Origin of the sequence: Nocardia takedensis NBRC 100417 (assembly GCF_000308695.1) — a bacterium.
GTDB classification, from domain to species: Bacteria; Actinomycetota; Actinomycetes; order Mycobacteriales; family Mycobacteriaceae; genus Nocardia; species Nocardia takedensis.
Window position 1 is genome coordinate 1 of the sequence record NZ_BAGG01000052.1, and the last position, 56726, is coordinate 56726.

The window sequence follows — 56726 nt, forward strand, 5'->3', positions numbered from 1 at the left end:
ATAGGGGACCCAGATTCTGGGTCCCCTATCGGCGTTTGGGCACCTTTCGTGCCCGTACCGCGCTGCCTCGTCCCCGCCCCTCGGCCGCGCGTGATTGAATTCGAGGGGCGTCCACGCACCACCCGGTCCGTTCGGCCGAGAAGAACCGAGAAAGGGAACACCCGTGTCGGAACACAACGACGGTCGGAAGTCCTTCCGACGCGGCGAGGGGTCCGATCGCCCGTCCCGAGGCGCCGGCGCCGGCGCCGGCGAAGGACGTGATCGGGATCGCTCCGCCGGTGCGCGGGGTTCCGACGAGCGCGGCGGTTTCCGCCGCGGCGGCGATTCGAACGATCGGGGCGGTGATCGCGATTCCGGCGGTCGCGGCGCGGGGTCGGGCGGTGGCTTCCGGCGCGAGGACAACCGTGGCGGTGACGGCGGTGAGCGTCGCGGCGGCTTCAAACGTTCGGGGGATCGCGATGATCGCGGCTCCGGACAGGGTGGCTTCCGCCGCGGTGATTCGGGCGGCGGAAACCGCGACAGCGGCCGTGGCGGCTACAACCGCGACTCGGGTTCGCTCGGCGGATTCCGTCGCGACGACGAGCGCGGCCCGTCCCGTGACTCCGGCGACAAAGGTTTCCCGCGTCGCGACGATCAGCGTGGCGGCGATCGGCGTTTCTCCGATCGCGGCCCGGCGCGTTCCGACGACCGCGGGGGCGACCGTCCTTCGGGTGGCTTCCGCCGGGGCGGTTCGGATCGTGACTTCGGCGAGCGCGGCGGCCAGGACCGGCGCGATTCGCGTCCACAGGGCAGTTTCCGCCGTGATGATTCCGGCGACAAAGGTGGCTTCCGCCGTAGCTCCGGCGACTCCGGTGAGCGCGGTGGTTTCCGTCGCGACGATTCCGGTGACAAGGGCGGTTTCCGTCGCGGCGGTTCCCACGGTGGCTCCGGTGAGCGTGGCGGATTCCGTCGCGACGACTCGGGTGACAAGGGTGGCTTCCGCCGGGGCGGTTCGGATCGTGACTTCGGCGAGCGCGGCGGCCAGGACCGGCGCGATTCGCGTCCACAGGGTGGCTTCCGTCGCGACGATTCCGGTGACAAGGGCGGCTTCCGCCGTGGCGGTGCGGGAGATTCAGGCGCGCGCGGCGATTCGGGCGACCGTGGTGGTTTCCGTCGCGACGACTCCGGCGACAAAGGTGGCTTCCGCCGCGGCGGTGCGCATGGTGGCTCGGGTGAGCGCGGTGGCTTCCGCCGTGACGATTCCGGCGACAAAGGCGGTTTCCGCCGCAGCGGTTCGGGTGATTCCGGATCGCGCGGTGAGAGCGAGACCCGCGGTTCGGGCGGGGACGATGTCATGAGCGGTGGTTTCCGGCGCGGTGGGTCCGGCGACAGCGGCACGCGCGGCGGTGAGTCGACCGGTGGCGGTTTCCGCCGCGGCGGTTCGGATCGTGACGACGCCGGCCGGTCGGATGCCCCTCGTGACGGTGAGCGGAGCGGTTCGGAGCGCGACGATGCCGGTGAGCGTCGTTTCGACCGTCGCGACGGCGAGGATCGTCGTCGGGGCGGCGAGGGTGCGCGGCCCGGGCGGTCGCTGGATCGGCGTCCGCCGCGTCCGGAAGAGCCGGATCTGCCCGATGAGGTGCAGGCAGCTGATCTGGACACCGCGATCCGCCGGGATCTGCTGAGTCTGGACAAGGGCAATGCCGAGACGGTGGCGCGCCATCTGGTGATGGCGGTGCAACTGATCGAGGACGATCCGGAGTTGGCGCTGGCGCACGCGCGTGCGGCGCGGCAGCGGGCCGGGCGGATCGCGGTGGTCCGGGAGACCGCGGGTGTGACGGCCTATCACGCGGGCGAATGGGCCGAGGCGCTGTCGGAGTTGCGGACCGCGCGGCGGATGTCTGGCGGTTCCGGTCTGCTGGCGGTGATGGCGGATTGCGAGCGCGGTCTGGGTCGCCCGGAGCGCGCGATCGAACTGGGCCGCAGCGACGAGGCCCGCGAACTGACCGGTGACGAGGCCGCCGAACTGCGCATCGTGGTCGCCGGGGCGCGGATGGATCTGGGGCAGTTCGATCAGGCCGTGGTGACGTTGCAGACTTCGGATCTCGATCCGCAGCGCACCGGGTCGGCTGCGGCCCGCCTGTTCTACGCCTACGCCGATGCGTTGGTGGCGGCGGGACGGACCGCCGAGGGCCTGGAGTGGTTCCTGAATTCGGCCTCGGCCGATCTGGACGGCGAGACCGACGCCGAGGAGCGCGCCGCCGAGTTGACCGGCGAGCAGTAGCGGGGACGGATCGGCGGGTGTCGGTGCGCGGGCGTAGGGTTCGGTGGTCCCGGCGCGCGGCCGGGATGTCGGAGCGGTACGGCTGCGAACGGCCCTCCGGCCGGTCGGCGAGGACGAAGTGAGACTGGTGTGACGCGACTACGGGATCGCTACGCGGCCCTGCTGCTCGACCTGGACGGCACCCTGTACCGGGGTGCCGAGGTGATCGAGGGCGCGCCTGCCGCGTTGGCGGGCGGTGCGGCCGATCAGCGACTGGTGTACGTCACCAACAACGCCAGTCGCAGCCCCGGCTCGGTGGCCGGTCACCTGCGTGAACTCGGTTTCGCGGCCGACACCGACGAGGTTGTCACCAGCGCCCAGGCGGCGGCGCGTCTGCTGGCCGGACGGCTGGCGCCCGGCGCGACGGTGCTGGTGGTCGGCACCGAGGATCTGGTGGCCGAGGTGGCCGAGGTCGGGTTGAAGCCGGTGCGCCGTTTCGGTGAGGTCGTCCCGGACGCCGTGGTGCAGGGGCACAACCCGCTGACGGCGTGGACCGATCTGGCCGAGGCCGCCTACGCGATCCGCGCGGGTGCGCTGTGGGTCGCCGCCAACACCGACCGGACGTTGCCGAACGAGCGCGGCCTCGCGCCCGGCAACGGGTCGATGGTGGCCGCGGTGGCGACGGCGACCGATCAGGATCCGGTCGTGGCGGGCAAGCCGTACGCGCCGCTGCTCGAGGACGCCTTGGAGCGCGCCGGGGCACGCGCGGCACTGGTGGTGGGCGATCGCCTGGACACCGATATCGAGGGGGCCGATCGCGTGGGGTTGGATTCGCTGCTGGTGTTGACCGGCGTGAGCACTCTGGACGAGTTGGCCGCGGCCCCGCCGGAACGGGTGCCCACCTTCGTCGCGCGGGATCTGGACGCGCTCAACCATCCGCCCGTGGCGCTCGAGGGCCCGGTGGACCTGGGGGCGGAGCTGGCGCGGGCGCTGGCGCGTCATCCGGGCCGGGCGGTGACGGTACGGGCGTGCCGTTCGGAAATCCGATAGCGTTGTGCGCACGATGACTACTCCGACTCCCCGCCCGAACGGCCCCCGACCCGGCGCCCCCGTGCCCGGTCCGCCGCTGCCGGGCCGGCCGCTGCCCGGTCCGCACGGGCACGCCGAACCCGCCGATCCGGCCGCCGTGCGCGCCGAGATCGACGCGTTGCTCGCGGAGTTGGCGACGCGTCCCGCGTGGGGTGCCGAGCAGACCGCCGAATCCGGCGCCGACCTCACCCGGCGTGCCCACATCCTGGAGCAGGCGCACGAGGTGCTGGTCCGGGCCCTGGCCACGGTGGACAAGATCTGAGGTGGCCAGGCGTGCGCGGGTGGACGCCGAACTGGTTCGCCGTGGGTTGGCGCGGTCGCGGGAACACGCGGTCGAGTTGATCGGCGCGGGTCGGGTCCTGATTGCCGGAACGGTGGCGGTGAAGCCGGCCACGGCCGTGGAGACGGGGACGCCGCTGGTGGTGCGCGAGGACGTCGACGAGGTGTCGTGGGCTTCGCGCGGTGCGCACAAAATGCTGGGCGCGCTGGAGGCGTTCGAGCCCGCCGGGCTGGCCGTCGCCGGGAAGCGCTGCCTGGACGCGGGCGCGTCCACGGGCGGGTTCACCGATGTGCTGCTGTCGCGGGAAGCGGCGGCGGTGGTCGCGGTCGACGTCGGCTACGGACAGTTGGTGTGGCGCTTGCGGACCGACGAGCGGGTCACGGTGCTGGATCGCACGAACGTGCGCGGGCTGACGCCCGAAATCCTCGGCGGTCCGGTCGATCTGGTGGTGGGCGACCTGTCGTTCATCTCCTTGGCGCTGGTGCTGCCCGCGTTGGCGGCGTGTTCGGCGCCGGGCGCGGATCTGCTGCCGATGGTCAAGCCGCAGTTCGAGGTCGGCAAGGAGCGCGTGGGTTCCGGTGGGGTGGTGCGTGATCCGCTGTTGCGCGCCGAGGCGGTGCGCGAGGTCGCGCGGGTCGCGGCCGAGCACGGGTTGACCACGGTGGGCGCGGTGGCCAGTCCGCTGCCGGGTCCGTCGGGCAATGTCGAGTATTTCCTGTGGTTGCGCAACGAGGGGCGGGTCGAATTCGACGCGGACCGCGTTGCCGCGCTGGTGGAACGGGCGGTCGAGGAGGGGCCACGATGAACGCGCCGGGCCGGGAGATCCTGTTGGTGTCGCATCCGGGGCGGGCGGAGATCATCGAGACCGCGCACCGGGTGGCGAAGATCTTCGCGGACGCGGGGATCGGGTTGCGCGTGCTCGCCGACGAGGCGGACAGCACGCGGTTCGAATACGAGCAGACGGCCGCGACGGTGCTGGCGGTCGCCGAACCGGGTGGTTATCCCGCGCGGGTGGTGCCGCACGATCCGCGCGCGGCCGAGGGCTGCGAGATGGTGTTGGTGCTCGGCGGCGACGGAACCTTCCTGCGCGCCGCGGAACTGGCGCGGCCCGCCATGGTGCCGGTGCTCGGGATCAACCTGGGCCGGATCGGATTCCTGACCGAGGCCGAGGCCGAACATCTGGACGAGGCGTTGGCGCAGGTGGTGCGCGGCGACTACCGCGTGGAGGACCGGATGACGATCGACGTCACGGTCCGCGTGGAGGACGAGATCGTCGAATCCGGGTGGGCGCTGAACGAGGCCAGTATCGAGAACGCGTCCAGGATGGGCGTTCTCGAGGTGGTGCTCGAGGTGGACGGCAGGCCGGTGTCGGCCTTCGGCTGCGACGGAATCCTCATCGCGACGCCGACCGGTTCCACCGCTTACGCGTTCTCGGCGGGAGGCCCGGTGGTGTGGCCCGAACTCGAGGCGCTGCTGGTGATCCCGAGCAACGCGCACGCGTTGTTCGCCCGGCCGCTGGTGACCAGTCCCGCCTCGCGTATCGCGGTGGAATCGGTTGCCACCGGCCACGATGCGATAGTTTTCCTGGATGGCAGGCGCACTCTGGCGTTGCCGCGCGGCGGCCGGGTGGAGGCGGTCAGCGGGACCCAGCCGGTGCGCTGGGTACGGTTGGACTCCGCGCCGTTCGCGGATCGGATGGTGCGCAAGTTCCAATTGCCCGTGACAGGCTGGCGTGGCCGACGGCGAACGGAGAGCACACGTGCTGACAGAGATCAGGATTGACGGACTCGGCGTCATATCCACCGCCACCGCGCAATTCCACGAGGGTCTGACCGTTCTGACCGGTGAGACCGGCGCGGGCAAGACGATGGTGGTCACCAGTCTGCATCTGCTGAGCGGGGCGCGGGCCGACGCGGGCCGGGTCCGTTCGGGCGCGCGCCGCGCGGTGGTCGAGGGCCGGTTCACCGTCGAGGACGTCAACGACGCGGCACGCGCGGAGGTCACCGCGGTGCTGGAGTCGGCCGCGGCCGAGGCCGACGACGACGGCAGCGTGATCGCGGTGCGCACGGTCGGCAGCGACGGTCGCTCGCGCGCGCATCTGGGCGGTCGCGGGGTGCCCGCCTCGGTGCTGGCGGAGTTCAGCGCGCCGCTGTTGACGGTGCACGGGCAGAACGATCAACTGCGGCTGCAACGTCCGGAACAGCAGGTGAACGCTCTGGACCAGTTCGCTTCCGACACCGTCGCCCCGCTGTTGCGCAAGTACCGGGCCAGTCGGCGGTCCTGGCTGGAGGCGCGCTCGGAACTGCTCGAGCGGATGGCGCGCAGCCGGGAATTGGCGTTGGAGGCCGATCGGCTGACCCATTCGCTGAGTGAGATCGACGCCATCGCACCGGAACCCGGCGAGGACGCGCGCATCGTGGCCGAGGTGCGCAGGCTCAGCGATCTGGATTCGCTGCGCGAGGCCGCGGCCACGGCGCACGCCGCGCTGGCCGGTCTGGCGGACGCGCCCGAGGACGGTTCCGGCGCATTGGAATTGCTGGGCGCGGCGCGGGCTCGGGTGGAGTCGGCCGAGGATCCGGCGCTGTCGGCGTTGGCACCCAGGTTGGGGGAGGCGATCGCGGTGGTGGTCGATCTGACCACCGAGCTGAGCGGCTACCTGTCGGATCTGCCCTCCGATCCCGGGGCGCTGGATTCGCTGTTGACCCGCCAAGCCGAACTCAAGAGCCTGACCCGCAAGTACGCGCCCGACATCGACGGCGTGATCGCCTGGGCCGAGGAGTCGCGCACCCGGTTGGCCTCGCTGGACGTGTCCGAGGAGGCGCTGGCCAAGTTGGCCTCCGAGGTGGATCTGGCGGCGGCGAAGGTGGCCGAGACGGCGAAGAAGCTGACGGCGGCGCGCACGAAGGCGGCGGGTCGGCTCGGGGCGGCGGTCAGCACGGAACTGGCCGGCTTGGCGATGGGCAAGGCGAAGTTGGCGGTCGAGGTGCGCCCGATGCCGGCGGCCGCGCAGGATTCCGCGCCGATCGAGATCGACGGCGTGCGGGTGCACGCGGGGTCGGCAGGCGTCGACGAGGTGGAGTTCCGGTTGGCGGCGCATTCGGGTGCGCAGTCGCTGCCGTTGAGCAAGAGCGCGTCCGGCGGTGAGCTGTCGCGGGTGATGTTGGCGCTCGAGGTGGTGCTGTCGAGTTCGGATCACGGCGCGACGATGGTGTTCGACGAGGTCGACGCGGGCGTGGGCGGTCGCGCGGCCGTGGAGATCGGGCGCAGGCTGGCCCGGTTGGCCCGCACCCATCAGGTCATCGTGGTCACCCATCTGCCGCAGGTGGCGGCGTTCGCCGACACGCACCTGGTGGTGGACAAGTCCGATGACGGCAAGGGTGTGGTCAACAGCGGGGTGCGGGCGTTGACGAAGGACGAGCGGGTGATCGAGTTGGCGCGGATGCTGGCCGGCCTCGACGACACCGAGACCGGCCGCGCGCACGCGGAGGAGTTGTTGGAGACGGCCCGCGCCGAGCGCGCGCCCGCCTGACCCGGAAACGCGCGGGCCCCGCACGCGTGTGCGGGGCCCGGCGACGTCGGCTCAGGCGAAGAACTTCTCCGCGCCGCGGATGAACTGGTTGATCAGTTGCTTGAGCAGCAGTTCGGTGGCCTTGGCGGGCACGGGGAGCTTGGGCTCGGACTCCATCGTGTAGGAGACCAGCGTGCCGTTGGGCGCGTCGGTGAGGGTGATGATGCCGACGTGCCGCTTGACCGGCGCGCCCTTGACGATCTTGTATTCCATGCGTTCGTTCGGGACCAGCACGGTGGTCTCCTCGAGCAGGCCGACGCCGCCCTTGCCGATCAGGTACTGCGCGCCGACGCCGGTGGGTTCGGGGGTTCCGGGGCGCTTGAGGATGAAGTCGACCGGCACGTACGGATTGATCCCGGAGCGGTCGACGAAGAAGTTGTACACCGCTTCGCGGGGGGCCGGAATCAGGGCGTCGATGGTACTGCTGGCCATGCTGTCTCCTCTTCGAGCTGTCTGTGACAGGAAGTGTATAGGCAGTTGGCGGCCCCGCTACGCCGCCTTGTCGCTCGGATCACAGGCGCGCGCGGCGGATATGAAACCCTCCGATTGGAATCACCGTGATCGTGGCGATTGTCCCGGCGCGTCCCGTGGCGGAGCGTGGAATCGAACCGAGGCACGGGGAGGAGACCGGGATGGCCGAACGGCGTCGACCGCTCAAGACGGTGACCGGGGTGAGCGGATCGGTGGATGTCTACACCGCCGCGATCGATCCGGCGGTCTCGACCGTGGCCTACTGCCGCTGATCATGAGTTCGCTGCACACCACCTACGGCGCGACCGAGGCCGAGGCGCGGCGACTGGTGCGCGAGCAGGCCGAGTCGTTCGATCTCGAGGCGGGGCGCGCGGCGCTCGAGGACATGTTCGGCGGCGGGGTCGACCTGTCGGATCTGCCGCTGGACAAGCCGATTCCCGAGTCGCTGCTGCCCGATGTCGCCTCGGTCAACCGCAGGCGGGGCCGGGTGGAGATCTTCGGCAGGCTCGCGCGCTCGGGCAAGACGTTGCGCGAACTCGTCATCGCGGCCAAGGACACCGGCCACTGGGCGGAGGCGGGCACCCCGGAGCAGATCGCCGACGCGATCCAGGCCCGCTACGACGCGGGCATCCTGGACGTGGTCTCCCTGGGCGGCCTCGCCGATCCGCGCACCCGGGATTTCCTGGTGAACGGGCTGCTGCCGGAACTGCGCAAGCGCGGCATCGTCGGCCCGGACTATGTCGGCCGGACCTTCCGGGAGAACCTGGAACTGCCGGACCTTCCGCGGCGAGCCGCCGAACTCGATCGGCGGGTCGCCTCGGTGTGAGGGCGGGCCGCTGTACTCGGCCCGATGCCGTATTCGGCCCGGTCCGCGCTCGGGTCAGTGCGAAGCCGAGGCCAGCGCGGTGCGTTTGATCTGCTCGAACTCCTCGGAACTGATCGCGCCGTCGTCGAGCAGTTTCTTGCCGGTGGCGATCTGCGCGGCCGGATCGGCGCCCGCGACCTTGCGGATGTAGTCGTCCTGGGCCTGCTTGAGCTGCATGGTGTCCGCCGCGCGGCGTTCGGCCATGCCCTTGCCGCGCACGATCAGGTACACCAGCGCGGTGATCAGCGGGAAGAACAGCAAGCAGACCACCCAGACCGCCTTGGCCCAGCCGGAGGTCCCGTGGTCGCGGAACAGGTCCATCAGGATCGAGAACATCACCATCAGGTAGGCGATGAAGAAGAAGCTGACGATGATGAACCAGATGACGTCCCAGAAATCCATCTTCTTAGCCCTTTCGGAGGCCGCCGCGCCGTGAGGGCGTCGTCAGCACGCTGGCGTCGCGCTGTCGCGCGGCGTGGCCTCACCTTCCCGCCGCCGGGACATCGATCCCTCACACGTTGCGGGTGATTCCGTCCGCGCGGCGATAGCCCGGCGGCATCGCCCGCGCCCGTCGGTGCGCGGGGCGGGTGGGGCGCGAATACCGCCTCGGGGGCGGCGGATGGGCGACGCTGGGGGATAGCGAGCGTCCCGGAATTCGAGGCGGAGAATCGCCCGGGACGATGCCGTGACCGGAAATGTCGCCGTGCCGAACCGGGCCCGTGGTACGGCGCGCCTCCACCGATGGCCTGGTGATTGCGGAGATCATCGGGCCATGAGGATGCCCGCGCTGCTGTCGAGGAACGCCGAATCGCTGCCGGGTCTGACCGGCACAGCCCGCGTCGACCGCAATACCCGTCGTTTGCTGCGGCGCGCGAGCGCGGGCGACATCGTGGTGCTCGACGAGATGGATCTGGATCGCATGACCGCGGACCGGCTCGTCGAGGCGGGGGTCGTCGCCGTGATCAACACTTCACCGTCGATCTCCGGCCGCTATCCCAACCTCGGCCCCGAGGTCCTGGTCGCCCACGGCATCCGCCTGCTCGACACCGTCAGCTCCGACGCCTTCACCCGGATCAAGGACGGCGCGAAGGTGCGCGTCGACGGCGGGGTCGTCTACGCCGACAAACTCGTCAAGAAGGAACCCGAGGTCCTGGTCGAGGGCATCGAACTGACCGAGGCCGCCATCGCCGAGCGGATGATCGAGGCCCGCAACGGCCTGGCCGACCATCTGGAGGCGTTCGCGGGCAACACCATCGAATTCGTCCGCACCGAGAGCGCGCTGCTGATCGACGGCATCGGCGTGCCCGAACTGGATCTGTGCGTGCGCGGTCGGCATGTGGTCGTGGTGGCCGACGGCGGCGACCATCTCGACGACCTCAAGCGTCTCAAGCCGTTCATCAAGGAGTACGCCCCGATCATGGTCGGGGTGGGACGCGGCGCGGACACCTTGATGAAGCAGGGGTACCGGCCGGATCTGATCGTCGGCGACCCCGAGGAGATCACCACGGCCACCCTGCGCTGCGGCGCGGAGGTCATCCTGCCCGCCGACACCGACGGCCACGCCAAGGGCCTGGACCGCATCCAGGATCTCGGCATCGGCGCGACGACGTTCCCGTCCTCGGGATCGGCCGCCGACCTGGCCCTGCTGCTGGCCCACCATCACGGGGCGGCGCTGATCGTCACGGCGGGCGCGGCGGCCTCGCTCGACGACTTCTTCGATCGCGGTCGCCGTGACAGCAATCCGGCCACCTTCCTGACCCGGCTCAAGGTCGGGTCCACGCTCATGGACGCCAAGGCCGTGGCCACGCTCTACCGCAATCGGATGTCCGGCGTCGCGGTCGCCATGGTGGTCCTGGCCGCCCTGGTGGCGGTGATCGTCGTGCTGCTCGCGTCCAACACCGGAGGCGACGTCCTGAACTGGTCGATCGACACCTGGGACCGTCTGGTCCTATGGGCGCGGGGTCTGACCGGCCGCTAGCGGGCCGGTCCGCAACGAGCGGAGGATCGTCATGATTTCGTTTCGCCAGCACGCCATCTCGCTCGTCGCGGTCTTCCTGGCCCTCGCGGTCGGGGTGGTCCTCGGCTCGCAGACGCTGGCGGCGGACATGGTCTCGGGACTCCGCTCGGACCGCGCCGACCTCGGCGACCAGGTCGACACGCTGACCGGGCGCACGGCCCGGCTCACCGAACAACTCGACGCCGCCGATCGGTTCCTGGCCGTCAGCGCCGGTCGCATCCTGGCCGGACGGCTGGCCGAACGCAGCGTGGTGGTGTTCACCACCCCGGACGCCGACCCCGCCGACGTGGAGGCCGTCACCCACGGGATCGAGACCGCGGGGGCGGCGGTGACCGGCCGGATCGCGCTCACCGACGCCTTCCTGGACGCGAGCGAGGGCGACCGGATGCGCACCGCGCTGATGAACGTCATCCCGGCGGGCGCGCAACTGCGCACCGGCGCGGTCGACCAGGGCAGCATGGCGGGTGATCTGCTCGGGCTCACGCTGCTGCTCGACCCCGGCAACGCGCAACCCCGCAGCACCCCGGAAGAACTCGGCCTGGTCCTGGAGACCCTGCGCGGCGGCGGCTTCCTCGCCTACGGCGACACCCCCGTGCGACCCGCGCAACTGGCGCTGGTGGTGACCGGCGAGGGCGCGCACGCCGCCCGGAACGGGCAGGGCTCGAACGCCGCGCGGTTCGCGGGTGCGCTGCGGGCCCGCGGAGCGGGCACCGTCCTGGCCGGTCGCGCGGGCGCGGCCGAGCAGCCCGGACCGATCGCCGTGGTGCGCTCGGACGCGCCGCTGGCCGCCGCGGTCACCACCGTGGACAACCTGGATCGTGAGATCGGCCGGGTCACCGCCGTGCTCGGCCTGCCCGAGCAGCTCGAGGGCGGGGCCGGACGTTACGGGACCGGCGACCAGGCGACCGCGCTGACGGTGGCGGCGACGCCGCGCTGAGCGCGCCGGTGCAGCGACATCGGGGCAAACAGGCGTGGCGTGCCGAGGGGCCGGGGCGGTCGTGTTACCGTGAAGACCCGTGGGTCAAACACGGATTCAGGCGCGAACTGCCACGAAACACATCTTCGTCAGCGGTGGTGTCGCCTCCTCATTGGGTAAGGGCCTGACCGCTTCCAGCCTCGGTCAACTGCTGACCGCGCGGGGACTGCGGGTCACCATGCAGAAACTCGATCCCTACCTCAACGTCGATCCAGGGACCATGAATCCGTTCCAGCACGGCGAGGTGTTCGTGACCGAGGACGGCGCGGAGACCGATCTCGACGTCGGCCACTACGAGCGGTTCCTCGATCGCGATCTGACCCGGGACGCCAACGTCACCACCGGGCAGATCTACTCCTCGGTCATCGCCAAGGAGCGGCGCGGGGAGTACCTGGGCGACACGGTGCAGGTCATCCCGCACATCACCGACGAGATCAAGGACCGCATCCTGGCGATGCAGGGACCCGACCTGCAAGGTCAGGTGCCCGATGTGGTGATCACCGAGATCGGCGGCACGGTCGGCGACATCGAATCGCAGCCCTTCCTGGAGGCGGCCCGCCAGATCCGCCACGACGTGGGCCGCGACAACGTCTTCTTCCTGCACGTGTCGCTGGTGCCGTACCTGGCGCCCTCGGGCGAGCTCAAGACCAAGCCGACCCAGCATTCGGTGGCGGCGCTGCGCAACATCGGCATCCAGCCCGACGCGCTGATCCTGCGCTGCGACCGCGAGGTGCCCCAGGCGCTCAAGAGCAAGATCGCGCTCATGTGCGACGTCGAGGTCGACGCCTGCATCTCCACCCCGGACGCCCCGTCCATCTACGACATCCCCAAGGTGCTGCACCGCGAGGGCCTCGACGCCTACGTGGTGCGCAGGCTCGGCCTGCCCTTCCGCGACGTGGACTGGACCGTGTGGGGCGATCTGCTCGACCGGGTGCACTCCCCGCGCGAGGTGGTGGAGGTCGCGCTGGTCGGCAAGTACGTCGACCTGCCCGACGCCTACCTCTCGGTCACCGAGGCGCTGCGCGCGGGCGGTTTCGCCTCGCGGGCCAAGGTGAGCATCCGCTGGGTCGCCTCCGACGAGTGCGAGACCGAGGCGGGCGCGGCGGCGGCGTTGCGTGAGGTCGACGCGGTGCTGATCCCCGGCGGCTTCGGCATCCGCGGCATCGAGGGCAAGGTGGGCGCGATCCGATTCGCCCGCACCCGCGGCATCCCGCTGCTCGGACTGTGTCTGGGCTTGCAGTGCGTGGTCATCGAGGCGGCCCGCTCGGTCGGGCTGACCGAGGCCAACTCCGCGGAATTCGAATCCGACACCCCCCATCCGGTCATCTCGACCATGGCCGATCAGGAGCAGATCGTCGCGGGCGAGGCCGATCTGGGCGGCACCATGCGCCTGGGCGCCTACCCGGCGACGCTGACCAAGGGGTCGGTGGTCGCGCTGGCCTACGGCAGCGAGAACGTCTCCGAACGGCACCGGCACCGCTACGAGGTCAACAACGCCTACCGGGACAAGATCGCGGCGAGCGGGCTGCGTTTCAGCGGCACCTCACCGGACGGGCACCTGGTCGAATTCGTCGAACTGCCCGCCGAGACGCACCCGTTCTTCGTGGCCACCCAGGCCCATCCCGAGCTGAAGAGCAGGCCGACGCGTCCGCATCCGCTGTTCGCGGCGCTGATCTCGGCGGCGTTGAAGTACAAGCTGGCCGAGCGGCTTCCCGTCGACATCCCGGACGCCGAACTGGCCGGGGCCGACCAGAACTCCTGAGTGAGCGCGCTCACCCCCGTGACCGGGTCGCCGATGCGAATGCGCGGGCGGGATCGGGGGTATAGCGTGCACCGGGGACATCGGCAGCGGGTGGTGAGTGTGAGGGAGTCGTGGACGTGACGGACGAATCGGCGGCCGGTCGCCACGCGTTCGAGGTGGTGTCGAGCCGGACCGTCTACAGCGGGGCCATTCTGGCCCTGCGGGTGGATCAGGTCGTGATGCCGGGCGGCGCGGTGGTCGACCGCGAGGTGATCGAACACCACGCGGCGGTAGCCATCGCGGCGCTCGACGAGCACGACCGGTTGATCCTGATCGACCAGTACCGGCATCCGATCGGTCGCCGCCTGCTCGAACTGCCCGCCGGGTTGCTCGACATCGAGGGCGAGGACCCCTTGACGGCGGCGCGCCGGGAACTGGCCGAGGAGACGGGCCTGGCCGCGCGCGAATGGTCGGTGCTGGTCGATGTGGCGCTCTCGCCGGGCTTCACCGACGAAGCGCTGCGGGTGTATCTGGCGCGCGAGGTCTACGAGGTGCGGCGTCCCGACCCGGAGAACGAGGAAGCCGATATCCGGTTGGTGCGGATGCCGGTGGCCGAGGCGGTGCGCGCGGCGCTGGCAGGCGAGATCACCAACGCGACCGCGGTCGCGGGCGTGCTCGCCCTGGCGGCGGCGCGCGCCGAGGGCATCGCGCCGCGCGCCGCCGACGCGCCGTGGCCCGGCCAGTCCACCGCCTTGCTACGCCGTCGGGCCGAGCGGTCCGGAGACTGACGGGAGCGGCCGGGTGCTAGCGCGGGAAATCGACGCCTACCTCGACCATCTCGCGGTCGAACGCGGCGCCGCGCGCAACACCTTGGGCGCCTACCGCCGCGATCTGGATCGCTATCGCGAATTCCTCACCGCGCGCGGCGTGGCCGAACTCGACCGTGTCGGTGAGGCCGATGTCGCCGAGTTCACCGTGGCGCTGCGCGCGGGCGGCGCGGAACATCCGCCGCTGGCGGCCAGTTCGGTCGCGCGGGCGCTGATCGCGGTGCGCGGCCTGCACCGTTTCGCCGCCGCCGAGGGCATCACCAGCACCGATGTCGCGCACGGGGTCAAACCGCCCGCACCGGGCAGGCGACTGCCCAAAGCGCTGCCCTACGACCAAGTCCTGCGGTTGCTCGAGGCGGCGGGCGGCGGGCCCGTCGACGGGGCGGATCAGGCCGGCGCGACCGACGGCGGACCGCGCGGTCTGCGCGACCGCGCCCTGCTGGAACTGCTGTATTCGACGGGGGCGCGGATCTCGGAGATGGTCGGCCTCGACGTGGACGACATCGACACCGCCGAACGCTCGGTCACGCTGCGCGGCAAGGGCGGTAAACAGCGCATGGTGCCGATCGGGCGTCCGGCGCTGGCCGCGGTCGAGGCGTATCTGGTGCGAGGTCGTCCGGCGCTGGCCGCGACGGGTCGCGGCAACGGCCGCGCGCTGTTCGTCAACGCGCGCGGCGGGCGTCTCTCGCGCCAGAGCGCCTGGCAGGTCCTGCAAACCGCGGCCGAACGCGCGGGAATCGCCGCGGCGGTCTCGCCGCACACGCTGCGACACTCCTTCGCCACGCATTTGCTCGACGGCGGCGCCGATGTCCGTGTCGTCCAGGAACTCCTGGGCCACGCCTCGGTGACCACCACCCAGATCTACACCCTCGTCACCGTCAGCACGCTGCGCGAAGTGTGGGCAACGGCACATCCGCGGGCGCGTTGAGCAGTGGGCGCGCCGCGGTGGGTGCGCGGCGATAGCCGGTGATGCGGCACTGTTTCTCGCCGATGCCGCACCGGGTATCGTCCGGTGCGAGACTCTCCGGTCGCTCGTCCGCCCGGCGCGACGAGCAGGCACGGGACAGCGTGGAGGGGGTTCCCGTGGTGATGTCGATCGGCGGGGACGCCCGCGGTGTCGCGTGTCCGAACGTGGATCTCGCGCTCTCGAGCGGTAGCGTCTATCGAGAGCTGGACCGTACGAAAGCGAGGTCGGGCCTGATCGGTCTCGCTACGCTCGGCGAGGCGACGGGCAGAAGCATAAGGAGCAGCGGATCGTGACGACAGCCGGTGCGGCGCAGGAGCCGCCGATGGGTGCTGGGGCGCAGCCGCTTTCGGGCCCCCGATCGGAAACGTATTCGGACGCCGCGGCGGAGACGCTGTGGGGCGCCGGGGTCGAACCCGTGCCGGAGAGCGGTGAGCTTGGTCCCACGGGCCGCCCGCTGCGCCTGGTTCCCGACCCGCCACCGGTCCCGAGTCAGGGCCAGGCGTTGATCGTGGCCATGTGCAACCAGAAGGGCGGGGTGGGCAAGACCACCTCCACCATCAATCTCGGCGCGGCGCTGGCCGAATACGGCCGCCGGGTGCTGCTGGTCGACCTGGACCCGCAGGGCGCGCTGTCGGCGGGCCTGGGCGTGGCACACCACGACCTGGACCAGACCGTGCACAACCTGCTGATCGGTTCGCGCACCTCGATCGATGACGTGCTGATGCCGACCCGGGTGGAGAACCTGGACCTGCTGCCCAGCAACATCGATCTGTCGGCGGCGGAGATCCAGTTGGTCAACGAGGTCGGCCGCGAGCAGACCCTCGGGCGCGCGCTGGCCCCCGTGCGCGACCGCTACGACTACATCCTCATCGACTGCCAGCCCTCGCTCGGCCTGCTCACGGTGAACGCGCTGGCCTGCTCGGACGGCGTCATCATTCCGATGGAGTGCGAGTACTTCTCGCTGCGCGGGCTCGCGCTGCTCAACGACACCGTGGAGAAGGTGCGCGACCGTCTGAATCCGCGCCTGAGCCTGTACGGCATCGTGGTGACGATGTTCGACGCCCGCCTACTACATTCGCGACAGGTCATGGCCCGCGTGGTCGAGGTCTTCGGCGAACTGGTCTACGACACCGCCATCTCGCGCACCGTGCGCTTCCCCGATGCCAGTGTCGCGGGCGAGCCCATCACCACGTGGGCTCCGAAATCCGGTGGGGCCGAAGCTTATCGCGCGATGGCACGGGAAGTCATCCACCGGTCCGGCCGGTGAGCGGAGCCAGTACCCCGGCGCACCGGACGACCACCGCCGCACCACCCGATCCCGACGACACCGCGCCCGCCCAGGAGGCGGCGGCACCGGGATTCCATCTCACGCTCAGCAATTTCCAGGGCCCCTTCGATCTGCTGTTGACCCTGATCAGCTCGCGCAGGCTCGACGTCACCGAGGTCGCGCTGCACCAGGTCACCGACGAGTTCATCGCCTACACCAAGGCCCTGACGGCCGCGGGCGCGGGCGAGCAGGGCCTGCGCTCGGACAAGATCCTCGATCAGACCACCGAATTCCTGGTGGTGGCCGCGACCCTGCTCGATCTCAAGGCGGCGCGGTTGCTGCCCTCGGGCGAGATGACCGACGCCGAGGATCTGGAACTGCTCGAAGCCCGCGACCTGCTCTTCGCGCGCCTGCTGCAATACCGGGCGTTCAAGCAGGTCGCCGAACTGTTCGGCGAACTCGAGGCCGTGGCGCTGCGCCGGTATCCGCGCGCGGTCGGGCTCGAGGAGCGCTTCGCCGACCTGATGCCCGAGGTTACCCTTGGGGTGGACGCGGCGGGTCTGGCCCAGATCGCCGCGGTGGCGTTCCGGCCGCGTCCGGCGCCGCGGGTCGGCTTGGACCATTTGCACGCGCACGCCATCTCGGTGGCCGAGGAGGCGGCGCGGGTGCTCGAGCAGCTCAAGCTGCGGGGCGCGGGCGGTTGGACGAGTTTCGCCGAACTGGTCGCCGACTGCGAGGTGGCGGTGCAGATCGTGGCGCGGTTCCTGGCCTTGCTCGAGCTGTACCGGGGCAAGACCATCGAATTCGACCAGCCCGATCCGCTCGGGCCGCTGGCGATCAGCTGGCTGGGCGAGCACGCCGAGGCGGGCGAGCAGACGGTGACGATCGAGGAGGACTACGGGTGAACGAGGACGCGAGCGAGATCTCCAGCACCGCGGCGACCGCCGAGATCTCGAGCACCGCGGCGACCGCCGAGATCTCGAGCACCGCGGCGACCGCCGAGATCTCGAGCACAGTGGCGACCGCCGAGCCCGAGGTCCTCGACGAGGACGAGTTCCGCTGCGCGCTCGAGGCGATGCTGCTGGTCGTCGATGTCCCGGCCCCGAGCGAACAGCTGGCCGCGGCCCTGGCCGACACCGCCGAGCGGGTGGACAGGACGCTGCGGGAGATGTCGGCGGCGCTCACCGCCCGCGGCAGCGGCATCGACCTGCGTTTCGTCGGCGACGGGTGGCGCTTCTATACTCGCAGCGAGTACGCGCCCTATGTGGAACGGGTGCTGCTCGACGGCGCTCGGACCAAATTGACCCGGGCGGCGTTGGAAACCCTGGCGGTGGTGGCCTATCGCCAACCGGTCACCAGGACCAGGGTCAGCGCGGTGCGCGGGGTCAACGTCGACGGTGTGATGCGCACGTTGCTCGCGCGCGGGCTGATCGCCGAGGCCGGGGCCGACCCGGAGACCAACGGCACGCAGTACCGCACCACCGAGTTGTTCCTGGAGCGGATCGGCCTGGCGTCACTGACCGACCTGCCGCCGCTGGCGCCCTTGCTTCCGGGCGTCGACCTGATCGATGAGATCAACGAGAGTCTGGAGACCGACCCCCGGTACACCAGGCTCAGAAAACCCGCCGAGGCCGACCTGGATCTCGGTGCCGAGGATTAGACAGGACAGATGAATACCTCCGCTCGCCGAGATGGCACACCGGATCGTAGGAAACGCGGCGACCAGCCCTCCGGGGCGGGTACCGGCCGCACAGCGGGACCGCGCGGCGCGCGCGCGGCCCAGCGCGGAGCCGCCGCCGACCGCGGCGCCCGCGGCGAACAGCAACAGCGCGGAACCCGGTCGGGCTCGACCGCGGGCCGCTCGGGGGCCAACCCCGCGGGCCGATCCGGGGGCGCTCCCGGAACCCGCGCCGGTGGCTCGGGGCGGTCGGGCGGCGATCCGGCGAACCGGTCGAACCCCGGGGCGCGTTCGTCGCAGAATCCGGCCGCGAAATCCGGCCAGGCACCCGCGCCGCGCAAGACCAAGAATCCCAAGCCGCAACGTCAGGTCGCGGCGCCGCCGCTGCTCAGCAATGCCAAACCGGCCCGCCGCCAGTACGTGGAGTCCGAGTCGTCGGGCGCCGCCCACGAGAAGATGCCGTGGGGCGAGGGCGAGCGGTTGCAGAAGGTGCTCGCCAAGGCGGGCGTGGCCTCGCGCCGCGCCGCCGAGGAACTCATCGCGCAGGGCCGCGTCGAGGTCGACGGGCTGATCGTGCGGGAACAGGGCCTGCGCATCGACGCGCAGACCGCGGTGGTCCGCGTCGACGGCACCCGCGTCATGGTGCGCGAGGAACTGGTGCACCTGGCGCTGAACAAGCCCAAGGGCTGGCAGTCGACCATGTCCGACGATCTGGGTCGCCCGTGCGTCGGCGATATCGTCGCCGAACGGATCGCGGCCGGTCAACGGCTGTTCCACGTCGGGCGACTCGACGCCGACACCGAGGGTCTGCTGCTGCTGACCAACGACGGCGATCTCGCACACCGGCTCATGCACCCGTCCTTCGAGGTCTCCAAGACCTATTTGGCGACGGTCACCGGCGAGGTCGACAACCGGCGCATCGGCAAACGCCTGCGCGACGGCGTCGAACTCGAGGACGGCCCGGCCAAGGTCGACCGGTTCCAGGTGCTCGAACTGGGCGAGGGACGATCCCTGGTGAAACTGGTGTTGCACGAGGGACGCAAGCACATCGTGCGCCGACTGCTCGACGAGGTCGGTCACCCGGTCAACCGGTTGGTGCGCACGAATATCGGTCCCGTGAGCCTGGGCGATCAGCGGCCCGGCACGCTGCGGGTGCTCGGACGTGACGAAGTGGGCAAACTCTACGAGGCGGTGTCGTTGTGAACGGTGTGGAGGTTCCGGTGCAGCATGATGCGGCGGGCAAGCTTTCGGGCACCGAGTCGTTGGTGGTCGCGATGGACGGTCCGTCGGGGACGGGCAAATCCAGTGTGTCGCGCCTGCTCGCGGGTCGTCTGAACGCCCGCTACCTGGACACCGGGGCGATGTACCGGGTCGCGACGCTGCGCGTGCTGCGCGCCGGGGTCGCCCTGGACGATCCGGCGGCGATCGGCGCGGCGGTCAAGGAACTGCCGCTGACCATCGGCACCGATCCCGAGCGCGAACTGATCGCCCTCGACGGCGAGGATGTCTCGCACGAGATCCGCGGTGACGCGGTGACCAAGGCGGTCTCGGCGGTCTCGGCGGTGGCCGAGGTGCGCGAACTGCTGGTCGCGGTGCAGCGCGAGATCACCTTCAGCGCGCAGCGCATCGTGGTCGAGGGGCGCGACATCGGCACCGTCGTACTGCCCGACGCCGACGCCAAGATCTACCTGACCGCCTCGGCCGAGGCGCGGGCGCGGCGACGCAACCAGCAGAACATTTCCGAAGGACGCGGCGACGACTACGCCGCCGTGCTGGCTGACGTGCAGCGCCGCGACAACCTCGACTCCACCCGCACGGTGTCGCCGCTGCGGCCCGCGAGCGACGCGGTGCTGGTCGACACCAGTGAACTGACCAAGGACGAGGTCATCGACGAGCTGTATCGCGTCGTCGCCCACCAGATCTCGACGAACGCGCCGAGGACGGGCCGATGAACGAGGACGTACTCGCCGGCGACGGCGTCTGGAGCGACGAAGCCGAATGGGAGATCGCCGATCTCGACGGTGAGCAGGAGCAGGGCGAGGATCTCGCCATGCCGACGCTCGCGGTCGTCGGGCGACCCAACGTCGGCAAGTCGACCCTGGTCAACCGCATCATCGGCCGTCGCGAGGCGGTGGTCGAGGACATTCCGGGCGTCACCCGCGACCGGGTCTCCTACGAGGCGAACTGGTCGGGACGGCGGTTCTGGGTGCAGGACACCGGCGGGTGGGAGCCCGACGCCAAGGGCCTGCAACAGCACGTGGCCCGGCAGGCCGAGTTGGCGATGGAGACCGCCGACGCGATCCTGCTGGTCGTCGACGCGACCGTCGGCGCCACCGCCACCGACGAGGCGGCGGTGAAGAAACTGCGCCGCGCGAAGATCCCGGTCATCCTGGTCGCCAACAAGGTCGACGACCAGCGCGTGGAATCCGAGGCGGCGGTGCTGTGGTCGCTCGGACTCGGCGAACCGCGCATGGTCAGCGCCTCGCACGGGCGCGGCACCGGCGACCTGCTCGACGACGTGCTCGCGGCGCTGCCCGAGACCCCGCGCGAAGGTGTCGGCGGGCAGGGGCCGCGGCGCGTCGCGCTGGTCGGCAAGCCGAATGTGGGCAAGTCGAGTCTGCTCAACAAGCTCTCCGGCGACGAGCGCTCGGTGGTGCACGACGTCGCGGGCACCACGGTCGACCCGGTCGACTCGCTGGTCGACTTGGGCGGCAAGATCTGGAAGTTCGTCGACACCGCGGGGTTGCGCCGCAAGGTCTCCCACGCCAGCGGCACCGAGTTCTACGCCTCGCTGCGCACGAAATCGGCGCTGGAGGCTTCCGAGGTCGCGATCATGCTGATCGACGCCTCCCAGCCGGTCACCGAGCAGGATCTGCGGGTGATCAGCCTGGTCGCCGATTCCGGGCGCGCGCTGGTGCTGGCGTTCAACAAGTGGGACCTGGTGGACGAGGACCGGCGGTTGGTGCTGGAGAAGGAGGTTGACCGCGATCTGGTCCGCGTCCCGTGGGCCCAGCGGGTCAACATCTCCGCCCACACCGGTCGCGCGGTGCAGAAACTGGTGCCCGCGATGGAGACCGCGCTGGAGTCCTGGGACAAGCGCGTCTCCACCGGGCGGTTGAACACCTGGCTCAAGGAGGTCGTGGCCGCGACACCGCCGCCGATGCGCGGCGGCAGGCTGCCGCGGGTGCTGTTCGCGACCCAGGCGGGCACACGGCCGCCGACCTTCGTGCTGTTCACCACGGGTTTCCTGGAGGCGGGTTATCGCCGTTTCCTGGAGCGACGCCTGCGCGAGGAATTCGGTTTCAACGGTTCGCCCGTGCGTATTTCGGTGCGGGTCAGGGAAAAGCGGGAACGCAAGAAGTAGTCCGACCGTCCCCGGTCACCGGGCCGACGCCGTGCGAGCGGCGTCGGCCCAATTCTCTCTGGCCCGGCGGGCGCTGCGGGTGCGCGCGGCGACCATCGCGGGCGAGAGCCCGGAACTGTGCAGGGCGGCCAGGTAGACCTCGGCGATCGCGGCGTCGCCGGGGAAATCGCGGAACAGTTGTTCCAGCCGCGGCAACATCCGCGATCCGCGTCCGCGTTCGACCTCGATGCGCCCGAAGGTGATTTCGGCGGCGCGGATTTCCTCGGCCACCTCGCGCCGAAATTCCGCGACCCGGCGGCCCGGCAGATCGGCCAGCGGGATGCCGCGGACCGAATGCAGCGCGGCGGCGAGGAATTCGCGGGCGTCCACGTCGTCGAGTTGGGCGGCGCGTTCGGTGAGCGTGCGGAATCGGTGCAGGTCCACCCATTCGGGCGGGACCGCGAGCTTGTGGATGCCGCCGCCGCACACCAGCGCGTCGCCCAGGCCGATCGGCGCGAGACGGTCGGCGCGCACGGTCTCGATGAGGGCGTCGAGCGCGGTGTGGGCATCGGCGGGCGGGATGTCCCAGACCCAGTCCATCAATTCGTCGCGGCTGACGAATTGGCCAAGGGCCGCGAGGAGTCCGGTGAGCGCGCGGCGCTGGGCGATATCGCCGAGTTCGACGCTCGTGCCGTGGATCTCGGCGGTGACCACGCCGAGCACCCGGAATTGCACGACCGAGCGTATGGGGCCGCGCCCACCGGTCGACACCGAATCAATCCTCACTGTAGGAATTGTGCCGGGTGGTGCGCCGGAACCGATCCGATTTCACCCCGGACATTGTCATGACGTTCACCCTTCTCGAGCGCTTTCCTGGAAGGCGTAGCGGGTATTCGGGCCCCGCGACCGAGGAGAAATCATGAGAGACAACACATTCGATGAAGGGGACTTCATAGCGAAGTTCGCAAAGAGTAGCTTCAGTGACGGCGGCGGTGATTGCGTCGAGGTCGCGGTCACCCGCGAGGTGGTCGCGGTGCGGGACTCCAAGGACAGATCCGGTCCCGTCCTGCGGTTCACGCCCGCGGCGTGGCGCGCGTTCCTGACCGCGGTGCGCGCGGGCGATTTCGACCTCGGCGCGTAGCGTCGCCGCGACGGTGCCGCGGCGGGGTTGCCGCGGCACCGTCGCGTAGCCGCGGGCCGCGTTCTCGAGGGCAGGGGGCATCAGGTGTCCGCCGAGCGCCGGATGTCGGCCGCGACGGCGGCGAGGAACGCGCGGGCGTCGTCGCCGAAGACGGCCATGCGCCGCAGCAGCGTCCATCGCTCGCGATACATCTCGACTTCCTCCGACGCGCGGATGAGTCGGTTGGCGTCGATCATCTCCACCGCCACGTGCGGTTCGTCGCCGTCGTAGAGGACGAAACTGTGCGGGATCGTCGTGGTGGCCCGCGCGTCGGCGGCGATGACGCCCACCGAGACGGTGTCGAGCGTGCTGACCGAGGCGATCCGGTCCAACTGGGCCAGCAGGACGTGTGCGGGGCCGGGGCGCAACCGCAGCGCGCCTTCGCCGAGCAGGAACTCGAAGCGCCGCCCCGGGTCGTAGAGCGCGGGTTGGCGATGTAGTCGGGCGGCGACCGCGGCGGCGAGTTCGTCGGCCGCGTAGGGAACCTGGAAGGTCTCGAAGATCCGCCGCGCGTAGTCGGCGGTCTGGAGCAGCCCGGGGATCAGGTTGGGCTGGAAGTTGAGCACCGCGCGCGCGGCCGCCTCCTGGGCGCGCACCTCGTCTTGCAGGTGCCCGCGCGTCTCCAGCGCGGTGCGCCACGAACTGAGCTCCGAATGCGCCGCTTCGGTGAGCCTGCGCAGGACCGATTCCGTGTCCGGTGACGCGCCGACCTCCCGGCTCCAGGCCAGTACCTGCGGTAGCGAGGGCACCGCGTTGCCGGTCTCGATGCGGGAGAGGGTGGATTGGCTGATGCCGACCCGGCCCGCCAGATCGCGGCCGGAGATCCCCGCGAGATCGCGCAGACGACGAAGCTCCGCGGCGAGTCGACCGCGCGGTTCGGATTCGGTGGGAATCGCATGCTGGTCGGTAGGTTTCACCGTCACTGCGTCGTTCCCGGCTCGATTCGTGTGACCCATGGCGAGCCGAATTGAACCACCGTGATTCAGGGAGGTCAAGCGAGGATTCCTCGGACGCGCCGGACGAGTTTGTCCGGTTCGGTGGCGCGATGCGGTGGCGCGGACGAGAAGTCGAGCGCCGATGATGCGTATGACCGGTTTCGAGTCCCCGCGGTGCGCCGAGTTATTCGCCGACGCGGGTTCGGTTCTCTCGGCGATAACCGGATCGGGGTCGGTGCGTGGTGCGCATTCCATGCTGTCGTGCGCATTGGACTACACGTTCCCGCGCGGGTCCGAAACGTGGACTGTTCATTCCCGATCGGCCGAATCGAACCGGAACAGGTGAAGATAGCCAGAACATAGCTGTCTACCAGGCGACTTGGTGTAAGCCCGTGCGGTGTGCGAGAGTTGACCGGCATTCACAGGGAATTACCGGCACATCTGGTGGATATGTCGGATCTGTGCCGAGAGATAGCCGAAAGGTGATGTCGGGCCGGGGTGTTCATCGGTGACGGTGTCATGAGTGCGTGTCTACGTCCGAAATCCTTTCGGCTGAAATTATTCTGACAATCGGCGGTTGGTGGGGTGGCGTCGCGGGATAGGGTGCGACGACACCTGGATGGCATCGAACAATTACCGGTAACGGGTCATGGGACTCACGGCGCATCGGAGGGGATGGCGAGTGGTCGATACGGTGAGCGGGCATATCTCCGGGGTAATGGTGTTGCCGCCGACTTTCGGCGAACTGCTGCGCCGACTTCGGCTCAGCAGGGGTGTTTCGCGCGAGAAACTCGCCGTCGGGGCGGGGATGAGCGTCAGCTATCTCACACATCTGGAGCGCGGCGAGCGCGGCAGGCCGACCCGCGTCGTGGTCGAAGGGTTGATCCGCTCGCTGGATCGGATCGCCGCGCTGCCGCGCCCCGATCGCAGGCATCTGTTCGAACTCGCGGGCATGGTGGAAACCGTCGCGCCCACCGTCGACCAACTCCGTGCCGACACCACCGCCGACATGCGCCGCGGTCTGGAACTGCACGCGTGTCCGGCGGCCTACTTCGACGCGCGCTGGTATCTGCTGGCGGCCAATCCCGCCGTGGGGACGTTCTTCCCGGGGTTGCGCGAGGGGGCGAGCATTCTGCACTGGCTGTTCGGCGAGCAGGTCGCGCGGCGCGCGGTCGTCGACTGGGAGTCCGCGGCGGCGCTGTCGGTGGCCGGGTTGCGCGGTCGCATCGGCCGCTTGCAGGCCGGCGAGCACTTCATCGATCTGCTCACCGAGTTGGGGCGCTATCCGGAGTTCCGGGCGCTGTGGGAACGCGGGGAGGTCACCTACTTCCGCGAACGTCCCCGGTTGCGCTTCCGTGACGTGGACACCGGCCTCTGTCGTGGATTCGACTTCCAGATCTACGACGTGGACAGCGGCAACTATCCCGGGTGGGTGCATTTCTTCGGCGCGAGCCCGGTCCCGGAGTAGAACTCGTTCTAGACACTTTCGGTAGTTTGTCTTACGCTCGAATCATGACGGCGGAGATGTCTCATCCGGCGGTGACCCCGCGATTCACCCTGCGCAGCGGCCCCACCTGGGACGACCCGTGGCCGATGTATCGCGAGTTGCGCGACCACGATCCCGCGCACCGCGTGGTGCCCCCGGAGGACCCCGCCGCCGACTACTACGTGCTCTCGCGCTACGCCGACGTGCACGCGGCCGCCCGCGACGTGCTCACCTTCTCCTCGCGCGGCGGACTCACCGTCGACTACACCGACCTCGACACGATCGGCCTGCCACGCCCCCGCCCGTTCGTGTTCACCGACCCGCCCGAGCACACCGACTTCCGCAAACAGGTCATGAAGGGATTCACCCCGCGCCAGGTGCGCTCGGTGGAACCCCAGGTCCGCGCCTTCGTGGTGGACCGACTGGAACGACTGCGCGCCGCGGGCGGCGGCGACATCGTCGTGGACCTGTTCAAACCCCTGCCCAGCATGGTCGTCGCCCACTACCTCGGCGTGCCCGACCAGGATCGCGACCGCTTCGACACCTGGACCGACCTCATCATGGCCGCCTCGGCGGGCGGTGACCCGATGCACGCGCACGAGGCCATCGGCGAACTCATGCAGTACTTCACCGAACTCATCGACCGCCGCCGGGCCGAACCGGGCGACGACACCATCTCGCACCTGGTGGCCGCCGGAATGGGCGCCGACGGCGACTACGCGGGCATCATCTCGATCCTCGGCTTCGCCTTCACCATGATCACCGGCGGCAACGACACCACCACCGGCAATCTCGGCGGCGCGGTCCAACTGCTCACCCGCTACCCCGAACAGCGCCGCGCCCTGCTCGACGACCCCGGCCTGATCCCCGACGCGGTGGAGGAATTCCTGCGCGTCACCTCACCGGTGCAGGGACTGGCCCGCACCACGACCCGCGACGTCGAGGTGGCGGGCGCCCACATCCCCGAGGGACGGCGGGTCCTGCTGCTCTACGCCTCGGCCAACCACGACGAACGCGAATTCGGCCCCGACGCGGGCGAACCGGACGTCACCCGCAAGCCCAAGGGCATCCTGACCTTCAGCCACGGCAACCACCACTGCCTCGGGGCGGCCGCCGCCCGCATGGTGGCCAGGGTCGCCCTCGAGGAACTGCTGACCCGGTGCCCGGACTTCACCGTCGACCTCGACGCCGTGCGCTACGCGCCGGGCAGTTACGTGCGCTGGCCCGATTCGGTCCCGTTCCTGGTGTCGGCGTGACCGATTGGCTGGGGCCGCGCCGCGCCGACATCGCCGCCGAACAGATCCTCGACGCCGCGGCGCGCCTGTTCGTCGAGCGCGGGGTGACCGCCACCGGGATGGGCGAGGTGGCGCGGGCCGCCGGTTGTTCGCGAGCCACGCTCTACCGCTACTTCCCGAACCGGCAGGCACTGCGCGTCGCGTTCGTGCACCGCGAGGCGCGCCGCGTCGGGGCGGCCGTCGCGGCCGAGATCGCCGGGATCGCCGACCCGGAGGAGCGGATCGTGGCCGCGATGCCGGCCGCGCTGCGCGTCGTGCGCGCCGACCCCACGCTGATCGCGTGGTTCACCGCCGCCGACGCGGGCGTGGCCAACGAGATCGGGCAGGGATCGGAGGTCATCGAGGCCATCGCCGCCGGCCTGCTGGCGGGTGCGGCCGATCCCGATCGGTCCCGGGCCGCGCGGTGGGCGGCGCGGATCATCCTGTCACTGCTCACCGCACCCGGCCGCGACGCCGACGACGAACGCGCGATGATCGAGCGATTCGTCGCGCCGGTGTTGCTCGGTGGTCGCGATCCGATCCTCGGGCACTAGGTTCGGGGGACCACCGTGTTCCCGGAACGGAGTTGTGAATGGGGTACTTCCAGGTCGCCGACGACGTGTTCTGCCTGCGCGGAACCGATGTCAACATGCTGCTCGTCCGCGAGGGCGACGCGCTGACCCTCATCGACGCGGGCTGGCACGGCGATGTCGGGGTGATCGAGCGGACCGTGCGCGCACTCGGCCACCGCCCGAACGACATCGTCGCGGTGCTGCTCAGCCACGCCCACCGCGACCACATCGGCGGCCTCACCCACCTGCACGAGCGCTACGGCATCCCCGCCTACACCGCCGCCGCCGAAGTGGAGCACGCGCGCGGACACGTCCACGAATCCGCCACCCCCCTCGACGTGATCCGCCGCGCCTACAAACCCCGGACCTTCACCTGGGCGGTGCGGATCGCCGCGGCGGGCGGCCTGCGCGAGAACACCGCACCGCACATCCAGCCCTTCCCGCGCGAAGGCGCCCTGGACCTGCCCGGCGCGCCCACGCCGATTCCGTGCCACGGCCACACCTCCGGGCACAGCGGATTCCACCTGCCCGCCGCGGGCGTCGTCGCGACCGGTGACGCGCTGGTCACCGGCCATCCCACCGCCGCCGCGCCGGGCCCGCAGATCCTGCCCGACTTCTTCAACCACTCCACCCCGGCCACCGTCGACGGACTGGCCGCCTTCGACGGCATCGCCGCCGACACCGTGGTGCCCGGCCACGGCGAGGTGTGGACCGAAGGTCTGGATCGCGCGGTGCGCCTGGCGCGCGAGTGCGCCGCCGCGCGCTGAACCCGGCTCGCGGACCGGACGATTCGCTCGGCTCCACGCTCCGTCGCGGCTCCCCGGCGTAGTATCGCGGGGGATCCCGAGGGGGATGCATGACGTTGTGGGACAAGATCGTTCGCGGTTCGGCGTGGTCCTCCGGGCCCGCCGAAGCCGATATCGCGCGGTATCTGGCGCATTCGGAGACCTGCCCGCTGTGTCTGCGGCACGGCTGCGCCGATTCCGATCTCGAGGAACCGGACGCCCGCTGAGCCGATCGGTCCCGCGCTCGCTCGATTCGGTGCTCGCCCGGTGCCGCGCGATCAGGTTCGTTCGGCGGCGGCCGGGAAGAGCGGCGGCAGGTAGTGGATCATCAGCGTGGACCAGGTCAGGTGGGTCAGCGTCGGAGCCAGGATTCCGCCTGTCATCCCCCGTTGCACGGCGAACAGCGGGCCCATCACCGCGGCGGCCAGGATCAGCGCCGGGTTGCGCGTGACCGCGGTGCTGAGCACGTAGACCCCCGAGGACACCGCCACCGGACGCTCGCCCGCGACCGCGAACAGCGCCCCGCGGAAGAACACCTCCTCGGCGGCCCCGGCCGCGAGCGCGGTGAGCAGGACCGGCGGTGTCGGGGCCCGCTCCGCGTAGCTCAGCACGCCCGCGATCGCGCCGCGCAGCACCGGGATTCGCCGCACGATCAGCGCGCACCCGTAGAACACCCCGAACGCGCCCAGCCCGGTCAGGACCGGGACCACCACCGGGCGACGCGGCGGTGACGCGGTCGGCGGGCCCGCGAGCAGGCCGCCCACCGTCCAGGTGAGGGCCGTCGCGCCCGTCAGGCCGTAGAAGCGGGCGCTGCCCGGCGGTGTGGACAGCGACGCGCCGAGCAATCCGGTGCCCAGGACGGTGACGCCCGCGACGCGACGCCGGTAGCGCGTCAGTTCCCGCCCGGGCAGCGGCGGCTTCCGGAAGATCGGACGGCGCAGGGCTGGGGCGAGCGCACGGCGGAATCCGTCGCGGGACGGGCGGGCGCGCCGGGCGAGACGTCCGAACGTCCCGGTGGTGACCGGCCTCATGACGCGGAGCGGATGCCGACCCGCTCGCCGAGCGCGCGCAGCACGGCTTCGTCGTAGCCGAGCGGCTCGAACGGCAGGAATTCGCGGATGCTCGCGTCGCGCACCACGACCTCGTTGACCATCGAATCGACCAGGGAGCGACCGGTTCTGGTGTCGACGTCGGTGACCAGCGCCAGCCACAACGACGACAGGCGCGGGGAGAGCAGCGGCACCGGGACCACCGCGAAGGACCGGCCCTCGATGCGCGCCACGCGGCGCAGCATGTCGACGTAGGCCAGCACGTCCGGGCCGCCGATCTCGAAGGTGCGGCCCGCGGTGGCGGGGATGGCCAGGACACCGACCAGGTAGCGGATGACGTCGTCCACCGCGATCGGCTGGGTGCGGGTGCGCACCCAGCGCGGGGTGATCATCGCGGGCAGGTGTTCGACGAGTTGGCGGGTGATCTCCCAGGAGATGCCGCCGTCGCCGACGATGATGCCCGCGCGCAGCGTCGTCACCGGCACGCCCGCCTCGCCGAGCAGACTCTCCACTTCGCGTCGGCTGCGCAGATGTTCCGACAGGTGGTCGGCATCGTCGCCGAGACCGCCCAGGTAGACGATCCGGCCGACGCCCGCTTCGGCGGCCGCCGCGCCGAAGTTGCGCGCCGCCTCGGCGTCGCGGCGGCGGAAATCCTCGGTCGCCAGCGAGTGGACCAAGTAGTAGGCGGCCTCGCAGTCGGCCAGCGCGGCGCGCAGGGAATCCGGATCGCCGACATCGCCGCCCACCGGAGCGCCGCTGCCCCGGTAGCTCTCGGGATGCCTGGTCATGGCCCGTACCTGGTATCCGGCCTCCTTGAGGGCCGGACACAGGCGTCTTCCGATGAAGCCGGTCGATCCGGCGACGAGCACGGTCATCGCGCGTCCTCTCCGTGGGGGGGATCCGTGGCGGGGAGTGGTGCTGTGCTTCCGTCACAGTACCCACCGCCGTCGCGGTACCCGGATCTCGCGCGCAATCACACCCGGGGCTTGTCCCCAGGGTGTGATCTGTGCACAGGCCGGCCCGGCGCGGCCCGAGAAAACGGGCCACCACCTGCGGTTCACCACCTCACAGACTGCGGGCGATGATCTCCTTCATGATCTCGTTGGTGCCCGCGTAGATCATCTGCACCCGACTGTCGACCCACATCCGCGAGATCGGGTACTCGGCCATGTAGCCGTAGCCGCCGTGCAGTTGCAGGCATTCGCTGGCCACCGACAGCGCGCGGTCGGTGGTCCACCACTTGGCCATCGCGACGGTGGGGATGTCGAGTTCGCCGTTGATGTGCTTGACGATGCAGTCGTCGGTGAAGACCCGCGCCACGCGGGCCTCGGTGGCGACCTCGGCGAGTTTGAACTTGGTGTTCTGGAAACCGAAGACGGTGCGCCCGAACGCCTCGCGCTCTTTGGTGTAGCGCAGGGTGTGTTCCAGGGCGGCCTCCATGCCCGCCACCGAACCGACGGCGATGATCAGCCGTTCCTGCGGCAACTGCTGCATGAGCTGGACGAAGCCCTGGCCCTCGGCGTCGCCGAGCAGGTTGGCCACCGGGACGCGCACGTCCTCGAAGAACAGTTCGGAGGTGTCCTGGCCCTTCTGGCCGATCTTGTCCAGCACGCGACCGCGGCGGAAGCCGGGGCGGTCGGCCTCGACCAGCACCAGGCTGATGCCCGCCGCGCCCTGGGTGCTGTCGGTCTTGGCGACGACGATGATCAGGTCGGCCTGCGCGCCGTTGGTGATGAAGGTCTTGGAGCCGTTGACGACGTAGTCCTCGCCGTCGCGCACCGCTTTGGTCTTGACGTTCTGCAGGTCCGATCCGGTGCCGGGTTCGGTCATCGCGATCGCGCCGACGACCTCGCCGGAGGCCATCTTGGGCAGCCAGTGCCGCTTCTGCTCCTCGGTGCCGTAGGCGAGCAGGTAATGGGCGACGATGCCGTTGTGCAGGCTCTGGCCCCACGCGGTGTCCACGACCCGGGCCTGCTCCTCGATCAGGACCGCCTCGTGCGCGAAAGTGCCGCCGCCGCCACCGTATTCCTCGGGGATGGACAGGCACAGCAGGCCGAGTTCGCCCGCCTTGGTCCACAAGTCCCGGTCGACGTGGTGCTGCTGGAGGTAGCGGTCGATGTTGGGGGCGACCTCCTTGTCGTAGAACGCGCGCGCGAGGTCGCGCAGCGCGTCGAGGTCGTCGTTCATCCAGGGCGACCGGTGGGCGGTCATCGAGGCTCCTTCGGCTCGGTCGGGCACGGTCCCGATCCCGGCACATAGTTGTAACTGGGGTTAGCGGGTACAGTGTGTCCCAGTGGGGTCCGGTTGGCAAGGGCTGGGGTGCGGGCGCTCGGGTCGGCTACCGTGACGGCCGTGGCCGAGACTCGCTGGACCGACAACGCCGCCACCAGGCGCTCCGGGACGCGCGGCGGGGACCGTCGGGAAGCGATCCTCGACGCCGCCGTCGCCGCGATCGAGGATTTCGGTCCCGACGCGCTGACCGGGCAGATCGCCGATCGCGCCGGACTCAACCGGCCGCACTTCTACCGGCACTTCGCCAGCAAGGAAGAACTCGACCTGGCCGTGGCGCGGCGCGCGCACGAGGAGTTGACCCGGCGTATCCGCGCGGCGCTCGCGGTGGACGGCACGCCGCTGGACATCATCCGCGCGCCCGTGGCCGAACATGTCGCGTGGGCCGCCGAACATCCGAACCTGTACCGATTCCTGTTGGGGCGCAACTACCGTCGCGGCAACGACGACCCGAGTATCGGCGGCAGCGCCTTCGCCGCGGAGATCTCGGCGGCGGCCTCGCGCTACATTCCCCGCTTCGGCGCGGATCGGGCGGCGGCCGATCGCCTGGTGGTCGCGCTGCTGGGCATGATCGACGCCTCGGTGCGGTGGTGGCTGACCCACCGCGAACCCGACCAGGCTGCGTTGGTGGATCTGCTGGTGGCCGAGTCCTGGCTGCTCATCGACCGTCGCCTGCGCGCGCTGGGTCTGACCCTCGACCCGGAGGCCGCCCTGCCGCGACCGTGATCCGGTGCGCGTTGGGCGGGGCGCGGGTGTAGGCTCCGATATAAGTTCAGACTTATACAAGGAGGTAAGGCCATGGCACTTCTGACCGATCCGCTCGCGGTCGCGGGTCTGGTGACCCGCGAGGTCCGCTCGGGTTCGCGCGCGGGCGACCCGACCAGGATCGCGGTCGCCCGACGCACCTACCCGACCGATCGGGCCGACCTGTGGGCCGCGCTCACCGACCCCGAACGGATCCCGCGCTGGTTCCTCCCCGTCAGCGGCGATCTGCGCCCGGGCGGGCGCTACAGCCTGGAGGGCAACGCCTCCGGCGTGGTCGAACGCTGCGACGCCCCCGAGAGTTTCGCGGTCACCTGGGAGATGGGCCCGCAGATCTCCTGGCTGACCATCACCCTCACGCCGGACGGCGAGGGCACCCGCCTGGAACTGCTGCACGAGGCGCCGGTGGACCCGGAGTTCTGGACCCGGTACGGTCCCGGCGCGGTCGGCGTCGGCTGGGATCTGGCGCTCATGGGATTGGGTCTGCACCTGGCCTCGGGCGAACCGGTCGACCCCCGCGAAGGCATGGAATTCGCCACCACCGTCGAAGGCATCGCCTTCGTGCGGGCCAGCGCCACGGGGTGGGCCGAGGCCGCCGCGGCCGACGGCGACGACGCGATCGCCGCGCACACCGCCGCCGAGAACACGATCGTGTTCTACACGACCGTGCCGGAGGCGGGCGACGAGTCCTGATGGCGCTCTCGGCGGGCACGGTCTTCGAGGCGCTCGGCGACCCGGTGCGGCGCGGCATCCTCGAGGTGCTCGCGGGCGGTGAGCTGGCCGCGGGCGGGGTTGTCGATGCCGTGCGCGCCCAGGTGGCGATCTCCCAACCCGCGGTCTCCCAACACCTGAAGGTCCTGCGCGAGGCCGGACTGGTGACGGTCAGGGCCGAGGGCTCGCGCCGCCTCTACGCCGTCGATCCGGCGGGCGTGGCGGCGGCGCGCGACTGGCTGGCCGAACTCACCCATCCGGTCCAGCAGTTCGCCCAACCGCTGGACGCGCTCGCCACCGAGGTCGCGCGTGGCCGGCGCGCCCGGCGCACGGGGCAGACCCCGGACGCCGGACAGGTGGGCGAGCGGCGGCTCGGTTAGCGCGGCGTCACAGGCGCAGACCCGCCAGCGGGCTGGTGTCGCAGGCGCGATCGGGGGTGATCGTGGTCGGTGTCGTGGAGGGCAGGCCCAGCGAGACCGTGGTGCGGCGGGCGGTGCGGGAGTGGTCCTTGTCCGGCAGCGGACGGTTGGCTCCCGCGCCGACCAGCGCGAGTTCGGCGTTGCCGCGCACGCATTCGGGGTCGGGGCCGTCCAGCGGCAGGCCGGTGAAGAACTTGGCCGCCATGCAGCCGCCGCGGCAGGAGTCGAAGGCCGAGCACTGGGTGCAGGCGCCGCCGGTCTGGGGTTCGCGCAGGCGGGTGAACAGCTCCGAGGAACGCCAGACGGTCTCGAAGCCGCCGGGTGCGCGGACATTGCCCGCCAGGAACTGGTCGTGGATGGCGAACGGGCAGGCGTAGACGTCGCCGACCGGGTCGATCAGGCACACCACGCGACCCGCGCCGCACAGGTTCAATCCCGGCAGCGGCGTCGAGCCGAGGGCGTTGAGATGGAAGAAGGAGTCGCCGGTGAGCACGTTCTCGCCGTTGGCGACCAGCCAGTCGTAGAGGGTGCGCTGCTGATCCAGGGTGGGATGCAGGTCGTGCCAGACATCCGCGCCGCGGCCGGAGGGACGCAGGCGGGTGATGCGCAGTTGCGCGGCGAAACGATCGGCGATGGCCTTGAACTCGTCGAGTTGGGCGACGTTGTGGCGGGTCATCGCGACCGAGATCTTGAAATTCTCGAAACCGGCGTCGGCGAGATTCTGCATGGCCCGCATCGCGGTGTCGAAGGAACCCGCGCCGCGCACCGCGTCGTTGACCTCGGCGGTGGCGCCGTCGATGGAGATCTGCACGTCGACGTAGTCGGTGGCGGCCAGGCGGCGCGCCTTGTCGGGGGTCAGCCGTACGCCGTTGGTCGAGAACTTCACGCCGACACCGTGATCCACGGCGTAGTCGAGCAGTTCCCAGAAATCCGAGCGCACCGTGGGCTCGCCGCCGCCGATGTTGACGTAGAAGACCTGCATCCGCTGCAACTCGTCGATCACCGATTTGCATTCGGCCGTGCTCAGTTCGCGCGGATCGCGGCGGCCGGAGGCGGACAGGCAGTGCGTGCACTGGAGATTGCAGGCGTAGGTCAGCTCCCAGGTCAGGCAGATGGGAGCGTCGAGGCCGTATTCGAAGTGCTCGACGAGTTTCATGGTTTCCCCGTTCTGGTCAGGACGCGGCGCGCAGGTGGATCGTGCCCGAGGCGCACAGCCCGGACAGGGCGTACAGATACCGCGGGTGGTCGGCCGCGGGCACCTCGGCCGCGGTGAGCGCGCTGTGCGCGTCGGGGTGCTCGGCCAGGGCGCGGACCACCGTGACCAGTTGTGGCGTCTTCAGGAAGGACAGTCGGCGGGTCGTGTAGTCGTAGACCAGCGCGCCGAACGGTTCGGGCCGCAACGACACCGACCCCGCCAAGGTGTAGGGCAGGGTCGGGTCGAAGGGGGCGGGGTCAGTAGACACCGCACATGCCGTCGATCGAGACCTCTTCGACGAGGACGTCCGCCTCGACGAGCGCGTCCTCGGCGGTGTCGACCTTCTCGCTGCCGGTCGCGTCACTCATGGCCACTCCTCGCTATGCCATCGGGAAAATGTGATCGTCAGCATAATGGCATCGAGTGACAAAATGGAAGAGCGGCGGCGCAAGCCACGGCCAAGCGGGCCGCAAGTAATGGGGCGCACGGTGATCGCACCGCGGGCATCCGGCCCGCCGCCCACCAGGAGTCACCGTGACCGAGTCCGCCACCCGGGCCGCCGCCCGCCCCGACGTCACCATGATGCGCATCGCGCACCGCGCGATGATCCACGACGCCGCCCGCTTCGCCGCGCTCACCGCTCAGGTCGCCGCGGGTGCGCCGTGCCCGCCCGCCCGCGCCGCCGCCATCGCCGAATACCTGAACCTGCTCTGCGATTCGATCCACCACCACCACACCGTCGAGGACGAGCACATGTGGCCGATCCTGCTCGCGGCGGCCGGTCTGGCGATCGTGGTCGACGAACTCGAGGACGACCACGTCCAACTCGACGCCCTGCTGCACACGCTGCGTGAACGGGCGAACGCGCTCGGCGCGCCGCACGCCGACCCGGCCTCGGTCGCCGCCGCCCTCACCGAGACCCTCGACGCCCTCGCCGCACTGCTGCGCGAGCACATCGCCGAGGAGGAACGCGTGGTGTTCCCGGTGGTGGATCGCTATGTGCGCGTGACGGACTGGGCTCGGGTGGAGAAAGCCGCGAAGAAGGGCGGCAAGCTGAGCTTCGAAGCGCCGCGCATCGCGCGCCACGCCGACGACGTCGAACGGGCCCGGTTGCTCGCCGAGGCCGGGCCGGTGATCCGGGCGCTGCTCGGCCTGATGACGCGCCGATTCGACAAGCGCGAGGCGCGTATCGCGGGATGAGGCGCGGGCGCTCAGCGAGGGTCGAGTGCCGTGAGCCCGCGCGCCACCGCGGCGGTGACCTGCGCGGCCCGCGCGCGGTGGTCGGCGGCCGCGGCGTCCTCGCCCAGGAGTTCGGCGAGGTCGGCCAGCAGGTCGTCGATCGGCCCGAGGGCCACCGAGGCGGAATCGAGTCCGGCCACCGCCCCCGAACGGGGGAGCAGTTCGGCGTAGAGCGCGCCGGCCTGCTCGCGCATTCCGAGCCGGACCAGCGCGCGAGCGCGGAAGGCCGAACTCGCGGTCCAGTAGAAGTCGCGGCCCACCCGGTGCCCGGCTTCGGCCACCGCGCGCGCCGCGTCGGTCCGCCCCGCGTCGAGCAGGGCGACCGCGTACATCCAGGCCACCGTGTGCGGCGTCGTCCGGTAGCGCAGGGCCAGCGGTTCGACCAGGTGGGCCAGCGAGCCCCGGAACCAGCCCACGATCATCTCGCCGACCAGGCCGAGTTCCGCGCCGTTGGCCAGACCGGCGGCGGTGAGTCCGGCGGCCAGTCGCGCGTAGCCGGCCTCCGCGCGGTCCAGGTCGCCGCGCAGCACGTCCAGCACCGCGTCGAAGGCCGAGAGCACCACCACCAACTCCCCGAGGCGTCCGCTCGAGGCGGTGTCCAGCGCGCGGCCAACCTCCGCCGCGGCGGCGGGCAGATCGGTGCGGCCCAGATGGGCCAGGAACCGGTAGTAGTGCGCGGCGGCCAGATGCGCGGTCAGACCCGACGCCTCGGCCGCGCGCAGGTAGCGCTCGGTCAGCTCGAACAGCCGCTCGTGCAGGTCGGGGCCGAGGGCGACGAAGACCAGCGCGTTCAGGGCGGCGCAGGTCAGTTCGGCGTCGACGTCGGACAGATCGGCCACCAGGTCCACGGCCTGTTCGGCGCACGCGAGCGCGAAAGCGTCGTCGTGGCCCTCGAACTCGAAGACGGCCGTGACCAGCAGGCGCACCCGATCGGCACCGTCCGCTCCCGGCAGCGCCGCGCGCACCGCCTCCGTCATCTGCGGATCGGCCGAGCGCTGTTCGCGAGTGGTCCAGATGCGCGGGGTGCGCCAAGAGGTCGCCGCCTCCAGGATCGCCGCCGGGTCGCCGTCGCGCTGGGCCGCGGCCAGCGCCCGCCCGCGCACCGCCCTGGCCTGGGCCACCTCGCCGCGATGGGCGAGCGCTGTCACCAGCGCGCACCGCGCCGCGCGCAGTCCGTCGCGCTCGCGGGGCGCGGCCTCGGATTCCGCGTGACCCGCGCCTTCGCGCAGGTCGACCGCCGCCTGCCACAGCGGCGCGGAGTCGGCGCGCAATCCCGCCTCGAAGCGGGCGCGCGCGGCGGCCTCGATCAGGTCCAGCGCGTGCCCGACGGTGGCGGGACTCGCGCCGTGCTCGGCGTGGAAAGCGAGTTCGTCGAGGTCGGGGTGGGGGTGCGACTCCAGCAGGCACAGTGTGCGCCAGTGCATCCGCTGCCTGCGCAGACGCGGAATGCTGTGGTAGACGGCGTCGCGGACCAGCACGTGCCGGAACTCCACCCGGTCGGCGTCGGCCCGCAGCAGTCCGGCGACCACCGCGGTGTCCACGGCGTCGAGCAGTTCGTCCTCGCCCGCCGCCGCGTTCGCCCACAGCGCCAGCAGGGTGTCGATATCGGCCCCGCGTCCGCAGACCGACAGCAGGCGCAGCATCCGGCCGACCTCGGCGGGCAGCCGGTCCGCGCGGCGCAGCAGCACCTCGCGGATACCGTCGGGCATGGAGGTCAACGCGTCGCGGATGCCGTGCGAGGCGATCCATTTCGCCAGTTCTCCGACGAACAGCGGATTGCCCTCGGTGCGGGCGCGCAGCACCTCGACGGTGTCGGCGTCCAGGTCGCCGAGTCCGGCCGCCGCCGCCACTTGGCGGATCCCCTCGTCGGACAACCCGGCCAACTCCACCCGGTCGGCGGTCGTCGCGACCAGCGCCGCGGCGGTCGCCGCGAGTTCCGCGCCCGCCTCCGAGGGGCGGAAGGCACCGACCACCAGCACGGGCAGTTCCCGCATCCAGGCGATCGTCTGGCGCAGCACCTGGAGGGTGGCGCTGTCGGCGCGGTGCACGTCGTCCACGACCAGCAGGACGCCGTCGCGGTGGCCGCGGCAGGCGGCGACGACGGCGCGGGCGATCTCGAACGGGTCGTCCACCTCGGACCCGACGCCCAGTCCGCCCAGCAGTTCCCGCCACGCCCACGCCGCGGGCGCGCCGTCGACCTCGGGACAGTGCGCCACCGCGACCCGCCACCCGCGCGCGGTCAGCCGCGCCGCCACGGTCTCGGCGAAGGTGGTCTTGCCGCCGCCCGCCTCGGCGACCACCCACACCAGGCGCAGTCCGGAGTCGCGCACGGTCTGCGCGACCCGCGTCAGTCGCGCCGATTCGCTTTCGCGGCCCGCGAATTCGCGACGTTCGGCGACCGGTTCCGGCGCGGCGGGCCGCGGCTCGCTCGCCGGGGCGGGCGCGAGGGTCAGCGCGGGGGAGTGCGCGAGGATGTCGGTCTCCAGTCCGCGCACCGCGGGCCCCGGGTCGACGCCCAGTTCCTCGGACAGGTGCGCGCGCAGGGTCCGCAGCGTGGCCAGCGCGTCGGCCTGACGGCCGAGCCGGTACTGCGCCAGGGCCAGCAACCGGAACAGTTCCTCGCGCGCCGGATGCCGCGCGCATTCGGCGGGCAGTAGGTCGGCGACCCGCTGCGCCTCGCCGTCGGCCAGCGCCGCGGCGGCGCGTCGCTCGACCGCGGACAGTCGCAGCGCGTGCAGGCGCGACACCTCGGTCTCGGCCCACTGTTCGTCGGTGTAGGCGCCGAACGGGTCACCGCGCCACAGGTCCAGCGCCCGGTCCAGGCTCCGGCCGTCCGCGGCCCCGCCGGCGAGCAGGGCGTCGAATTCCCACACGTCGACCGCCTCGGGCGGCAGGCGCAGCGCGTAGCCGGGCGCTTCGCTGACCAGCAGGCGCGGCGGCGTGCGCGGCGCGCGGTCGGGTTCGAGGAAGCGGCGCAGATTCGACACGTGGACCTGCAACGCCGCCAACGCCTTCGGCGGCGGCTCACCGCGCCACAGGTCCTCGATCAGCCGGTCGGTGGACACCACCCGCCCGCCCGCCGCGACCAAGCGCACCAGCAGCGCGAGTTGCCGACCCGATCCGACCTCGGCCGCGGTGTCGGCCGAGGCGACCCGTACCGGTCCCAGCACCGAGATCCGCACGCCCGTCACCGCCACCCGCCTCTCCGCGTCCACGCCCGCCCCGGACGGGCGGTTCGACACCGCCCACATGATCGCTCGAGAACCGCGCGGCCGCGCTGTCGAGGGTCGACCGGACCGCTCAGGGCTCGATGAGGCCCGCTACGGCATCGTGGTCACCGCGTTCAGCGCCACACTGGCCTGGCTCTACGTGTGGCTGCGCTACTTCCAGCTCACCACCATCCGGTGATCGCCCCCATCTGGCGACCCAGTTCCGGTGCGAGCGAACGGGCGTAGCTGGCCGTCAGGTGGTGTTCGTCGCGGTAGATCAGCACATTGCCCTCGGCCACCCAGCACCGGTCGGGGCGGCACAGCGAATCCGACAGGTCCAGCGGGTAGACGTTCGGGTAGCCGGAGACGACGTCCAGCGCCGGGTTGATCGGGTCCAGCAGCAGACTCCGGTCCAGGCCGCAACTGTGCGGGGTGCCGTGGCTGCCCAGGCAGTCCACGGCGCGGTAGAGCACGCCGTCGCGCCGCAGTCGCGGTGTGTCGCGCATCGCCAGCACCTTCAGACCCCGATCCGACAGCGCCGCCCACACATCGGGGAATTCGCGCGGCACCTCGTCACCGGGCGCCTCGGTCCGGTAGTAGGTGCCGAGGGTGAACACCCAGTCGGGCCGGGTGCGGCCGAGCAGATCGATGACCTCGGTCGACCACTCCCGGCATTCCGGGAAAGGGGAGTGGTAGTAGGAGGGTTCGTCCACCAGCGTCAGCGGGCACGCCTCCTTCAGGTAGGTGACGATCCGCAGCCCGTGCTGGGCGGCGAGCACCTGGAAGGCGGGCAGCCAGTGCTCGGAATGCGAGCCGCCGACCACCGCGATCGTGCGGGTCGCCGCCGGATCGCCGTACACGCAGGAACGCACCTCGCGGTCGGGGCTGATGCAGCCGTCGAGGGTGGGCGCGGGGGCGTCGTGCCAGCCCTCGAGCACGTTGGGCCGCATCGGCGCGGACGCGAAGGCCACGCCCGGCACCAGCGCCGCCGCGCCCGGATACCGGGAGACCTGCAGCGGTGGCGGCGGTTTCGGCGGGTTCAGCCGCAGACTGGCCTGCCAGCCGACCGCCGCACCCAGCACCGCCGCACCCGTGAGGCAGACCGCGGGCGTCAGCGCGAACCGCGTCAGCAGTTCGCGGGCACGGGTGCGCTCGAGGGAGGCGTACCGCAGGGGGGACTCCACGTAGCGCTCGGTGAAGTAGGCCAACACCAAGGCCGCGGCGATGACGATCAGGCCGTCGGTCAACCCGGCGGCCGGCCGGCCGTATTCGGCCAGGTAGAAGATCAGGATCGGCCAGTGCCACAGGTAGAACGAGTAGGCGATCGCGCCGAGACCGGTGCACGGCCGGGTCGCCAGCACGCGGTTGACCCACGGCCTGCGCGCGGCGTCGGTGTTCATCCCCGACAGGATCAGCGCCGCCGCCGCAGCCACCGGGTAAAGCGCGGGCGGACCGGGGAACTCGTTGGCCCCGTCTATGAGGACGCCGCAGGTCAGCACACCGAAGATGCCCAGCACCGCCAGCAGGACGCGCAACGGGTTGGCCACCCGCACCAGGGGCGCGACCACCGCGAGCAGCGCGCCCGCGAGCAGTTCCCACAGGCGCGCGCCGCTGTCGTAGTAGGTCCACGGCTGGTGGCGTTCCGCGCCGTCGGCGGCATACCAGAACGACAGCGCCGCCGCGCCGACCAGCAGCACGGCCAGCGCGACCCGGTCCGTGCGCGGCGCGACTCGCCGCGCGGCGAAGGCCCACAGCGCGATCACCGCCAGCATGGCCAGATAGAACTGCCCCTGCACCGACATCGACCACAGGTGCTGCAACGGGCTCACCGAGGGATTCGGGGCCAGGTAGTCCAGTTCGGCGTTGGCCAGATACCAGTTCTGGAAGTACAGCGCCGAGGCCAGCGTCTGCGCGGACAGGTCGCCCCACTGGGTGAACGGGCGCACCGCCACCGTGGTCACCACCACCGCGGCCAACACCACGATCAGGGCGGGGGCGAGCCTGCGGGCGGTGCGGCGCAGCGTGGCGGCGATGCCCAAGCCTTCCGGCCCGCCCGCCCGCCGCAGCGCCATCGCGGTGAAGAAGTAGCCCGACAGCACCAGGAAGACGTCGACGCCGCCGGAGACCCGGCCCATCCAGACGTGGAAGCCGACGACCAGCGCGATCGCGATGCCGCGTAATCCGTCCAGGTCGTGCCGGTATTCCGGATTCGCCCCGGCGCTTCGCCCGACCGGTTCGGCGCTGGTGCGCCCCGTCGGCCCACCCGTCGCCCGACGCACGGTCGCGTCCGGTGGCACCGGCACTACGTTGCTCCTCTCGCGGTGTACTGCGGCGCCGCCGGACCCGTCGCGGGAAGGGCCCGCGGCACCCGTTCCCCGGCAAGCAGTTTCGTCTACCGCGACCTCCGGCGCAGGCAGCACCGATCTCGACTCCGGGCAAACGGATCACGACTGCCGGGTGGTCGAACAGTAAAGATGCCGCAAACCGCCCGTGAGGGCAAACGGCTGTGCCGGAGCTGTTGTCGTCCGCGCAGGTAGCCGGGGATATGCCGGATTCCGCGACGCGGAATCGACGCGCGCGGGCAACGCGAGCGAAATACGGCCGCCCTAGGGTGGACCGCGCCTGTCGCGCAGCCGGTTCGGAGGTGCGGCCGCGCGGCGGGCGCGACTCAGGCCGGTGCGAGCAGCGCGCTGTCGGCGGGCAGCCACATCCCGTGCAGTCCCGCGGGCACCCGGATCGGCAGCCGGACGGAGGCGATCGGCCCCGCGCCGGGGTCCTCGGCGGCCAGTACGTGGAACCAGGAGCTCAGGTCGGTGCGGTCGGTGGCCAGCGTGCCCCAGTACCCGGCCCGCTCGCCCGGCAGGAAGATCGGCTCGCCGACGGCCAGGTCGCCCGCGTTCCACCAGGTCTCGCGGCCGGTGACGGAATCGAGGAACAGCAGCGCATCCTTGGCCGCGCCGGGCCCGGAGGACCCGGCGGTGGCGATGACGCTGTGCCGCCCGGTCAACTCGCGGTCGTCGACGCGCGGGAACTCCACCGGATGGACGGCCAGATCGGTCCGGGTGATCCCTCCGTCGCGGGGATCGATGACCGCGCGCACCAGGGCGCCGCGCTGCGGGGTGGCCACCTTCGCCAGACCGCTCGGATACGCCCACTGGACGTAGTCGACCACCACCGTGCCGTCGGCCTCGTCGTAGGCGTTCGCGAAATGCCACACCCAGAACGTGTCGGTCTCGGCCCAGCGCACCGCGGAGCCGTCGCGGGGGATCAGCGCGATCCTGGTGCCCGCCGCGGGCCGCCAGTCCAGCAGCGATCCGCCGCGCAACAGGCCGGGGATGTCGAAGACCAGCGGGCACAGGAACAGCACGATGTAGCGCGCGGTCAACGCCATATCGTGCACCATGACCGGTTCGTCGACGCCCTCGACCGGGGTGGGGGCGCGGCGCGCGGTCCCGTCCGGCCCGACCACCGACCAGGCCAGGTAGGGGGCATCGAGGCGGTAGGTGAACAGCACGAGGTCGCCGGTGACGGGATCGAGTTTCGGGTGCGCGGTGCTGCCCAGCGCCATCGCCCCGTCGCAATCCTCGCGCGCGAGGGTGGCCAGGTCGGCCGGGTCGAGCCGGTAGGGCAGATCGCTCTCGGCCATCGCCAACAGCCGCCCGCCGTGCGCGACGACGTTGATGTCGGGCAGTTGTCTGCTGGTGCCCGCGAGGTCGGGCCCGACGATCTCCGGGCCGGGCGTGTACGGGTCGGTGATACCGGCCCACAGCGCGTGTCCCGCGCGTTCCTCGGCAAGCACCATGGGCGTGCGCACGAACCGGTTGGTGTAGGCGGCGCGTCCGCCCTCGAGGCGCAGTCGATGCACCATCGCGTCCCCGTCGAGCGGGTAGACGTAGCTGCCGATCGGGTCGAAGCGCGGATTCGGACCGTTGCGGAAGTACGTTCCGCGCAGATCGGCGGGCAGTTCGCCCACGATCGGCAGGTCGTCCACCTCGACCTCGCGCCGCTGGGGCGCGAACACGCCGGTCAGATGGGTGTGACCGGTCAGGTCGACGGGTGCGGGCGCGGTCGGTGCTGCCATGGGGACTCCTCGGGCGGAGGGCGTCTTACCCGTTCCACGATGCCGGCCCGCCGTGCGTCGCGCAGCCGCCTCCGCACGACGGAGCAGGCCCGTGGTGTCGGGCGCGGTGTGCCGGGCGGATGCGGAAGGGGGTGCGGCGGCTGTCGAGCGGGGACGGTGCGCCGTTTGCGACGGGTTGTCCGGCCTGGCTCGGCCGGACGTCGTCGGGGTGGTCGTCTCAGGCGGCCAGTGCCGGCCGCAGGACGAACTCGTCGGCCAGGATGCCGCTGCGGAAGGCGGCGATCTCGGCGTGGTCGAACAGCAGTTCCACCCCCGGAACGGGCTGTCCGGACCCGGCGCGCAGGGCGTACATGCCGTCGGCGCGCCGGGTCAGGGCCAGGTGGGCGGTCGCGGTGCGGCCGGCGCGCACCGCGTGCTGGAAGTCGTCGAACTGGTCGTCGGTGAGCACGATGAGTTGCTCGTGGGGGACGCGCCCGGTGGGGTCGGGCATCTTGTCGTCGCGTATGGCGGTGAACCCGTCCACGCGTGCGATCGTGACGCAGTTCTGGCTGGGCGAGCTTGCCGAGGCTTTCTTGAATTCACTCAGGGCGAACTCCGGCAGCTGCTGCATGGTCGTTCCTTTCCGGCGGGTGGAGCGAGCGGATCAGCGTTAGCTGCCCTGATCCGCCGTGGTCGGCTTTCGGCCGATAGCTGCGAAGTTACAGCGGCGCGCGGGATCCTGCGGATCCACGGTGCCCTCGGCGTCGGGACGCCAGTCCGGCGCGTACACCACACCCGGCTCGACCAGCTCGAATCCCGTGAAGAAGGCGGTGAATTCGGCGCGGCTGCGCGAGGTGATCGGATCGGCGCTCTGCTTGTACATGGTGTTGGCCTCGATGAGTTTGTCGAGGATGGCGGGGTCGGCCTCCGACATCGAGGCGTGCGTCATCGCCAGGTAGCTGTCCGCGGGCAGGCGGTCGCGCAGGCGCGCGATGATCGTGGCCGGATCGTCCTCGTCGGACAGGAACGGCAGCACGCTGACGATGAGCAGCCCGATCGGCTGGGAGAAGTCCAGCAGTCGGTTGGTCTCGGGGTGGTCCAGGATGTGGCCGGGCGCCCGCAGGTCGCCCTCGATGACCGCGGTGCTGTCCAGGGCGTCCTGGGCGGCCAGCAGTTCGTGGGCGCGGTCGACGGCCTCGAGGTCGAGGTCGACGTAGACCACTTTGGCCTCGGGGGCGATGTCGCGGATGACGTCGTGGGTGTTGCCGCCGGTGGGCAGGCCCGAGCCGATGTCGAGGAACTGCCGGATGCCCTGCTCGGCCATGAAGGTGATGGCCCGGCGCAGGAATTTGCGGTTGTGGTGGGCCCATTCGTCGGCCCACGGCACCAACTCGAACATCTTCTCGGCGAAGACGGCGTCGGAGTCGAAGATGGGTTCGCTGGTCAGGTAGTAGTGGTAGAGGCGCGCGCTGGACGGTACGCGCGGGTCCGTCTCCCGTGGGACGAATTCCTCGGCCATCGAATGCTCCTGTGTCGCTTGCTGATCGGTCGTGCTGAGAGGTTCGGGGCGGTTCACGGTCGGGTCCTGCGGCGGAAGGAGCGCGCGACGGTCTCGCAGAACTCCCGGGAGTCGCCGGGGCTCAGTGCGGCGGCGGTCAGTCGTGACCACACCGTCTCGCGGGCGGCGATGTCGGCCTTGTCGTCGCTGTAGCGCAGTGCGCCTTGGTATTCGCTGACCACGATGTCCAGGTCGCCCGCCGCGCCGGGGGAGGGGACCCGGATCATCGAGAACCGGTCCTCCATGCCCGCCCCGTGCACGCGAACGGCGAAGGGCAGCACCTGGATCTGTAAGTTCGGCCGCAGGGACAGTTCTTGGAGGTGTTCGAGTTGTTCGAGCATCCCGGCGCGCGGGGCGTGTTCGCGGCGCAGGCAGGATTCGGACAGGATCGCGTGGTACATCAGCGGGCTGCCGGGTTTGGTGAGCACTTCCTGGCGGGCCAGGCGCGCCTGCACCTCCTCCTCGGCGGTGACGTCGACGCGGGCGCTGGGCGAGGCGACGTCGACCTCGTGCAGACCCCTGATGTAGGAAGCGGATTGGAGCAGGCCGGGCACGATCTCGGATTCGGTGACCCGGATCAGGCCCGCGTGATCCTCGAGGTCGACCAGCAGGCGCAGGTTGTCACCGTAGGCGCGGCGCACACCGGTGTCCCAGTAGCCGCGTTTGTGGTTGTCACGGCGTAGCTCTCGGAGTTTGTCGAGGTAGTCGGGATCGTCGAAGCCGAGCCGGGCGGCTAGTAGCTCGAGATCCCCTACGGTGATCGCGCCCACTCCGTTGACCAGGCCGGCGATCCGGCTCTGTGTGGTCTCGATGAGTTTCGCGGCTTCGGCCTGGCTGATGCCCGCCGAACCGATCATGTGCGCGATCTCTCGTCCGAGCAGCAGTTTTCGTGCCGTGCGCAACGGTGCTCCCATGGCGCTCAGACTATCCCGGCGCCTCGATGCACAGGTTTCACTATGCCTATCTCTCTATGCGGATCCCGCTATACCAAATCATGATTATCAAGCTATGATCTGATTCGTTGACGATATCACCACACGATGCGTGGAGTACACGGATCACAGTGTTTTCTCCCTACTGCTTCAAGAGGTCTCGGGTGACAGCCAGCGTGCGCACACAGCCACCGCACCGCGTAACCGAGGCGCACGGCGCGCCCCGGCGACGAGCGAAAGGGACGGCCGCCGGATACGCGGGCTGTCCGGAAACCGGTGAACAGCGCTGGCGGCACTACGGTCGGATGGACCTGCCCGTCGAATACGACCGGGTGACCGGCCGCATCCTGCTCGACGGCGGCGACGCGCGGATCTGCACGCTGGTGATGCCGTCCTGGCTCGGTGTCCGCGTGGTCATGAGCGGCGTCGCGCCCGGCGGGCCGGTCGTCTACCACGAGCCGTCGCGGACCTGCGCGTTCCTCACCGGCCCGCCCCGTTGGGCCGACCACCTGTGCGTGGACGCCTCGACCGGACTGGGGCTCGGCATCGGCGGGGTCTGCGTCCTACCCTCGCCCGCGGACGAGGTCCACGAGGTCCGTCGGTGGCTCATCCCGCCGAGGGACGGGTATGTTCCCCCCATGCATCTGGTCCTGTCCGCGGTCCGCGGGGCGTATCGATGAGCGGGTCCCGCCTCGGTCGACCACGTGGCGCCTGCGCCGCCGACGGCGACCCGGTCGGCGGACTGCTGTCCCCCCGGGAACTGATCGCCGCGATCGCCGGACATATCGAAGGTCTGTCACCCCTGGTCGAATGGGCCAGAGAGCTGGGCGATCTGCACGCCAGCCTGCTGTCGGGCGACCCGCGCCGCCGCCCCGAGGGCTTCGACGAGGCCCTCGCCCGCCGCGAGATCGACCGGATCATCGCCGACATCGACCGCTGGGCACTGGGGCGACTACCCAGCAGTCCCGAGGCTCCCAGCTACCCCGACACCCTCGGTCAGGTGGTCAGCCACGTCGCCGAGACCTTCGCCACCGCCTGGTGGACGGTCCGCCACAGCGACGACGAGGAGGTCAGGCACCTGGCCTGGACCCGCCTCGGCGAGATCCGCGAGGGCTACGCCGAATTGATCGCCGACCTCGGGGCCAAGCGGGTGCGGCTGCCCGCCGCGGTGGAATCGTTGGTGCGCGCCATTCCCGCGCCGCAGGCCGAGCGCGAACGGACGGTGCGCGAGACCGCGCCCACCTCGCACTGATTCTCCGCGGGCGGACCCCGTCGGCCGTGTTCGACCCGGGTTGTACCCTGGGAGCCCTAGCGCGTCTGTTCTTCCCGCGTGGTTCGTGTGCTCGTGCATCCAGCAAACGTTCGAAGGGGGCAACAACGTATGTCGAATTCCTCGCAACCCCAGCATCTCCGGCTCGACGACGGCAGGACGGTGGCGTGCACCAGTCCGGCCGAGGCGCGCATGCTGTGGAACGAGATGTCCGTCGACGGGTTCTACCGCCGCGCCGCCGCGCAGTTGCGGTCCGGGGATGTCGTCCTCGACATCGGGGCCAACATCGGTCTGTCGGCGATGATGTTCGCCGACATCTGTCCCGGCGCCACCGTCATCGCCGCGGAACCCGCGCCGATGACCTACGACTGCCTGGCGCACAACGCCGCCGCCCACGTCGTCAACTGCATTCCGCTGCGTACCGCGGTCGGCGCCGAACGCGGCACCCGCGCCTTCACCTGGTACCCGCGCGCCACCGCCAACTCCGGCTTCTACGCCGACCGCGGCGCCGACGACGAGGCGACCAGGATCTTCCTGCGCAACAGTGGGCTCGACGAGGAGGCCATCGACCTCATCACCGAGGGCCTGCACGACGAAGGTCAGCAGATGGACGTGGAGGTCACCACCGTCTCCGACATCCTCAGCGAACACGCGGCGCACAGTCCGATCGGCGTGCTCAAGGTCGACGTGGAGAGAGCGGAACTCGAAGTCCTGCACGGCATCCGGGATTCGGACTGGCCGCGCATCCGCACGGTGGTCGCCGAGGTGCACGACACCGACGGCCGCCTCGCGCAGTTCTGCGACCTGCTGCGCGCGCACGGGCTCGAACCGGTCACCCGGCAGGACGCGGCGCTGGACGGCACCGAACTGCACGAAGTGATGGCCACGCGCTGACCGCCGTTCCTGCCGCGCTCGGGGCGCGGCAGGAAGTCGGGCGCTCCTAGGCCGCGGTGCCGCGGCCCTCGAGTTCGTCGAGCCGGGCCAGAATCTCGGCCAGCGCGTCGACCACGGTGCGTCCGCCGAGTTGCGGCCAGCCGTTGTACTGGCCCGCGTCGCGCTGGAACAGGCCGCACAGTTGTTCGCGGATGTCCTTGACGTCACTGCCGATCGGTCCGCAGAACCCCGCGACGAAGTCCTGGATCTGCTTGACCTCTGCTGCGCTCATCGGTGCGTCCCTTCCCTCGATGATGGCCTGCACGTCGCGACGGAACGCGTTCATGTCGATGCCGGCCGGGTCGATCTTGCCTTCGGTGCTGTACTCGCGGTGCGCGACGCAATCGTGGGAGCCGCGCCCGATCCGCCGCAGGATCGCCGCGCAGCCGCGCTTGTAGGCGTCGATCTGCACCGGCGTCCAATCGGAACCGTCGCCGCGCGAGACGGCCTCGATCCCGACGACGTGGTAGTTGGCGTTGTTCGTCGGCCACCCCGGCCAGCGCCCGCGCCCCGCGTGCCAGGACACGCCCGCGGCGATCACCCGGTAGGCGCCGTCGCGCTCGAGCACGAGTTGGGCCAGCGGCCCGGCCAGATCCGGGCGGCCGTACTGCACGATCCGCCAGTCGTCGGGCCCGCCGCCGCCGGTATGGTGACACAGCACCCCGCGGATATCGGCGAAATCACCGTGTCCGCGCTCGCGCCAGCCGGAATGTTCGATGACGTCGAGTCCCTCGGCGCGCAAGACGTCGGCCAGCCAGATCGGATCTCCTGTCCACGACATGATTCCTCCTCGAACCGAGACCGGGGCGGACATCTGTCCGCTTCCGGTGATCTGCAACAAGATTCGGATCAGCGCACACGAACGAGCGATACAGGGTCGAGTGAGACGACTTCGAGGTGTCCTGCGGAAAGGGCAACCCGAAAACCCCTGTTCCACCAGAGTGCCCTACCGCGCGACCCCGTGGGGGACTCCCGAGCAATTGCCCGGAGATGTTGCCGGGCAACGGTATCCGCGCCTACAATCCGCCGCCGCGGGTGCGCCGTTCCGGTGCCGCGCACCGCGCACGATCCCATTCTCTTTTGTCCGGAAGATCGCCACGGGCGAGCGGAGGTGCCGCTCAGCGACCCATCCCGCGATCGTGTGGACCACGGGGAGCGCGGATTTCGGCGGCTCGGCGCGTCGCGTGCGGCGGCGTGTCTCAACCGGCGGCCGACGGGTGCGCGTCGTGTCCGCGACGGGTCGGCGTGCCGAGACCGTGTCCGAATATGTCAATGCCCGTGGACGGCCGACCTCGGTGTTTCCGGCCGGCCCGCGCGCTCGGCGGCGCTCCCGCTAACGCCCCGACCTCACCCGATGTCGACCAGCAGGTGCCGCGGCCCGCGCAGCACCGGATTCGGCCGATACGGCGGCGGGTCCTGCACCAGACGGAGATTCGGCAGGCGGCGGATGACCTCCGCGATCGCCATCTGCCCTTCGAGTCGGGCCAGCGGCGCGCCGAAACAACTGTGCACCCCGCCGCCCAGACCCAGGTGCCGGATGTCGGGGCGGTCGGGCACGAACCGGTCGGGGTCCTCGAAACGGTGCGGATCGCGATTGCCCGCCGCCACGGCCAGGATCAACTGCGAACCCTTCGGGATCGTCGTCCCGTCGATCTCGATATCGGCGATCGGGGTCCGGTTCGGGATCATCTGCACCGGCGGCTCGAAGCGCAGCAACTCCTCCACCGCCATCGGCATCAGGGCGGGATCGGCGGCGAGGCGGCCCAACAGATCCGGGTCGCGCAGCAGGGTGAGCAGACCGTTGGTGATCAGGTTGACGGTGGTTTCGTGACCGGCGATGAACAGCAGGATCGCGTTGACGATCAACTCCGGCAACGTCAACCGGCCCTCGGGCCCGTCGTCGGCGGACAGCCCGGTGAGCAGGTCCTCGCGCGGGTCGTGCTCGCGTTCGGCGATCAGACCGGCCATGTACTGCGCCATCTCCCGTTGCGCCGCTTCGGCTCCGGTCTGCCCGGTCGGGTCGATCGCGGCCACCAGCGCGTCCGCCCAGAGGTGGAACCGCGGTTCGTCCTCGCGCGGCACGCCGAGCAGGCGGCAGATCACCGTCACGGGAAAGGGGTAGGCGAAATCGTCGACCAGGTCGACGCGGTCACGGTCGAGCAGATCGTCCACCAGCGAGGTGACGATCGCGCGCAGTTCCGAGCGCATCCCGTCCACCCGGTCGGGTGAATGCGGCGGCCCGAACGGGCGGGTCACCAGTCGCCGCAGTCGGTCGTGCTCGGGCGGGTCGAGGCGGATGAACGGCAGCATGCCCGCGCCGAGCGGGCTGCCCTCGGGTTCGGGGACCGCGTCCGCGGCGTCGGTGCGGTGACGGCGATCCGAGCTGACGCGCGGGTCGTGCAGCAGCGCGTACACGTCGTGGTAGTTGCCGACCAGGTAGGCGCCGGTGTCCTGACGCAGCACCCGTGCCGTGCGGGCCTCGGCCCACAGCGGATACGGGTCGGGGCGGTTGGCCGGGTCCATGATCCGGCGCAGCAGGTCGTCCGAACTCACGACACCGCCTCCCGCATCGCGACCCGCGCCATCGTGCGGTCGGCGGGCAGATAGCCGGTCAGCGCGACCGTCGGGCCGTGGCTCAGGCCGCGGGGATCACGCCAGGTCACCGGATAAACCCGCGTGTCCGTCGGCGGATCGACCACGCCGAACTCGGGCGGGAAGGGGGCCGCCGACTCGATCAGCCCGCGATAGAAATCCATCCACTTGCCCTGATCGAAGGCGACCGCCGCCGTCACCCGGCCGCGGTGGCCGTAGGTGGCCACGAAGCGGCGTTCGGCCAACGATCCCTGGGTGATGGTCACCTGGTCGGCGTAGGTCGGGATGCCCACGGATTTGATGTTGAGCCCGAACTGGCTCGACCAGAACGCGGGCACCTCCAGGTGGGCGCGGCGCACCCGGCCCGCGTGCAGCATGTTGTGCGCGGCCACTTCGGCCTGGCCGACCGCGTTGCCCCAGTGCTCGAGCGCGATCATCTGGTATTCGTAGAGCGGGTGCGGCGCGCGGGCGACATCGCCCGCGGCGAACACGTGGTCGGTGATCAGGCCGTTGATGTCGAAGACGCGGCACCCGGTGTCGCAGGCGATGCCGCGCGGCCCGGCCGCCAGACCCGAGTCGGCCAGCCATTCGGTGTTGCGGATCGCACCGAGGGCGACCACCACCACGTCCACGTCGATCGGCTCGCCGCGGGACAGGTGCGCTCGCGCGACCCGGCCCTGTCCGTCGCCTTCCAGCCGGGTCACCGAGGTCTCGGTGCGCAGGTCGACGCCGTGTTCGCGGTGCAGTTCGGCCGCGACCCCGCCGATCAGCTCGCCGAGCGCGCCCACCAGCGGCGCGGGTCCGCGTTCGGTCACGGTGACGTCCAACGCCAGTTCCCGGCACACCGAGGCGATCTCGGAACCGGTGAAACCCGCCCCGATCACCAGGACGCGACGGGGACCGCGCGCCAGTGCGCGCGCGAGTCCGTCGGCGTCGTCGCGGGTTCGGACCACGAAGACGTTGTCGAGGGCGGCCTCCTCGGCGTGGGGCCAGCGTCGTGCGCGCACTCCGGTGGCGAGCAGCAGTTGGTCGAATTCGACGCTGTCCGCGCCGTCGAGGTGCACACGGTTGAGGTCGAGGTCCAGTCCGGTGGCCCGCACGCCGAGATGCCAGGTCGCGTCGAGGTCGCCGTCCCCGGGCAGTGCCGTGTGATCGGGCGCGGCCATGCCCAGCAGCACCGCCTTGGACAGCGGCGGTCGGTCGTAGGGGGCGTGCTGTTCCTCGCCGACGATGGTCAGTTCCCCGCGGAAGCCCCCGGCGCGCAAGCAGTGCGCGGCCCGCAGGCCGGCCAGCGACGCCCCGACCACGACGACGCGACTGCCCCGCCGCGCCTCGGCGACCCGGGCGTAGAAGCCGGTCTCGACCTTCACCGCCGACCCGTCCGGTCGAAGGGACCCTCGTCGGTGGTGATCGCGCGCACGGGGCAGGCGGCGGTGGCCTGGCGGACGCGCTCGTGGTCGGCTTCGGCCGGCGTCGCGTCGTAGAGCAGGGCTTCCTCGCCGCGCAGGGTGAACACCTCGGGGGCCAGGAAGGCGCACTGGGCGTAGCCCTGGCAGCGGTTGAGATCGACGACGAGTCGCACGGTTGCTCTCGATTCGGATGGACCGGTAGGACCCGGAGACACGGCCACGCCGCTGTCGTCCACGTGGTGCGCGCCCGCACCCGCCACATGCCGCCCCGACCATACCGTCCGGTCTGTAGCCGCGTGTGCGGATCCGGCAACCGCTTCGTAACGCATCGCAATCCGTCGGCTACACCGGCACAACGATCCCGGAACCTGTGTCCCGGACTGTATACGCAGCTGTACACGGCACCGTATACCGACGATCGACAGGGTGAGACCGCGATGACTCCGCAACGCAGAACCGCAGCGACCGTGCCCCGACCACGGCGGGCCGGGTGGGCGCTGATCACCGCGCTGCTCGCCGTCGCGGCCCTGCTCGCGGGCTGCTCGAACATCGACTCGACCTTCACCCAGCGCGCGGGCGGCGGCGACGGCGACCAGGTCGTGCGCGTCGGCACCCTGCGCGGTCAGCCGCACCTGTTCGCGCCGTTCTTCTGGGACGGCTTCCTGCCCGCGGGCACCGTCGCCGACGTGGTCGTGTTCGACTCCTCGCCCGATGTGAAGAACGCGCTGGTCTCCGGCCAGATCGACGTCGCGGTGATGGGCGTGCCCGCCATGCTCGCCGGCGCGGCCGCCCAGCAGGACGTGCGGTTGGTGGCCGCCTCGGCCGACGGCGGGTCCGCGATCGTCGGCCGACCCGAGATCGCCGACGTGAAAGCGCTGCGCGGCAAGCGCGTCGGCTATCCGGTGGGGTCCTCGCAGGAGGTGCTGCTGCGGTCGACGTTGCGCGCCAACGGCATCGACCCCGACGCCGAGGTGACGCTGGTCAACCTGACCTTCGCCGATATGGCCAACGCCTACGCCAGTGGGCAGATCGACGCGTTCTCCTCGGCCGAACTCGGGCCGTCGGTGGCCAAACAGAAAGGGGCGCACGACATCGTCTCGCCCTACGACACCCCGGTGGGCAAGGTGAACATCGGCCTGGCGACCACCCAGCGGGTCATCGACGCCGACCCGGACCTGGTGCGCCGCGTGGTGGCCGCGCACACCGAGGCCGTGCATCACATGGACACCCACCGCGACGAGTGGCAGCGGCGCGTGGTCGCGGAATTCGGCCTCGATCCGGTGGTCGCCGCCTCCGCCATCGCCAACACCTGGCCACGCGCCGATCTCGCGCCCGGCTACCTCGCCCAGGTCGCCGCCCTGGCCCGGGAGATGGCCCGCCTGGGACAGTTGCCCGCCGCGCCCGAGATGAGCACCTTCGTCGACGACAGCTTCCAGCCGTCGGCGTCCGCCCCGAAGCAGGAGGCCCAGAAGTGACCGTCACCGCCGAAGCGCCCGCCGCCGCGCCGAGCGCGCCCGCGCCCGCCGCGCGTCACCGGAGCGCACCGCTGCGCGCGCGCCTGACCGCCGTGCTCTTCGCGATCGGACTGCCGCTGGTGCTGACCGGGCTGTGGGCGCTGGCGGTGCGGATGCAGTGGAATCTGCCGCTGGGCATCGACATGCGGTTCGTGCCGTCCCCGCTCGAGGTGCTCACCCGGATCGGGGATCTGGCGGTCGGCTCCGACGAGGCGACCAGCGGAACCCTCTGGCGGCACACCGCCGCCAGCGCGCTGCGGGTGCTCAACGGTTTCGTCATCGCCGCCGCGCTGGCCATCCCGCTCGGACTGCTGATGGGCCGGATCCGTTTCGTCGAGCGCGCTTTCGACTCCACGATCAGTCTGCTGCGCCCCATCCCGGTGACCGCGTGGGCGCCGCTGGCGCTGCTGTTGATCGGGTTCGGTGACCGGTCCACGATCTTCCTGATCGTGCTCGCGGCGTTCTTCCCCATCCTGATCAACACCATCGCGGGCGCGTCGGCGGTCTCGCCGCGACTGCTCGAGGCCGCCGCGATGCTCGGCACGCCCGCGTGGAAGGCGTTCTTCACCGTCGTGCTGCCGAGCGCGATGCGCTCGATCACCTCCGGTCTGCGGGTCGGCCTCGGACTGGCCTGGGTGGTGCTGGTGGTCGGCGAGACCGTCGGCATCCGCACCGGCCTCGGCGCGCTGATCACCCAGGCCAGGGATATGAGCCGCACCGACATCGTGGTCGCGGGCATGATCGTCATCGGTCTGGCGGGCCTGGCCTCCGATCGCCTGCTCACCTTGTCGCTGCGCCTGCTCACCCGCGGGCGACCCGGCCTGATCTGACTCGTTCCCCTCTCTCGCAAAGGAATTAGGCATGACAGCCTCCGTAGGGCTCGGCGCGGCCATCACCATCGCCGACCTGGTCAAACAGTTCCCCTCCGACCTGGGGCCGGTCACCGCCGTCGCCGATCTCGATCTCGACATCGCCGCCGGTGAGTTCATCGCGATCGTCGGCGCGAGCGGTTGCGGGAAATCCACGCTGCTGCGCATGCTGGCCGGTTTCGAGACCCCCACCGCCGGTCGGCTGGAAGTCGACGGCGCGGCGGTGCGCGGGCCCGGACCCGATCGCGGCGTGGTCTTCCAGGACTACGGCCTGTTCCCTTGGTCGACCGTGCGCGAGAACGTCGCCTACGGGCCGCGCCAGAACGGGGTCGCGCGCGCCGAGGCCGCCGAACGGGCCGACCGGTTCATCGATCTGGTCGGGCTCACCCGGGTCGCGAAGCGCTATCCGGAGCAGTTGTCGGGCGGGATGCAGCAGCGCGTGGCGATCGCGCGGGTGCTGTGCAACCAACCCGCGGTGATGTTGATGGACGAACCGTTCGGCGCGCTGGACGCGCTCACCCGCGGTTCGCTGCAACGCGAACTCGAGCGGATCCACCGCGAACTCGGCACCACCACCGTCTTCGTCACCCACAGCGTCGAGGAGGCGGTGTATCTCGCCGATCGCGTGGTGGTGATGAGCGGTGGGATCTCGCACGGCACACCGGGACACATCGAGGAGGTGGTGGCGATCGATCTCGACCGGCCCCGCGATGTCAACGGTACGGCGTTCAACGAGCTCCGTCGCCGGATCAGTGCGCTGATCGAGGGCGGGTCGTGAACGCCGCACCGCTGTCCCAGCGACGCTGCTGGGTCGAGGTCAACTGTCTCCGACAGTCGAACTGTCATTAACTTAGCAAGCGTCCAACCGGTTGTAAACCGTTTCCGTAGAACTTGTTACGGCGGGCCGGGGTGGTCGGGAAAACCCCAGCTCGCCGTAGTTAATTCGCTGTGCTACAGCACAATCTCGCACCGGGCGGGCCGGCGGTGCGTCCGGCTGTCTCCGGGGGAGCCTCTGAGGTCGCGTGGATGCTAATCCCGGATCACATAGTCATCCGCCGCCGGATCGGCACGCGGGTGTCTGAGCCCGCGCGCCGACGACCCCGCGCGCCGACGACTCAGTAACTGCGGCCGACTACGGCGACCAGATCCGCGTCCTCGACCGAGTCCGGGATGCCGCCGTCGGCGGTCTGCAGGCACCGCACGCTCACCGCCTGCTCGTTGAGCGCCCGCTCGCCGTCCGCGCCGAGCGCGGCCCACGGGATGCGGGCGAACCCGGTCCGCGCCGCCGCCAACGCCTGCTCGACGGTCGATGCCTCGACGGTCCGTTCGTCGAGTCGAACCCGCGCGGCCGCGAACATCTCCGACTGCGCCGCCGCCAGCAGCGCGGGCACCGTCGCGGCGAGTTCGGCGGCGGGCGTCGCGGACTTGCCGCCGCCGTCGCGGCGCACCAGGGTCACCTGGTCGTTGTCCACGTCGCGCGGCCCGATCTCGATCCGCACCGGCACGCCTTTGAGTTCCCAGTCGGTCGCGCGCCGACCGAAGCCGCGACTGGTGCGGTCGTCCAGACGCACCCGCACACCCGCCGCGCCCAACTCCCGGCTCACCTTCGCCGCCGCGGCCAGCACGCGGGGATCGTCCTTGACCGGCAGCACGACCGCCTGCACGGGCGCCACCCGCGGCGGGATCCGCAGACCCTGGTCGTCGCCGTGCGACATGATCAGTCCGCCGACCATCCGCGTGCTCGAGCCCCACGAGGTCGTCCAGCAGGTCTGCTCCTTGCCCTCGGCGTCGGTGAAGCCGATGCCGAACGCGGTGGCGAAGTTCTGGCCCAGTTCGTGACTGGTCGCCATCTGCAACGCCTTGCCGTCGCCCATCATCGCCTCGCAGGTCATCGTGTTGATCGCGCCGGCGAAACGCTCCCGCGCCGTCTTCACGCCCACCAGGACCGGGATCGCGAGCACCTCCTGGAGGAAGTCGCGGTACACCTCGAGGTGCACGCGCAGCGCGTAGGCGGCGGCGTCGGCGCGCGAGGCGTGCGCGGTATGCCCTTCCTGCCACAGGAATTCGCTGGTGCGCAGGAAGGTGCGCGGGCGCAGTTCCCAGCGCACCACATTGGCCCACTGATTGAGCAGCAGCGGCAGATCGCGGTGCGACTGCACCCATTTCGCCATCATCTCGCCGAACACCGTCTCGCTGGTCGGCCGCACGACCACCGGTTCGGTCAGTTCCTTGCCGCCCGCGTGGGTGACCACCGCCAGTTCCGGGCTGAAGCCCTCGACGTGCTCGGCCTCGCGTTCCAGATACGACTGCGGGATGAACAGCGGCAGGTACACGTTCTCCGCGCCCGTCGCCTTGATCCGCGCGTCCACTTCCGCCTGCATCCGCTCCCACAGCCCGTAGGCATACGGTCGGATCACCATCGTCCCGCGCACCGGCCCGTTGTCGGCCAGTTCGGCCTTGTCCAGCACATCCTGATACCACCGAGGAAAGTCCTCGCTCTGCGAGGCGAGCACGCTCGGCCGCTTGGTAGTCGTCACGGCCCCGATGCTAGTGAGCCGTGCCGCACCCTCCTGACGACGAGTCCCCGTGACACCGTCCGCCCCGACCGCGACGGTTCGGCCGTCCGCGCCGTCGCGGCCCCACCCTCGCACACCGCCTCCCGGCGCCGGCTCGACGAGATGCGCCGCGGCCTCGGCTGAGCGGGCACTGTTTCGGCGCGAGCGGCCCGGGTAGCGCGGCGGGGTAGTGACCGTCCCCGAGTGAGGAGCTGTGATGCGGGCCGTGACATGGCAGGGAAGACGCAAGGTGTCGGTGGAGACCGTGCCCGATCCGCGGATCGAAGAACCGACCGACGCGATCATCGAGGTCAGTTCCACCGGGATCTGCGGCTCGGATCTGCACCTGTACGAGGTGCTCGGACCGTACATGAACCAGGGCGACATCCTCGGGCACGAGCCGATGGGACGGGTCGTGGAGGTCGGCTCGGGTGTCGAGCAGTTGTCGCGCGGCGACCGGGTGGTGATCCCGTTCCAGATCAGCTGCGGCATCTGCCTGATGTGCCGGGCCGGTCTGACCACCCAGTGCGAGACCACCCAGGTCCGCGAATACGGCTGCGGCGCCGCACTGTTCGGCTACTCCAAACTCTACGGCAGC

Annotated in this window: 57 protein-coding genes and 1 pseudogene (1 of these 58 running past the window's edge); 36 read left to right on the forward strand and 22 right to left on the reverse strand. The window is 70.8% G+C overall.

Translation table 11 applies throughout. The features are described 5' to 3' along the window. Window positions 1–25 precede the first annotated feature (25 nt). Window positions 26–919: a hypothetical protein gene (locus ON30_RS38985; RefSeq protein ID WP_157183683.1), complete on the reverse strand. Its 894-nt coding sequence runs from the start codon at window positions 917–919 to the stop codon at window positions 26–28. 414 nt (window positions 920–1333) lie between these two features. Here ON30_RS38985 and ON30_RS10715 point away from each other — a divergent pair, with 414 nt between their 5' ends. From ON30_RS10715 to recN, 6 genes are all read left to right on the forward strand, one after another. Then, window positions 1334–2263 (forward strand): tetratricopeptide repeat protein, encoded by a 930-nt coding sequence (locus ON30_RS10715; RefSeq protein WP_083911310.1) that lies wholly within the window; start codon window positions 1334–1336, stop codon window positions 2261–2263. 129 nt (window positions 2264–2392) lie between these two features. Continuing rightward, the gene (locus ON30_RS10720) at window positions 2393–3292 is read left to right on the forward strand and encodes an HAD-IIA family hydrolase (RefSeq protein ID WP_040706243.1); all 900 of its coding nucleotides are present in this window, start codon (window positions 2393–2395) and stop codon (window positions 3290–3292) included. A 13-nt stretch (window positions 3293–3305) separates the two neighbouring features. Beyond that, window positions 3306–3593: a hypothetical protein gene (locus tag ON30_RS10725; protein ID WP_040706327.1), complete on the forward strand. Its 288-nt coding sequence runs from the start codon at window positions 3306–3308 to the stop codon at window positions 3591–3593. Between the two features lies 1 nt (window position 3594). After that, window positions 3595–4416: a TlyA family RNA methyltransferase gene (locus ON30_RS10730; protein ID WP_040706244.1), complete on the forward strand. Its 822-nt coding sequence runs from the start codon at window positions 3595–3597 to the stop codon at window positions 4414–4416. Then, window positions 4413–5393, forward strand: a complete 981-nt coding sequence (locus ON30_RS10735; protein WP_040706329.1) for an NAD kinase — start codon at window positions 4413–4415, stop codon at window positions 5391–5393. Before ON30_RS10730 ends, ON30_RS10735 begins: the two co-directional genes overlap by 4 nt. Continuing rightward, on the forward strand, window positions 5371–7140 hold the full coding sequence (gene recN / locus ON30_RS10740; RefSeq protein WP_040706245.1) for a DNA repair protein RecN: 1770 nt from the start codon (window positions 5371–5373) through the stop codon (window positions 7138–7140). The genes ON30_RS10735 and recN overlap by 23 nt, the downstream gene beginning before the upstream one ends. Before the next feature lie 51 nt (window positions 7141–7191). Here the strand turns inward: recN and ON30_RS10745 are convergent, their stop codons facing one another. Continuing rightward, complete coding sequence (locus ON30_RS10745; RefSeq protein WP_040706246.1) at window positions 7192–7611, reverse strand: SRPBCC family protein; 420 nt, start codon at window positions 7609–7611, stop codon at window positions 7192–7194. A gap of 292 nt (window positions 7612–7903) precedes the next feature. Here ON30_RS10745 and ON30_RS10750 point away from each other — a divergent pair. Continuing rightward, window positions 7904–8476 (forward strand): annotated as a pseudogene (locus tag ON30_RS10750) (LLM class oxidoreductase); the annotation flags it as partial. A 54-nt stretch (window positions 8477–8530) separates the two neighbouring features. Here the strand turns inward: ON30_RS10750 and ON30_RS10755 are convergent. After that, window positions 8531–8917: an SHOCT domain-containing protein gene (locus tag ON30_RS10755; RefSeq protein ID WP_040706247.1), complete on the reverse strand. Its 387-nt coding sequence runs from the start codon at window positions 8915–8917 to the stop codon at window positions 8531–8533. A 370-nt stretch (window positions 8918–9287) separates the two neighbouring features. Here ON30_RS10755 and steA point away from each other — a divergent pair, with 370 nt between their 5' ends. The 11 genes from steA (at window position 9288) to der (ending at window position 21352) form a co-directional block, all read left to right on the forward strand. Then, window positions 9288–10493, forward strand: a complete 1206-nt coding sequence (steA, locus tag ON30_RS10760) for a putative cytokinetic ring protein SteA (RefSeq protein WP_040706248.1) — start codon at window positions 9288–9290, stop codon at window positions 10491–10493. 31 nt (window positions 10494–10524) lie between these two features. After that, window positions 10525–11469, forward strand: a complete 945-nt coding sequence (locus tag ON30_RS10765) for a copper transporter (RefSeq protein ID WP_040706249.1) — start codon at window positions 10525–10527, stop codon at window positions 11467–11469. A 79-nt stretch (window positions 11470–11548) separates the two neighbouring features. After that, complete coding sequence (gene pyrG / locus ON30_RS10770) at window positions 11549–13270, forward strand: CTP synthase (protein WP_040706250.1); 1722 nt, start codon at window positions 11549–11551, stop codon at window positions 13268–13270. 116 nt (window positions 13271–13386) lie between these two features. Next, entirely contained in the window at window positions 13387–14037 is a 651-nt protein-coding gene (locus ON30_RS10775) for an NUDIX domain-containing protein (protein WP_040706334.1), read from the forward strand. Window positions 14038–14050: 13 nt separating this feature from the next. Next, window positions 14051–15004, forward strand: coding sequence for a site-specific tyrosine recombinase XerD (xerD, locus tag ON30_RS10780; RefSeq protein ID WP_040706251.1), 954 nt, complete (start codon window positions 14051–14053; stop codon window positions 15002–15004). 328 nt (window positions 15005–15332) lie between these two features. After that, window positions 15333–16310: a ParA family protein gene (locus ON30_RS10785; RefSeq protein WP_373282534.1), complete on the forward strand. Its 978-nt coding sequence runs from the start codon at window positions 15333–15335 to the stop codon at window positions 16308–16310. After that, window positions 16307–17215: a segregation and condensation protein A gene (locus ON30_RS10790; protein WP_051029168.1), complete on the forward strand. Its 909-nt coding sequence runs from the start codon at window positions 16307–16309 to the stop codon at window positions 17213–17215. The genes ON30_RS10785 and ON30_RS10790 overlap by 4 nt, the downstream gene beginning before the upstream one ends. Window positions 17216–17286: 71 nt before the next feature. Beyond that, window positions 17287–17970: an SMC-Scp complex subunit ScpB gene (scpB, locus tag ON30_RS10795; RefSeq protein ID WP_051029178.1), complete on the forward strand. Its 684-nt coding sequence runs from the start codon at window positions 17287–17289 to the stop codon at window positions 17968–17970. Window positions 17971–17979: 9 nt separating this feature from the next. After that, window positions 17980–19191, forward strand: a complete 1212-nt coding sequence (locus tag ON30_RS10800) for a pseudouridine synthase (RefSeq protein WP_083911301.1) — start codon at window positions 17980–17982, stop codon at window positions 19189–19191. A gap of 71 nt (window positions 19192–19262) precedes the next feature. Further along, window positions 19263–19940: a (d)CMP kinase gene (gene cmk / locus ON30_RS10805; protein WP_040706342.1), complete on the forward strand. Its 678-nt coding sequence runs from the start codon at window positions 19263–19265 to the stop codon at window positions 19938–19940. After that, entirely contained in the window at window positions 19937–21352 is a 1416-nt protein-coding gene (gene der, locus ON30_RS10810) for a ribosome biogenesis GTPase Der (RefSeq protein WP_040706253.1), read from the forward strand. Before cmk ends, der begins: the two co-directional genes overlap by 4 nt. Before the next feature lie 15 nt (window positions 21353–21367). On the opposite strand, the gene ON30_RS10815 is transcribed toward der, so the two are convergent. Next, entirely contained in the window at window positions 21368–22117 is a 750-nt protein-coding gene (locus tag ON30_RS10815; protein WP_157183684.1) for an AfsR/SARP family transcriptional regulator, read from the reverse strand. Between the two features lie 133 nt (window positions 22118–22250). Here ON30_RS10815 and ON30_RS10820 point away from each other — a divergent pair, with 133 nt between their 5' ends. Further along, on the forward strand, window positions 22251–22472 hold the full coding sequence (locus tag ON30_RS10820) for a DUF397 domain-containing protein (RefSeq protein ID WP_051029169.1): 222 nt from the start codon (window positions 22251–22253) through the stop codon (window positions 22470–22472). Between the two features lie 80 nt (window positions 22473–22552). Here ON30_RS10820 and ON30_RS10825 read toward each other — a convergent pair whose 3' ends face one another. Next, window positions 22553–23434 (reverse strand): helix-turn-helix domain-containing protein, encoded by an 882-nt coding sequence (locus tag ON30_RS10825; protein WP_218006247.1) that lies wholly within the window; start codon window positions 23432–23434, stop codon window positions 22553–22555. Window positions 23435–24164: 730 nt separating this feature from the next. Between ON30_RS10825 and ON30_RS10830 the strand changes: the two genes are divergently transcribed. From ON30_RS10830 to ON30_RS38990, 5 genes are all read left to right on the forward strand, one after another. Beyond that, complete coding sequence (locus tag ON30_RS10830; RefSeq protein WP_051029170.1) at window positions 24165–24914, forward strand: helix-turn-helix transcriptional regulator; 750 nt, start codon at window positions 24165–24167, stop codon at window positions 24912–24914. 44 nt (window positions 24915–24958) lie between these two features. Beyond that, window positions 24959–26188, forward strand: a complete 1230-nt coding sequence (locus tag ON30_RS10835) for a cytochrome P450 (RefSeq protein WP_040706255.1) — start codon at window positions 24959–24961, stop codon at window positions 26186–26188. After that, window positions 26185–26760 (forward strand): TetR/AcrR family transcriptional regulator, encoded by a 576-nt coding sequence (locus tag ON30_RS10840; protein WP_040706256.1) that lies wholly within the window; start codon window positions 26185–26187, stop codon window positions 26758–26760. The genes ON30_RS10835 and ON30_RS10840 overlap by 4 nt, the downstream gene beginning before the upstream one ends. A 38-nt stretch (window positions 26761–26798) precedes the next feature. Then, entirely contained in the window at window positions 26799–27545 is a 747-nt protein-coding gene (locus ON30_RS10845; protein ID WP_040706257.1) for an MBL fold metallo-hydrolase, read from the forward strand. An 89-nt stretch (window positions 27546–27634) separates the two neighbouring features. Next, window positions 27635–27790: a hypothetical protein gene (locus ON30_RS38990; RefSeq protein WP_157183685.1), complete on the forward strand. Its 156-nt coding sequence runs from the start codon at window positions 27635–27637 to the stop codon at window positions 27788–27790. A gap of 51 nt (window positions 27791–27841) precedes the next feature. Here ON30_RS38990 and ON30_RS10850 read toward each other — a convergent pair whose 3' ends face one another. The 3 genes from ON30_RS10850 to ON30_RS10860 all read right to left on the reverse strand — a co-directional run bounded on the left by ON30_RS10850 (window position 27842) and on the right by ON30_RS10860 (window position 30823). Beyond that, window positions 27842–28594 carry a CPBP family intramembrane glutamic endopeptidase gene (locus ON30_RS10850; RefSeq protein WP_083911305.1) on the reverse strand — a complete coding sequence of 251 codons (753 nt, stop codon included), beginning with the start codon at window positions 28592–28594 and terminating at the stop codon, window positions 27842–27844. Then, the gene (locus ON30_RS10855) at window positions 28591–29487 is read right to left on the reverse strand and encodes an NAD(P)H-binding protein (protein WP_040706258.1); all 897 of its coding nucleotides are present in this window, start codon (window positions 29485–29487) and stop codon (window positions 28591–28593) included. The genes ON30_RS10850 and ON30_RS10855 overlap by 4 nt, the downstream gene beginning before the upstream one ends. A gap of 190 nt (window positions 29488–29677) precedes the next feature. Next, window positions 29678–30823, reverse strand: coding sequence for an acyl-CoA dehydrogenase family protein (locus ON30_RS10860; protein ID WP_040706259.1), 1146 nt, complete (start codon window positions 30821–30823; stop codon window positions 29678–29680). Window positions 30824–30964: 141 nt separating this feature from the next. Here ON30_RS10860 and ON30_RS10865 point away from each other — a divergent pair, with 141 nt between their 5' ends. From ON30_RS10865 to ON30_RS10875, 3 genes are all read left to right on the forward strand, one after another. Further along, complete coding sequence (locus ON30_RS10865) at window positions 30965–31627, forward strand: TetR/AcrR family transcriptional regulator (protein WP_040706261.1); 663 nt, start codon at window positions 30965–30967, stop codon at window positions 31625–31627. Between the two features lie 72 nt (window positions 31628–31699). Beyond that, window positions 31700–32356, forward strand: a complete 657-nt coding sequence (locus ON30_RS10870; RefSeq protein WP_040706263.1) for an SRPBCC family protein — start codon at window positions 31700–31702, stop codon at window positions 32354–32356. Then, window positions 32356–32754 (forward strand): ArsR/SmtB family transcription factor, encoded by a 399-nt coding sequence (locus ON30_RS10875; protein WP_040706264.1) that lies wholly within the window; start codon window positions 32356–32358, stop codon window positions 32752–32754. Before ON30_RS10870 ends, ON30_RS10875 begins: the two co-directional genes overlap by 1 nt. Window positions 32755–32761: 7 nt before the next feature. Here the strand turns inward: ON30_RS10875 and mftC are convergent, their stop codons facing one another. The 3 genes from mftC to mftA are packed head-to-tail and all read right to left on the reverse strand — an operon-like array spanning window position 32762 to window position 34356. Further along, window positions 32762–33949, reverse strand: coding sequence for a mycofactocin radical SAM maturase (mftC, locus tag ON30_RS10880; protein WP_040706265.1), 1188 nt, complete (start codon window positions 33947–33949; stop codon window positions 32762–32764). A 16-nt stretch (window positions 33950–33965) separates the two neighbouring features. Next, complete coding sequence (mftB, locus tag ON30_RS10885; RefSeq protein WP_040706267.1) at window positions 33966–34256, reverse strand: mycofactocin biosynthesis chaperone MftB; 291 nt, start codon at window positions 34254–34256, stop codon at window positions 33966–33968. Beyond that, the gene (gene mftA, locus ON30_RS36905) at window positions 34246–34356 is read right to left on the reverse strand and encodes a mycofactocin precursor MftA (RefSeq protein ID WP_063719861.1); all 111 of its coding nucleotides are present in this window, start codon (window positions 34354–34356) and stop codon (window positions 34246–34248) included. The genes mftB and mftA overlap by 11 nt, the downstream gene beginning before the upstream one ends. Window positions 34357–34522: 166 nt before the next feature. Between mftA and ON30_RS10890 the strand changes: the two genes are divergently transcribed. Continuing rightward, the gene (locus ON30_RS10890; RefSeq protein ID WP_040706268.1) at window positions 34523–35188 is read left to right on the forward strand and encodes a hemerythrin domain-containing protein; all 666 of its coding nucleotides are present in this window, start codon (window positions 34523–34525) and stop codon (window positions 35186–35188) included. Window positions 35189–35199: 11 nt separating this feature from the next. Here the strand turns inward: ON30_RS10890 and ON30_RS10895 are convergent, their stop codons facing one another. Beyond that, complete coding sequence (locus ON30_RS10895) at window positions 35200–38469, reverse strand: ATP-binding protein (protein WP_051029180.1); 3270 nt, start codon at window positions 38467–38469, stop codon at window positions 35200–35202. 7 nt (window positions 38470–38476) lie between these two features. On the opposite strand from ON30_RS10895, the gene ON30_RS38995 reads away from it, so the two are divergent. After that, window positions 38477–38635, forward strand: a complete 159-nt coding sequence (locus tag ON30_RS38995) for a hypothetical protein (protein ID WP_157183686.1) — start codon at window positions 38477–38479, stop codon at window positions 38633–38635. Here the strand turns inward: ON30_RS38995 and ON30_RS10900 are convergent. The 5 genes from ON30_RS10900 to ON30_RS10920 all read right to left on the reverse strand — a co-directional run bounded on the left by ON30_RS10900 (window position 38619) and on the right by ON30_RS10920 (window position 44968). After that, complete coding sequence (locus ON30_RS10900; protein WP_245553997.1) at window positions 38619–40739, reverse strand: acyltransferase family protein; 2121 nt, start codon at window positions 40737–40739, stop codon at window positions 38619–38621. The two genes, ON30_RS38995 and ON30_RS10900, sit on opposite strands and share 17 nt — an antisense overlap. Window positions 40740–41104: 365 nt before the next feature. After that, window positions 41105–42517 (reverse strand): carotenoid oxygenase family protein, encoded by a 1413-nt coding sequence (locus ON30_RS10905; protein WP_040706270.1) that lies wholly within the window; start codon window positions 42515–42517, stop codon window positions 41105–41107. Between the two features lie 217 nt (window positions 42518–42734). Continuing rightward, window positions 42735–43127 carry a DUF397 domain-containing protein gene (locus tag ON30_RS10910; protein ID WP_040706272.1) on the reverse strand — a complete coding sequence of 131 codons (393 nt, stop codon included), beginning with the start codon at window positions 43125–43127 and terminating at the stop codon, window positions 42735–42737. Between the two features lie 39 nt (window positions 43128–43166). Then, a complete protein-coding gene (locus ON30_RS10915; protein ID WP_040706274.1) occupies window positions 43167–44015 on the reverse strand; it encodes an SAM-dependent methyltransferase in 849 nt (282 codons plus the stop codon). Window positions 44016–44068: 53 nt separating this feature from the next. Continuing rightward, window positions 44069–44968, reverse strand: coding sequence for a helix-turn-helix domain-containing protein (locus ON30_RS10920; protein WP_040706275.1), 900 nt, complete (start codon window positions 44966–44968; stop codon window positions 44069–44071). 194 nt (window positions 44969–45162) lie between these two features. Here ON30_RS10920 and ON30_RS10925 point away from each other — a divergent pair, with 194 nt between their 5' ends. The 3 genes from ON30_RS10925 (at window position 45163) to ON30_RS10935 (ending at window position 47150) form a co-directional block, all read left to right on the forward strand. Further along, window positions 45163–45666 carry a hypothetical protein gene (locus ON30_RS10925; protein WP_169334901.1) on the forward strand — a complete coding sequence of 168 codons (504 nt, stop codon included), beginning with the start codon at window positions 45163–45165 and terminating at the stop codon, window positions 45664–45666. Then, window positions 45663–46238 carry a hypothetical protein gene (locus ON30_RS10930; RefSeq protein WP_040706277.1) on the forward strand — a complete coding sequence of 192 codons (576 nt, stop codon included), beginning with the start codon at window positions 45663–45665 and terminating at the stop codon, window positions 46236–46238. Before ON30_RS10925 ends, ON30_RS10930 begins: the two co-directional genes overlap by 4 nt. A 129-nt stretch (window positions 46239–46367) precedes the next feature. Further along, window positions 46368–47150 (forward strand): FkbM family methyltransferase, encoded by a 783-nt coding sequence (locus tag ON30_RS10935; protein WP_040706278.1) that lies wholly within the window; start codon window positions 46368–46370, stop codon window positions 47148–47150. Between the two features lie 46 nt (window positions 47151–47196). On the opposite strand, the gene ON30_RS10940 is transcribed toward ON30_RS10935, so the two are convergent. From ON30_RS10940 to ON30_RS40975, 4 genes are all read right to left on the reverse strand, one after another. Then, window positions 47197–47970, reverse strand: coding sequence for a peptidoglycan recognition protein family protein (locus ON30_RS10940; protein WP_083911307.1), 774 nt, complete (start codon window positions 47968–47970; stop codon window positions 47197–47199). A gap of 566 nt (window positions 47971–48536) precedes the next feature. Further along, on the reverse strand, window positions 48537–49742 hold the full coding sequence (locus ON30_RS10945) for a cytochrome P450 (RefSeq protein WP_040706280.1): 1206 nt from the start codon (window positions 49740–49742) through the stop codon (window positions 48537–48539). Further along, window positions 49739–51151 carry an NAD(P)/FAD-dependent oxidoreductase gene (locus ON30_RS10950; protein ID WP_040706281.1) on the reverse strand — a complete coding sequence of 471 codons (1413 nt, stop codon included), beginning with the start codon at window positions 51149–51151 and terminating at the stop codon, window positions 49739–49741. The genes ON30_RS10945 and ON30_RS10950 overlap by 4 nt, the downstream gene beginning before the upstream one ends. Beyond that, a complete protein-coding gene (locus tag ON30_RS40975) occupies window positions 51148–51363 on the reverse strand; it encodes a ferredoxin (RefSeq protein ID WP_040706283.1) in 216 nt (71 codons plus the stop codon). Before ON30_RS40975 ends, ON30_RS10950 begins: the two co-directional genes overlap by 4 nt. Window positions 51364–51657: 294 nt before the next feature. Between ON30_RS40975 and ON30_RS10960 the strand changes: the two genes are divergently transcribed. From ON30_RS10960 to ON30_RS10970, 3 genes are read left to right on the forward strand one after another with little or no spacing between them, the layout of a single operon-like run. Continuing rightward, window positions 51658–52665 carry an ABC transporter substrate-binding protein gene (locus ON30_RS10960; RefSeq protein WP_040706357.1) on the forward strand — a complete coding sequence of 336 codons (1008 nt, stop codon included), beginning with the start codon at window positions 51658–51660 and terminating at the stop codon, window positions 52663–52665. Continuing rightward, window positions 52662–53534 (forward strand): ABC transporter permease, encoded by an 873-nt coding sequence (locus tag ON30_RS10965; RefSeq protein ID WP_040706285.1) that lies wholly within the window; start codon window positions 52662–52664, stop codon window positions 53532–53534. The genes ON30_RS10960 and ON30_RS10965 overlap by 4 nt, the downstream gene beginning before the upstream one ends. A 31-nt stretch (window positions 53535–53565) precedes the next feature. Beyond that, window positions 53566–54351 (forward strand): ABC transporter ATP-binding protein, encoded by a 786-nt coding sequence (locus ON30_RS10970; protein ID WP_040706286.1) that lies wholly within the window; start codon window positions 53566–53568, stop codon window positions 54349–54351. A 337-nt stretch (window positions 54352–54688) separates the two neighbouring features. Here ON30_RS10970 and proS read toward each other — a convergent pair whose 3' ends face one another. After that, window positions 54689–56110, reverse strand: coding sequence for a proline--tRNA ligase (gene proS / locus ON30_RS10975; RefSeq protein ID WP_040706288.1), 1422 nt, complete (start codon window positions 56108–56110; stop codon window positions 54689–54691). A gap of 235 nt (window positions 56111–56345) precedes the next feature. On the opposite strand from proS, the gene ON30_RS10980 reads away from it, so the two are divergent. Continuing rightward, window positions 56346–56726 carry the 5' end (the start) of an alcohol dehydrogenase catalytic domain-containing protein gene (locus tag ON30_RS10980; RefSeq protein WP_040706290.1) on the forward strand. It continues 807 nt past the right edge of the window, so only the first 381 of its 1188 coding nucleotides appear in the window; it begins with the start codon at window positions 56346–56348; its stop codon lies beyond the right edge, outside the window.

Excerpts from the sequence above, each read along its gene's own strand:
- ON30_RS10915 (WP_040706274.1), bottom strand. The coding sequence starts at position 44,015 with ATGGCCGAGGAATTCGTCCCACGGGAGACGGACCCGCGCGTACCGTCC.
- ON30_RS10820 (WP_051029169.1), top strand. The coding sequence starts at position 22,251 with ATGAGAGACAACACATTCGATGAAGGGGACTTCATAGCGAAGTTCGCA.
- ON30_RS10845 (WP_040706257.1), top strand. The coding sequence starts at position 26,799 with ATGGGGTACTTCCAGGTCGCCGACGACGTGTTCTGCCTGCGCGGAACC.
- ON30_RS10940 (WP_083911307.1), bottom strand. The coding sequence starts at position 47,970 with ATGTCGTGGACAGGAGATCCGATCTGGCTGGCCGACGTCTTGCGCGCC.
- ON30_RS10735 (WP_040706329.1), top strand. The coding sequence starts at position 4,413 with ATGAACGCGCCGGGCCGGGAGATCCTGTTGGTGTCGCATCCGGGGCGG.
- ON30_RS10970 (WP_040706286.1), top strand. The coding sequence starts at position 53,566 with ATGACAGCCTCCGTAGGGCTCGGCGCGGCCATCACCATCGCCGACCTG.
- ON30_RS10920 (WP_040706275.1), bottom strand. The coding sequence starts at position 44,968 with ATGGGAGCACCGTTGCGCACGGCACGAAAACTGCTGCTCGGACGAGAG.
- ON30_RS10855 (WP_040706258.1), bottom strand. The coding sequence starts at position 29,487 with ATGACCGTGCTCGTCGCCGGATCGACCGGCTTCATCGGAAGACGCCTG.
- ON30_RS38990 (WP_157183685.1), top strand. The coding sequence starts at position 27,635 with ATGACGTTGTGGGACAAGATCGTTCGCGGTTCGGCGTGGTCCTCCGGG.
- ON30_RS10745 (WP_040706246.1), bottom strand. The coding sequence starts at position 7,611 with ATGGCCAGCAGTACCATCGACGCCCTGATTCCGGCCCCCCGCGAAGCG.
- ON30_RS10830 (WP_051029170.1), top strand. The coding sequence starts at position 24,165 with ATGGTGTTGCCGCCGACTTTCGGCGAACTGCTGCGCCGACTTCGGCTC.
- ON30_RS10875 (WP_040706264.1), top strand. The coding sequence starts at position 32,356 with ATGGCGCTCTCGGCGGGCACGGTCTTCGAGGCGCTCGGCGACCCGGTG.
- ON30_RS10910 (WP_040706272.1), bottom strand. The coding sequence starts at position 43,127 with ATGCAGCAGCTGCCGGAGTTCGCCCTGAGTGAATTCAAGAAAGCCTCG.
- ON30_RS10935 (WP_040706278.1), top strand. The coding sequence starts at position 46,368 with ATGTCGAATTCCTCGCAACCCCAGCATCTCCGGCTCGACGACGGCAGG.
- mftC (WP_040706265.1), bottom strand. The coding sequence starts at position 33,949 with ATGAAACTCGTCGAGCACTTCGAATACGGCCTCGACGCTCCCATCTGC.
- ON30_RS10715 (WP_083911310.1), top strand. The coding sequence starts at position 1,334 with ATGAGCGGTGGTTTCCGGCGCGGTGGGTCCGGCGACAGCGGCACGCGC.
- ON30_RS38995 (WP_157183686.1), top strand. The coding sequence starts at position 38,477 with ATGATCGCTCGAGAACCGCGCGGCCGCGCTGTCGAGGGTCGACCGGAC.
- ON30_RS10725 (WP_040706327.1), top strand. The coding sequence starts at position 3,306 with ATGACTACTCCGACTCCCCGCCCGAACGGCCCCCGACCCGGCGCCCCC.
- mftA (WP_063719861.1), bottom strand. The coding sequence starts at position 34,356 with ATGAGTGACGCGACCGGCAGCGAGAAGGTCGACACCGCCGAGGACGCG.
- ON30_RS10850 (WP_083911305.1), bottom strand. The coding sequence starts at position 28,594 with ATGAGGCCGGTCACCACCGGGACGTTCGGACGTCTCGCCCGGCGCGCC.
- ON30_RS10860 (WP_040706259.1), bottom strand. The coding sequence starts at position 30,823 with ATGACCGCCCACCGGTCGCCCTGGATGAACGACGACCTCGACGCGCTG.
- ON30_RS10870 (WP_040706263.1), top strand. The coding sequence starts at position 31,700 with ATGGCACTTCTGACCGATCCGCTCGCGGTCGCGGGTCTGGTGACCCGC.
- ON30_RS10765 (WP_040706249.1), top strand. The coding sequence starts at position 10,525 with ATGATTTCGTTTCGCCAGCACGCCATCTCGCTCGTCGCGGTCTTCCTG.
- steA (WP_040706248.1), top strand. The coding sequence starts at position 9,288 with ATGAGGATGCCCGCGCTGCTGTCGAGGAACGCCGAATCGCTGCCGGGT.
- ON30_RS10835 (WP_040706255.1), top strand. The coding sequence starts at position 24,959 with ATGACGGCGGAGATGTCTCATCCGGCGGTGACCCCGCGATTCACCCTG.
- ON30_RS10930 (WP_040706277.1), top strand. The coding sequence starts at position 45,663 with ATGAGCGGGTCCCGCCTCGGTCGACCACGTGGCGCCTGCGCCGCCGAC.
- cmk (WP_040706342.1), top strand. The coding sequence starts at position 19,263 with ATGGACGGTCCGTCGGGGACGGGCAAATCCAGTGTGTCGCGCCTGCTC.
- der (WP_040706253.1), top strand. The coding sequence starts at position 19,937 with ATGAACGAGGACGTACTCGCCGGCGACGGCGTCTGGAGCGACGAAGCC.
- ON30_RS10755 (WP_040706247.1), bottom strand. The coding sequence starts at position 8,917 with ATGGATTTCTGGGACGTCATCTGGTTCATCATCGTCAGCTTCTTCTTC.
- ON30_RS10800 (WP_083911301.1), top strand. The coding sequence starts at position 17,980 with ATGAATACCTCCGCTCGCCGAGATGGCACACCGGATCGTAGGAAACGC.
- ON30_RS10905 (WP_040706270.1), bottom strand. The coding sequence starts at position 42,517 with ATGGCAGCACCGACCGCGCCCGCACCCGTCGACCTGACCGGTCACACC.